This is a genomic window from Zeaxanthinibacter enoshimensis (genome assembly GCF_004362865.1).
Classification (GTDB): domain Bacteria; phylum Bacteroidota; class Bacteroidia; order Flavobacteriales; family Flavobacteriaceae; genus Zeaxanthinibacter; species Zeaxanthinibacter enoshimensis.
Genome location: NZ_SNYI01000002.1, coordinates 1,055,914 through 1,113,584, shown reverse-complemented (window position 1 = coordinate 1,113,584; position 57,671 = coordinate 1,055,914). Strand labels below are relative to the sequence as shown.

The following is a 57,671-nucleotide window of genomic DNA, read 5'->3' as shown; positions in this document are numbered from 1 at the left end:
TTACTTAGAGGACTTTTCTGCGGGCATACTCCCCACCATGTCTTCCGGGCGAACCCAGGCGTCGTACTCTTCCTCGGTAACATATCCCAGCCTGACTGCTTCTTCACGCAGGGTAGTGCCGTTTTCATGAGCGGTATTGGCAATTTCTGCAGCCTTGTAATACCCGATCTTGGTATTAAGAGCAGTAACCAGCATCAGCGAGTTGTTCAGTAACTGTTTGATCACCTTTTCATTAGGCTTGATGCCACTTGCACAATGCGTATCAAAACTGATGCAGGCATCTCCGAGTAATTGTGCGGATTGCAGCAGGTTGGCTGCCATCATAGGTTTAAAGACATTCAGTTCATAATGTCCCTGTGTGCCCCCGATGGTAATCGCTACATCGTTCCCCATAACTTGCGCACAGACCATGGTAAGTGCTTCGCACTGTGTGGGGTTCACTTTCCCTGGCATGATAGAACTTCCAGGTTCATTAGCCGGGATGGTGATCTCCCCGATCCCTGAACGCGGTCCGGAAGCCATCATCCGGATATCGTTGGCAATCTTGTTTAATGATACCGCCAATTGTTTCAGAGCGCCATGGGTTTCTACGAATGCATCGTGAGCTGCCAGGGCTTCAAATTTATTTTCTGCGGTCCTGAAGGGCAGCCCGGTGAATTCTGCGATGTATTTGGCCACCAGTACATCATATCCTTTTGGAGTGTTCAGTCCCGTTCCTACGGCAGTTCCTCCAAGGGCTAGTTCACTCAGGTGATCCAGTGTATTTTTCAGGGCCTTAATCCCATGGTCCATTTGGGATACATATCCGGAGAATTCCTGTCCGAGGGTGAGGGGAGTGGCATCCATTAGGTGGGTACGGCCAATCTTCACACAGTCTGCAAATTCCTCTGATTTGGCATTTAATGTATTGCGGAGTTTGATGAGCCCGGGCAGGGTGACCTCCATGATTTTCTTATAGGCAGCGATGTGCATCCCTGTAGGGAAAGTGTCATTCGATGACTGGGACTTGTTTACATCGTCATTTGGCTGGATGGCTTTTTCACCTTCCCCGATCTTGCCGCCGGCCAATTCCTGGGCGCGGTTGGCAATAACCTCGTTCACATTCATATTGCTCTGCGTTCCTGAACCGGTTTGCCAGATCACCAGGGGAAACTGGTCATCGTGCTTGCCATTCAGGATCTCGTCACAGACCTTGGCGATCAGGTCACGCTTTTCTTCAGACAAGACGCCCAGCTCGCAGTTGGTGTATGCAGCAGCTTTTTTTAGATAGGCGAAGCCATATACAATGTCTAGAGGCATCGAACCTGCCGGCCCGATCTTAAAATTATTCCGGGAGCGCTCTGTCTGTGCTCCCCAGTATTTGTCGGACGGGACCTTAACCTCGCCCATAGTGTCTTTTTCTATTCGGAAACTCATAATTCAGGCTGTTTTGTGTACACGCAAAGGTAGCGCTTTGGCACCATAAATTCCAGTAGGGGACAGTTCAAAATTGCCGGGTTGTTTTTTTTCGCTTTTTGATTTGCGCTTTTTATAAAAATCAAAGTATCTTTGTTCCGCAAAGAATAATATTATGTTTGAATTCGATCAATACCTGGGATTTTTAGCATTTGCCACCATTTTAACCATCGGTTTCTGGTTAATGATGTTTTTACTGCTTTTCGTGGTCCCTTATTGGTTAGGAGGAAATCTCCTGGAAATCTGGAAAGAAAAACGTGAAGCTAAAAAAGCAAAACGCGCTCAGCAATAGGGTGAAGCTCGTTTTACCATATAAAAAAAGGCCTTTTTCAAGGCCTTTTCTCGTTTTATGAAGTAGCCTCAGGACTACTTTGCTCCTCCTTCAAATTCTTCTCCGTCATCATATCCATTACCCCTGCCTTGCCCGTTGCGTTTCTTTTGCTCGTTAAAGCGGTAGATAAAAGCCAGGGTCACTGATCGTTCCCTCCACTGGAATTCGCTCCTTGAAGTAAAGAAGTCCGTTTCGGTAAACGATCTTCGCTTCCTGGAATTAAGCAGGTCGCTCACATTTAATGAAATAGTTCCGTTATCGTTGAAAACATCCTTACTCATAGCGACGTTCAGGGAGAATATGCCCTCGGATTCGGTCTGGGCATTCTGGGAAGGCCCGCGGTAAAATGCATTGGTCTGCAGGTCTATCTTAGCCGGTAAAGTTACCTTGGAGCTGAAACGCGCAAACCAGCTGGTATTCTCTGTTCCGTAATCTACCCCGTTAAAAACGCCTTCTGATGAAAACCGGAAGAGGTTAAAACTGCTGTTCAGTCGTAACCAGCGCGTAGGGCTGTAAAGAAGTCCCGCTTCGGCGCCAATCCGTTCGTTAGTTGCAAGGTTGATAGGGATAGACCGGACGATCTCAATACCGTCTGTAGTAGTCTGCCCTGTTTGTTCCTGTACCCGTTCAAAAGAATTGGTTTCTTTCTGGTAGTAGACAGAACCAGTCAGGGTCAGTTCCTGCCATCGTTTAAGGTACCCAAGATCAAAGGCATTGGCAAAGGCCGGGTCCAGGTCCGGGTTCCCCTGGAAGATATTGGTCCGGCTGGACCGCGAAGGGAAGGGGTTGATGAACCATCCTCTAGGCCGGTTGATCCGCCGGTTATAGCCCAGGGAGATCTGCTCCATTTCACCTAGTTCATAGATCAGGTTAACAGTAGGGAAGAGGCCCAGGTAGTTCTTATCAAAATTCACATCCACATCTACACCCAGTTCTTCCTGCAAAGCCTCACTGTCAAATTCAGACTCCAGTTTCCCGATGAGTTGGGTGCTTTCCAGTCTTAACCCCAGTAAGAATGATAATTTGCCAAATTTGTTCCCGTACTGGGTGTAGACGGCATGTACATTCTCATCATAGGTGAATTTATTGGTCAGGTTGCGGTTGATCACGAAATTTCCGCTGGACTGGTCCAGGGAATCCAGCTGGTAGTCGGTGATCGTATTCTCCAGGGTTCCGCGGTAACCCGCTTCGAACTGGGCATTCTCCCCGATAGGTAAAACGTAATCTGCCTGTATCAGGTATTCTTTTTCTTCTTCATCGTTGATCACATTTTCCCTGACGATCAGTTCACTATCAGGAAATATGCTGTTTTCCTCTATCCTGGAGGTTTCAATTTCATTCCCCGTGGAATATTGGAAATCCGCGGTCAGTTTATGTCCATCATCATTAAAATCCTTGGTGTAATTCAGGGAAAGCTGGTAGCTCTCATCGTCTTCCAGTTCTTCTTCTACGCGGAAGGTTCGACTGTCCAGAGCGCCGTTATTGAACCTGCTGTTACTGTTATCGGTAGTATCATCTCCTTCCGAGAACCTCATAAAGATGCTACCAGTGATCGAGGAATTGTCGGAAAGGAAATATTCCATTCCCAGGTTGGTATTGAAGTTTTTGCCACTGCGGTCGTAATCACGTACTTCCAGGATACGGTCAAAACTTCCGGAGGTGTAGGTATTGTCAAAAAAGGCATTCCCGGGAGATTCATTATACCGAACTCCGGTCGTGTTGAAAATGTTGAACTTATCGGTACGGAGGTTGGCATTGGCAGTGATCCCACTCTGGATGGGATATCCCGCGTAAACATTCACTGACCCGTTAAAACCAAGTGTTTTTTCCTTGCGCAGGACTATGTTGAGTATCCCGGCGGTTCCTTCGGCATCATAACGGGCTGAAGGGCTGGTGATCACTTCCACTTTTTCTATAGCATCTGCCGGAAGCTGCCGGAGGGCGTCGGTAGACCCAAAACCTGCCAGGGCAGATGGTTTGCCGTTGATCAGGATACGAACGTTGTCATTCCCGCGAAGGCTGATATTTCCTTCCACATCCACGTTGACCGACGGGACGTTGTTCAGGGCGTCCGAAACGGTGGCGCCACTGGTGGTAAGGTCTTTTCCAATATTATAGACCTTTTTATCCAGGCGGACCTCTACGGTGGTTTTTTCGCCCACGACTTCCACCGCTTCCAGTTGTTCCACGTCAATCCCTATCCGGATCGTTCCGAGATCCCGGGACGAATTGAGTTCCTGGTTGTTAAGCCTGTATGTTTTGTAGGAGATATATTCTACGCTGATATTGTAGGTGCCGGGCTTGGTCTCTACGGAGAAATTCCCGTCAATATCTGTGATGCCACCTGTTACCTGCCCCGGGTTGTCAACACTCTGTAGTACCAATGTGGCGTATTCCAGGGGTAAGCCGTTGTCTTTATCGAGGACCTTCCCACTTAAAGTGATCTGGTTGGGTCCCCTGCCGCTCTGGGCAATTCCGAATGTCAAAGAAGTAAATAGGAGTAGGTAGGTAAGTAGCTTTTTGTTCATCTTAATCTTTAGGCTTTTTGCCCTTCTTTTTTTTCTTATTCTTTTGTTTCGCTTTCTTAAACCCATTTTCCTGCAGATCCATCAAGGCGGCGAATTTGTCCGCCGGTAAACCGGCTTCCAATTCCGCTTTCTGATTGATGCGGATCTTTTCCATGCCTTCCCTCATTTTATCAGCTTCTAACCCCAGGATCCGGAGCTCAATACTCTGCTGAACATACTTGGTCAGGATAGAACTCACTACGGCCTCTTCAAAAGCGTTCAGGGGAACAACCTCCATGATCTGGGGCATTTGCTCCGCTACGATCTCTTCTGCTGTAAGAGGTTTCGCTTCTTCCTGCTGTGGCTCAGGACCTCTCGGGAGGCCGCTTCGCTGCCTGCCATAGCGGCTGCCGTTGCCGTAGCCGTACTGGGCTTCGGCCCAGCTGATACTGAGTAATGCAAAAACAAGCGTCAGAAGTGATAGTCTACAGTTCTTCATGATGTTTAATGTATCTAAGATTAAGATGAACAATATAGGTTTAACCGACTTTGGTTAAATGTTTGTTAAATGAAAATATTCTCCCGACCACCTGTTTTTAAGGTGTTGGTGATCAGAGTATTTCGTGGATTTTCTCAGCAGGCCTGCCAATGACAGCCTTACCGTCTTTCCATATTATAGGGCGTTCAATGAGTTTGGGATGGGTCACCATAGCTTTAAGAAGCTCTTTCTCAGACAGTGATTTTCCTTTGTACTCACTTTTCCAGATCGCTTCGTTCTTCCGGATCAATTGGTCGGCACTGATACCAAGTGCTTTGATCAGGTCTGCCAGCTGCTCTTCGTCCAGGGGTTCGTCCAGGTAGCGAACGATCTCAAAAGAATTGCCGCTGTTCTCAAGCAGGGCCAGGCCTTCCCTGGACTTCCTGCACCTGGGGTTATGATAAATTCGTATCATAGGGTATAATATAATTCAACAATCAGATCTCTTCCTCTTTCTGCCCGGCCATCATCAGGTAGGCTTTCAGGAAAGGATCCAGGGCACCATCCATTACCGCATCCACGTTCCCTGTCTCTTCTCCGGTCCGCACATCCTTAACCAGCTTATAGGGATGCATTACGTAATTCCTGATCTGCGAACCCCATTCTATCTTCATCTTTGACGATTCGATCGCCTCCCTGGCTTCCATTTTTTTCCGCAACTCGATCTCGTAGAGCTGGGATTTCAGCATTTTAAGAGCTGTCGCCCGGTTGTCATGCTGGGAACGCGAATCGGAACACGAAATCTGTATTCCCGTTGGTTTATGATACAACTGTACCTTGGTCTCAACTTTGTTTACGTTCTGTCCTCCTGCACCACTGGAACGAGCGGTAGTGATCTCAATATCTGAGGGGTTTACATCGATCTCGATGGTGTCATCTACAAGCGGGTAAACATATACCGAAGCAAAGGAGGTATGTCTTTTGGCATTGCTGTCAAAAGGGGAGATCCGCACCAGGCGGTGTACCCCGTTTTCACCTTTCAGCCAGCCAAAAGCGTAATCCCCTTCGATCTGCAGGGTTACGGTCTTGATCCCGGCAACATCTCCTTCCTGGTAGTTCAGTTCCTTGACCTTGTATTTATGCTTTTCCGCCCACATCATGTACATCCGCATCAGCATAGAAGCCCAATCGCAGCTTTCTGTCCCACCAGCACCTGCAGTGATCTGCAAAACCGCTGTCAGGTCATCTCCTTCATCGGATAACATATTACGGAATTCGAGTTTCTCCAGGGCGTCCAGGGCTTTTTCATACTGTTGCTGAACTTCTGCTTCAGAAACATCGCCCTCCCTCTGGAATTCCAAAAGAACTTCAAGATCGGCAGCCAGGGATTTTGCTTCATCAAAATCTTCGACCCAGCTTTTGATCGATTGCAGTTTTTTCATCTGGGCCTGGGCTTCCTGGGGATTATCCCAGAAATCCGGTTCCAGCGTTTTTTCTTCCTCGTTCTCTATTTCGACAAGCTTGGCATCAATGTCAAAGATACCTCCTTAACGCGCCAAGGCGTTCTATAAGACCTTTATGAAGATCTGTAGTAACCATAATTCAGAATTTTATGGCTCAAAAATAGCGTTCTTTTTTAAGAATAAATAGCAGTTACGTCCCTATTATTGGCAGGCTACTCCCACAGCATGTGAAGTTCGGTTTTCGCCCAGGGTGTACAGGACCCCGGTAAGGGGTGAACATTCGCTGTAATCCCTGCCGTGTGCAACTTTTATGTGATCACTGCCCACCAGCAGGTTGTTGGTAGGGTCAAACCCGATCCACCCGACCCTGGGAATATAAACCTCTGCCCAGGCATGCATCTGGGAATCCCCGAAATATCCGCTTCCCTGGTGTAAATAACCGGAGACATACCGGGCGGGGACCTTATGTTTTCGGACCAAGGCGAGGAAAAGGTGGGTGAAATCCTGGCAGACTCCCTTCCTGTGCCCGAGTACGTCCTGCAGGGTGGTTTCCACGGTGGTAATACCGGGAGTAAATTTTAAGTATTCATATACCCAGCTGTTCAGTGCCTGTATATTGGTAAATATATCCTTCTCATTGTCCCATTGAAAAGTGAGCTCTGCTGATCCGGGAACTGTGGTGTAGGAGGTCGGTCGGAGATAGCTGTCGTGATCCACCCTGAATTCAAGACTATCCAGGGTTAAGTAGTCTTTACCGGGATCTTCAGGTGGAACAAAATCAAAGGGATTCATCTCGTCTTTTACCAACCTGAAGTTTGCGGTGAAAGAGATGTCATTAAATGGTTTAACGGGGGTTACCCTGATTGTCCTGAACCCTTTGCTGTTCTCCGAGTAGGATACGGGAGCATCCAAGGAATTATTGAACTGAACATCGGTAACTCTTTGATTGTCATTATCTTCCGGAATTATCAAAAATTGCCAAATTGCATCTTTAACCAGGTTTTCGTAGTGGTTTTCAGCGGAATAGGTTACGGTATAATCTAAGGCCATATGTGTATGATTGTCTCCGGGGAGATCAATATCAGTAGTTAAAAAATTCTTTTTCGAGTTTGTCCGCAACCATTACCAGGTCTTCCAGTTTTGTTTCTATAAATTCCCGGATATTCCCCTCTATTTCTTCGATATGTTTAAACTTCAGTTCTGCTCTTATTTTCTCGATAAAAAAAGCTGCAGACTCTTTCCCCGGGTTTTTACTTTTCTCAAGGACCTGGATGTGCTTGTTTACCTGGTCCAGGCTGTTCATTACAGATCTCGGGCAATTGCCGTTCAGGATGAGGAATTCCAGTGTACTTAGACTGCTGGGTGCTTTCTTGTAATACCGGCGCATCATATCATATGACTCTGCACATTTTAAAAGGGTAACCCATTCAAAACTTTTACTGACATCGGGATCATACCCATTCCGGGCCAATAAAGCATCGTTGTATTTGGCATTGATGATCCTGATGATCTGTGTAGCGCGCTCCAGGTTCATGCCCATCATGATAATGGCGTAGACCTCGTCGTGCAGCAGGGTGGCCCGGATCTTTCCCCTGAGTATGGTGGTCATTTCCGTAATATTCATGCAGAAATCATACAAGCCTCGCTTGACGTACAGCTCTTTGTCGTAATTCAGGACAAAATGATAGAACTTATTGATGGCCTCGTACAATTCCGTGGAGATCAGGTCCCTGGCACTGTTGGCGTTCTCACGTGAAAATTTTACATTGTTGATGATGGAGTATCCTTTTTCCGGGTTCAGGCCCAGGTCGTGAAGAACTTCCGCTTCGTCCAGTTGAATTTCCAGGTCGGTTACCGGGTCACCAACCATAAATTTCATCGACCGCAGCACAAACTGCCTGTCTTGTGATAACTCGTTAGGGGCATCCAGGGAAGAAAAATAATTAACATGCATATACCGGGCCACATGTTCTGACCTCTCAATATAGCGCCCCATCCAATACAGGTTATTTGCTACTCTTGCCAGCATACGTTTATTGCTTATCTTTTAATACCCAGGTGTCTTTAGAGCCACCTCCTTGTGAAGAATTTACGACCAGGTTGCCTTTTTGCAGGGCTACGCGACTTAATCCGCCCTTCAGCACAAATTCTTCATTGTGCCCGAGCAGGGTAAAGGTCCTCAGATCTACATGTCTCTGTTCAAAAGACTGGCTCTCATCTATATAGGTCGGATGGACCGATAGTGACATGATCGGTTGTGCAATATACTTCCTGGGTTCTTTTTTGATCTGTTCCCGTACCTCGGCTATCTCCTGCTTGCTAAGTTTATTCCCGATAGAGATACCATAGCCTCCGGACTCATCCACAGGTTTCACTACCAGTTCAGAGATATGTTCCAGCACGTACTTTAATTCCTCAGGCCTGCTGCAGTGATAGGTATGAACGTTATTGAGTATGGGCTCTTCATCCAGGTAATATTTGATGATCTCAGGCATATAAGTATAGACCGCTTTATCATCCGCAACACCTGTTCCGGGCGCATTGGCCAGGCAGACGTTGCCTTTCCGGTATGCAGAGAACAGTCCCGGAACCCCCAGGCTGGAATCGGCACGAAACTCCAGCGGATCTATGAACAGGTCGTCCACCCTCCTGTAAATAACGTCAACTTTTTTAGGGCCATTGATCGTCTTCATGTATACGAAATCATTCTCCACGTACAGGTCCCTGCCTTCCACGAGTTCTACGCCCATGGCCTTAGCGAGGTAAGAATGTTCGTAGTAGGCCGAATTGTACATGCCCGGGGTAATGACCACGCAGGTCGGGATATCCACCCCTCTGGGTTTTACACTTTGCAAGATCTCCAGGAGATTTTCAGCATAATTGGTTACTGTATGGGCACGGTAATGGTTAAAGACACCGAAGAGCGCTCTTTTGAGTGCCGTCCGGTTACAGACCACGTAGCTGACCCCCGAAGGACAGCGGATGTTGTCTTCGAGCACATAATATTCCCCGTCCGAATGCTTGATGATATCCGTACCGGAGACATGGTTGTAAACTCCGCCGGGAGGATCCACCCCGATCATCGCCTGCAGGTAATTTGCCGATGACCCGATAAGGTCAACAGGGACAATGCCTTGTTTAAGTATCTTCTTATCGTGATAAATATCCCACAGAAACAGGTTAAGCGCCTTACTGCGCTGCAGTGCGCCTTTTTCTATGTGATCCCATTCTTCCGCCCCGATGATCCTTGGGAAAAGATCGAATGGGAAGATTTTTTCTTTGGTTTCCTTCTCTCCGTAAACCTGGAAGGTGATCCCCTGGTTAAAGAAAGATGATTTCGCCTTGTTGTTCAGGAGTATATAGTCCTCGATAGAATGCCCGCAGTAGAGTTCAAAAAGGGTTTCGTACATCTTCTTGATCTCGCCCTTGGCATTAAATACTTCATCGTAATGGGCCTGGTCGTGTTCGTAACACGAGAAGATTGGGTTGGTAGCCGTAATCATACTGTTGGTTTTTCTTCTCTTAAGATAGGGTAATTTTCAGCAACTACCAGACTGTATTCCCATGGAAAAGAGATTATTGTGGGATTGTCTCAACAGGAGGGTATATTTTTGGAAATTGCCGACTTGCACCTGCATGTTTTAGTAAATCCATATTTCGATGATTTTATATACTTTTAGACGCAAAACCACCTTATGACTCGTTTTTTTATAACCGCCATCCTGCTATTTAGCATCAGCTGGGTAAATTCACAGCAATTCGAAAAAAGTAAAAACCTTGATAAATCAGAAGGGCTTTTTACGTATTACTACGACGCTGCTTCAGATAAGATATACCTGGAAGTTTCTGCTTTAGAAGAAGAATTCCTGTACGTGTATTCCCTCAGCAGCGGGATAGGCAGTAATGATATCGGGCTGGACCGCGGTCAGCTCGGTAACGAACAGGTGGTGTATTTCCGGAAAGCAGGGAACAAACTGCTCTTGGTGCAGCCGAATATGAAGTTCCGGGCTATATCGGATAATGAACTTGAAAAGAGGTCGGTAACCGAAGCCTTCGCAAAATCTGTCCTGTACGGCTTTAAAATAGAAGAGGAGAAAGAAGGCCGCTACCTGATAGATATCACCGATTTCCTGATGCAGGATATGCATGGGGTTGGCCAGCGGTTAAAGAGCAATGGGCAGGGTTCTTACAGTGTGGATAGTAGCAAAAGTGCTATTTCCCTGGAAAGGACTAAAGCTTTTCCGGAAAACGTTGAATTTGATGTGACCCTCACTTTTAAAGGAAACCCGGAGGGTGGTTATATCCGGTCGGTGACCCCGGATGCACGGCTGGTGACGGTGAACCAGCACCATTCTTTTATCGCATTACCGGATGCTGATTATGAGAAAAGGGAGTACGATCCGCGTTCGGGATCTTATCCATTTTCCTTCTATGATTATGCCACCCCGGTTAATCAACCCATTCTTAAAAGGTTTGTAACACGGCACAGGCTGCAGAAGAAAGATCCTTCTGCTGCGGTCAGCGAGGCTGTAGAACCCATAATTTACTACCTGGACAACGGTACCCCTGAACCTGTACGGTCAGCTTTACTGGAAGGAGGAAAATGGTGGAACCAGGCTTTCGAGGCCATTGGCTATAAGAATGCCTTCCAGGTAAAAGTACTTCCCGACGATGCTGATCCGCTGGATGCCCGTTACAACGTGATCCAATGGGTACACAGATCGACCCGGGGATGGAGTTATGGCAGCAGTATCACCGACCCCAGGACAGGAGAGATCATCAAAGGGCATGTAAGCCTTGGAAGTCTCAGGATCCGGCAGGATTACCTGATCGCCCAGGCATTGAGTAATAAACCCTTTGCAGAACGGGACGATAATGACCAGGCCATGCTGGACCTTGCACTGGCAAGGATAAGACAGTTATCTGCACATGAGATCGGGCATACCCTTGGTTTTGCTCATAATTTTGCCGCAAGTACCAACGACAGGGCATCGGTGATGGATTATCCCCATCCCACGATTTATCTAGAGGACGGGAAGGTACAGTTCAAAGATGCCTATGATACCGGGATCGGGGAGTGGGATAAAGTTACGGTGGCATATTCGTATTCTGATTTTCCCGAAGGCACTGATGAATCAGCTGCCCTGGATAACATACTTGACGAAGCTTCCCGGCAGGGACTTCGCTATATCTCTGACCAGGATGCCCGCCCCATGGGGGGAGCCCATGGTCTTGCCCATCTCTGGGACAACGGCGGGAAAACCTACGAAGAGCTGGAGAATGTTTTGGCAGTAAGGCAGAAGGCGATCTCTAATTTTTCAGTAGATAATATCCGTACCGGGGAGCCGTACTCATTGCTCGAAGATGTCTTTGCGCCATTGTATTTTTACCACCGCTACCAGACTGAAGCCACGAGCAAGGTAGTAGGCGGACTGGATTATAACTATGCCGTAAAAGGGGACGGACAGCTGACAGTGGCCCAGATGCCCAGGAGAGAGCAGGAACAGGCCCTGAACGGTGTTTTAAGGACACTGTACGCCCGGGTAATTGCGATTCCCGAGGATAAACTGCCCTTGTTCCCACCGCGGGCTATAGGTTACCCCAGGACGCGTGAATCAATTGAAGGCCGGACCGGGGTTACCTTTGATGCTCTTTCAGCTGCCGAAACAGCCGCTGATATGACCCTTGAGCTGCTGCTTCACCCGGAGCGTGCTTCCAGGCTGGTACACCAGAAGGCAGTCAATCCGGGCCAATTAGGTCTTAAGGAAGTGCTAGACCGCCTGGTTGAATCGACCTTTGAAAATTCTCAGAAGAACGCGTATTTGAAGGAGGTGCAGCAGGTGATCAATTTCAGGGTATTGTTCCACCTGATGGCGCTGGCAGCCAACCAGGAAGTTCACCCTCAGGTTAATGCGCTGGTACACCAGGAACTAAAAGTTCTCCGCAAAACTTTACAGGCCAGTTCCAATGACGCTATGGCCGCGGAAATGGTTCGGAGGATAGACCGGTTTTACGGCCACCCGGAATTGTTCAAAGTTCCGGATGCCCCGAAAATTCCCGATGGATCACCCATAGGGATGGATTGTATGAACTAAGAAATGCTATGGAAATAAACTTAATAAGCGATACGGTTACCAAACCGTCGCCCGGCATGCTGCAGGCCATGTTCAACGCAGAAGTAGGCGATGATGTCTTTAAAGCTGATCCCACGGTCAATGCCCTGGAAGAAAAAATTGCAGCCTTGTTCGGAATGGAAGCTGCACTGTTCTTCCCCAGTGGAACAATGGCTAACCAGACAGCTATAAAAATACATACCCGTCCCGGAGACCAGTTGATCTGTGATAAATACGCCCATGTGTATAATTACGAAGGGGGCGGAGTAAGCTTTAACAGCGGGGTATCCTGTAAACTGGTAGATGGACATCGGGGGATGATCACAGCCGAATTAGTAGAAGCCGCCATCAATCCACCTGATTTTTATCACAGTCCGCGTACGGCACTGGTCTGTATGGAGAATACCACCAACAAGGGCGGGGGAGCTTGTTATGATTTTTCTGAACTTCAGCGGGTAAGAGAGATATGTGACCGTCACGGACTGGGATACCACCTGGACGGGGCAAGGCTTTGGAACGCTATGGAGGAAAAAGGAGAATCACCCGAAATGTACGGGCAGTTGTTTGACACCATCAGTGTCTGCCTCAGCAAAGGATTGGGTTGCCCTGTGGGTTCTGTACTCCTAGGTTCCAAGGAGGTTATGAAAGAGGCGCTGCGCATCAGGAAGGTCCTGGGAGGAGGAATGCGGCAGGCAGGATACCTGGCTGCGGCAGGTATTTACGCCCTGGACAACCACAGGAAACGTTTGGCCGAGGACCATGAAAAAGCCCGGGAACTCGGGCAGGTATTACAAGCCCTTCGATTTGTAAAAAAGGTAGAGCCAATAGAGACCAACATAGTGATCTTTGAAACGGATGAGTCGCAGATGAGCAGCGAGGCCTGTATGGAAGCCTTAAAACAACACCAGATACATGTTATTGGTATGGGGCAGGGGAAGGTTAGGATGGTTACCCATATGGATTATACGGACCAGATGCACAAGGAGGTTATTGCACGCTTACAGAAGCTATAGCTGAGAATGATCAGCCATCCCGTCCAGAGTTTTGCGGATATTCTTGATGCCGTTTTCCAGTCCAGATTCTGAAAGGTATTCCTGGCTCCTGCCTATAAGGTTACCTTGCTCATCTTTCAGGTCAAAGACGAATTTCCCGTTGTGGTTGGTCTTTCTTTCAAAAACCATGTGTTCCTCGATCAGGGTTGGTAATTTTTCGACCGTCTGTAATAAGGTCTGCTTATCCTCGTAGGGAATACTATTTAACAAAACACTTCCACTCCCGGTCCTGAGGGTGAAGAGGTAATGTTGTTCCTTATTCTTTTCGATCTTTATCATGCTGCCTTTTCTCTAAATGTAACAAAAATATTGAATTAAGGGCTTTCCTGTAACCCCGGAAATTTGTTATATTGTAGATAACACCTTGTTGCTCAATTGTTTGTTTGTCCTGAATTTGTAATACGCGATATTTCCAGGATAAAACAGCTGTATTTCCGGGTTGCAGAATTAGCTGTTGCAACTACAAAGTCCGTTATAGCGGTCAGATTCCGGACCTACCGTGCATCGGCCCGGGAATTATAACTTTCAAAGCGACCCGGGTGTCTTTAACTAGAAAAGAGCTCATCATCCCGATGTGAAAACCGGGACGGTGAGCTCTCTGTATTTTATATGGTAAGCGGTACCTATTTCAGGAATGAATCCATTCCCGGAATATCGGGCATCCCTTCTTTCGCAACTGCTGCCAATTCTGTTTCATTTACATTGGTTGCTTTGGCAATGGCCTTATTCAAAGTGATGACGAGGTAATCCTCCAGTTTCTCTTTGTCAGACAAGAGAGAATCGTCAACTTCAATACTCTTGATATCCCTGTTTGCCGTAATGGTCACTTTCAGTAAGTCCTCAGGGGATGTTTCCTCGATGAATACTGAATTTAGCCGTTCCTTGGTAGCTTTCACTTTTTCCTGGGTTTCCTTGAGTTTACCCATCATTCCCATCATATCTCCGAACATAATATTTCTTTTAGATTATTGTGCACACAAATTTACTAATTTGTGGGGCAATTCCGTAACAAACCAATCAAGCTGATGTATACTACTGCTATTCACCTTTTAAGTCTTATTTTTGCCAGCGTTTTTCAGTCTCAAATACATCCTATGCAAGATACTATAGCGCCAGACGTTAAAAAGCAACCCAAAGAACTCAGTATTCATGGTGATACCAGGATAGACAACTACTACTGGTTGAACGATCGAGAGAACCCCGAAGTGATTGCTTACCTGGAGGCCGAGAATGCCTACTACCATGAAATGACCGCACATACGAGGGATTTCCAGGATAATCTTTTTAAAGAAATGCGCAGCCGCATCAAAGAAGATGATACCTCCGTTCCATACAAGTATAATGGCTACTGGTATATAACCCGCTACGAGACAGGAAAGGAATACCCCGTGTATTCCCGGAAAAAAGAAACATTAGAGGCTGCAGAGGAAGTGATGTTTGATGGCAATGTGATGGCAGAAGGGCACGACTATTTTAACCTAAGGGGGATATCGGTCAGCCCGGATAATTCCCTTGTGGCTTTTGGTACGGATACCGTATCCAGGAGGCAGTATAATATACAGGTGAAAAACCTTGCTACAGGGGAGTTATACCCGGAGATCATAGAGAACACTACCGGGAGTGGAGTATGGGCCAACGATAACAAGACCCTGTACTACACCAAGAAAGACCCGCAAACCTTGCGTTCAGATAAGATCTATAAACACGTCCTGGGTACATCTCCCGAAGAGGACCAGCTGGTCTACCATGAGGAGGATGAAACCTTTAATACGTACGTGTACAAATCCAAATCGCGCAAATATATCATCATTGGTTCCGGTAGTACCATGACCACGGAGTACAGGGTGCTTGAAGCCGATCAACCCGCCGGGAATTTTAAGGTATTTTCTCCCCGGGTCAGGGGGCTGGAATACAGTATTTCGCATTTTGGGGACAGCTTCTTTGTGCTGACCAATAAAGATGGGGCCACGAATTTTAAATTAATGAGAACCCCGGAAGACAAAACTTCTTCGGAGCATTGGCAGGAATTTATTCCTCATCGTGATTCTGTGCTACTCGAAGATGTCGAGATTTTTAAGAACTATTACGTGCTTACCGAGCGGGACCAGGGCCTTAATAAGATGAAGATCACGCGCTGGGATTCCGGGGAGAGTTATTACCTTCCATTCGATAATGAAACATATGTTGCTTACCCGTATATCAACCCGGATTTTAATACGGATACCTTGCGATATATGTACAATTCCCTGACCTCTCCGTATGCCGTGATAGACATCAATATGACCACCAGGGAGAAAGAGATCAAGAAAGAACAGGAAGTCCTGGGTGGGAAATTTAAAAAAGAAAATTACCGGTCAGAGCGGATATGGGCAGAAGGACGGGATGGTACTAAAATCCCGGTTTCCCTGGTCTACCACAAAGACACGGAACTCGGCGCGAATACACCATTGCTGCAATATGGATACGGCGCCTACGGCTATACTTCCGATCCTTACTTTTCAACCGTTAGGCTCAGCTTGCTCGACCGTGGATTTGTATATGCCATCGCGCACGTACGGGGCGGTGAGTATTTGGGCAGGCAGTGGTACGAAGATGGCCGGCTATTTAAAAAGAAAAATACTTTCTACGATTTCATCGATGTATCCAAACACCTGATCAAAGAAGGGTATACGAGCAAAGGGCATCTCTATGCCTACGGGGGATCTGCGGGAGGCCTGCTGATGGGCGCTATTGTAAATATGGCTCCGGAACTTTACAATGGCGTGATAGCCGCTGTTCCTTTCGTGGACGTGATCACCACAATGTTAGATGAATCTATTCCGCTTACAACAGGGGAGTATGACGAATGGGGTAATCCCAACGATAAAGAATATTATGAGTATATAAAATCCTATTCGCCATATGATAATGTAAAAGCTCAGGATTACCCCAATATGCTGGTCACTACAGGATTACACGATTCCCAGGTCCAGTATTGGGAGCCTGCCAAATGGGTAGCCAAGTTACGAGATGTTAAGACCGATTCTAACTTCTTGTTTATGGAAACAAATATGGAAGCAGGCCACGGAGGCGCATCCGGGAGGTTTGAGGCCCTGAAGGAAACGGCCAGGGAATATGCGTTTTTACTTGATTTAGAGGGTAAAACCGATTAATTAAAAAAAAAATGTAATTTTGACCCCGGAATCTGCTCCCTTTTGGGGGCTGTTCGATTAACCACGCTTTATGGAACATAAGATACAAGCTTTTGACAGCGTCCTTGACCTTATAGGAAATACCCCATTAATCAGACTGAACAAAATTGCATCTCCTTTCAAAGGAGAATTCTATGCGAAAGTTGAAGCTTTTAACCCGGGTCATTCTTCTAAGGATAGAATTGCTGCTTATATCATCCAGGAAGCAGAGAAAAAAGGTATACTGACCCCGGGAAGTACCATTATAGAAACTACCTCGGGCAACACCGGCTTTTCTATAGCTATGGTCAGTATCATTAAAGGATACCAGTGTATCCTGGCTGTAAGTTCAAAATCTTCTAAAGACAAGATAGATATGCTCCGTTCTATGGGGGCCAAGGTCTATGTATGTCCTGCCCATGTGAGTGCAGATGATCCCAGGTCTTATTACCAGGTGGCCAAAAGGCTGCACGAGGAGACCAAAGGCTCTATCTATATCAACCAGTATTTTAACGAGCTGAACATGGAGGCTCATTACCAGTCGACCGGGCCGGAGATCTGGAACCAGACCGGTGGACAGATAACCCACCTGGTAGCCTGCAGCGGTACCGGGGGGACGATCTCAGGAACCGCGCGTTACCTGAAGGAGCAAAATCCGGATATCAGGATCTTAGGTGTGGATGCCTTTGGATCTGTCCTGAAAAAATATCATGAGACAGGCGAGTTCGATGCCGATGAGATCTATCCTTACCGCATCGAGGGGCTTGGAAAAAACCTGATCCCTGACGCGACGGATTTTACTTCCATTGACGAATTTATGAAAGTGACGGATGAAGAATCGGCCCATATGGCACGGGAAATATCCAGGACTGAAGGTATTTTTGCAGGTTATACCTGCGGAGCTGTAATGCAGGCTGTCAAGCAGTTTGCTGCACGCGGCGAGTTCAATGAGAAGAGCAGGGTAGTTGTCATTTTCCCGGATCACGGTTCCAGGTACATGAGCAAAGTGTACAGTGACCAGTGGATGAACGACCAGGGCTTCTTTGACAGTAAGCACGTAGGGGAGGGGCAGCAAATCCAGTTCGTTAAGTAAACAGAATTCATCAGCAAGCCATAACTGTTTGAGGGTAAGGAATCCTGCAGGAAATCTTGAGTGGGATTTTGTTATGAATCCAAATAGAAATTCCATAATTTTACAACTTTGTGAATTAACGTAACGTTGCGCCCCTGGCGCTGTCCTTCCCGGGACTGAATTCACGTCAACATCAAGCTAAACTACATGAGAGATTTATTCGAAAGAATTATTGAAAACAAGGGCCCTTTGGGTAAATGGGCATCACAAGCAGAAGGATATTTTGTGTTTCCTAAGCTAGAAGGACCTATCTCTAACCGAATGAAATTCCAGGGTAAAGAAGTGATTACCTGGAGTATCAATGATTACCTGGGGTTGGCAAACCGACCTGAAACTAAGAAAGTAGACGGCGATGCCGCCTATGAGCATGGTGCTGCATATCCAATGGGTGCGCGTATGATGAGCGGTCACACGGATTTTCACGAGCAACTGGAGAACGAGCTGGCTGATTTTGTTGGAAAAGAGGCTGCTTACCTGCTGAACTTCGGTTACCAGGGTATTATGTCTGCAATTGATGCTTTGGTTTCTAAGGACGATATCATTGTTTACGATGTGGATTCTCATGCCTGTATCATTGATGGGGTGCGCTTACATGTCGGGAAACGATTTACGTTTAAGCATAACGATATTGAGAGCCTCGAGAAAAACCTGGAACGCGCCACTAAGATGGCAGAGCAGACCGGTGGAGGGATACTGGTGATTTCTGAAGGTGTTTTCGGGATGCGTGGAGAACAAGGAAAGTTAAAGGAGATCGTTGAACTTAAGAAAAAATTCAATTTCCGTCTGCTGGTAGATGACGCACATGGATTTGGTACCCTGGGAAAAACAGGGGCCGGAGCCGGTGAAGAACAAGGTGTACAGCAGGATATCGATGTGTATTTTGCAACCTTTGCCAAGTCATTGGCCGGTATCGGTGCATTCCTTGCAGCAGACCAGGAGATCATTGATTACCTGAAATATAACCTGCGTTCACAGATGTTCGCTAAGTCGCTCCCGATGATCTATGTAAAAGGAGCCCTTAAACGCCTGGATATGCTGAGGACAATGCCAGAGCTGAAAGAGAAGCTTTGGGAAAATGTAAATGCATTACAGAATGGATTAAAGGCCCGTGGGTTTGATATAGGTACAACCTCAAGTTGTGTAACCCCGGTATACCTGAATGGTAGTATCCCTGAGGCTATGGCCCTGGTGAAGGACCTGCGCGAGAACTACGGCATTTTCTGTTCTATAGTGGTGTATCCTGTGATCCCGAAAGGACTGATCTTACTCCGGATGATCCCAACGGCTTCACACACTATGGAGGATATCGAAGAAACCCTGGAAGCTTTCTCCGCAATTCGCGACAGGTTGCAAAATGGAACCTATAAACGCCTCTCTGCCGCAGTAGCAGCAGCCATGGGAGAATAAGTTTACAATGACATATATAAAAAAGGACCCGTTTTCGGGTCCTTTTTGTTTTTTACCTCAGGGGTTTCTTATACGTTCTTCTCCGTTTGTAGATCTCAGGGTTAAAGTGTTTCCACATCTGCCGGATGGCTACATTCTCTTCCAGTTCCGGGGTGCGGATACAGTTGACAATGCCTTTCTCGGTAAAGGTTTTATGGTATTCATTAAAGATCACCGAGGTAACACCCTTATTCTGGTACTCCGGGTGGATGCCTATAAGATAGAAGATGACGTCCTTGCTGTGCTTCTTGGCCTGCAGCAGGTGATAAAACCCAAAAGGGAAGAGTTTCCCGTTAGCCTTTTGTAAAGCTTTGGAGTAGGATGGCATCACAATGGCAAAGGCAACGAGGTTCTCGTCGCTGTCAACCACGAACTTAATGTATTCGGGATTGATAAAACCGAGGAATTTCTTTTTAAAATAGTTCTTCTGAACTTCTGTAATAGGGACAAAGGAGGATAGTTTACTGTATGTTTCGTTAAACAGGTCGAACATCTTATCAGCATATGGCATGATCTCGCTGGTCTTGCTGAAATTCATCGCCTTTAAGCCATATCGCTGCTTGATCAGTTCGTTGAGCTTTACAAAAAGTTTAGGGTCCGCATTACTTGCTGGAAAACGGTTTTCCATGTATTCCTTTTCCTTGACCATTTCCCATCGCTCATAGTGTTTCTGGTAATACTCGTAATTATACCATGTGATCATGGTGCCGATACTGTCAAAGCCTTCGGTAAGTACTCCTACTTTGTCGAGGTTAGAGAAACCTACGGGTCCTTCCATGTAATCCAGCTGGTGAGCTTTCCCAATGTCAGCTACCTGCTGTAAAAGCGCTTCCGAAACAGCATAGTCATCGATAAAATCGAACCAGCCAAAACGCATTTTCCTTATTTTCTGATCTTTAACCTCGATCCAGTTGACTATCGCAGCAATTCGTCCTGCCAGCTGGCCGTTTTTGTATGCCAGGAAAAACCGCGCATCTGCATTTTTAAAAACAGGATTTTCGTTTTTGTCAAAGGAAGACAGTTCTTCCGCAATGATGGGTGGAACCCAGTAGGGGGAGTCTTTATATAAGGTGAAGGGAAATTTGACGAATTTCTTCAACCCCGCCTTGTCGGTCACTTCTTCAATACTTACCATAGCTCAGTTTTGTACGGTCAATATTAGGAATAATTGCTTTTAGATTAAAGCTGCGCCCACAAATTATTAATGCGAAGATCAGAAATCGATCTCGTCTTTCCTGGCCTTCTTTTGTTTCTTTTTAAGCTGCCTCAGTTGCTTTTTGGTCGGTCCAAGGTCTATATCCTCTGCTCCACGGCCTTTACGGTCTCTTTTACCCCCTTTACCCTTCATGGCATTACGTTTGATTAGTCCCCCGTTCTGCCCGGCGTCCTGGTCCTCTATTGCCTTCATCTCGTCCTTATGTCCGTCAACCCGGTAAGACATACCAAGTCCGGTAAATATTCGGCTGGGCGTATTCTTAAAGCTCGCACCCAGGTACAGGTCGGCCTGGAAATTTTCTGAAAACAGGTGAGCTGCACCCCCACGGAGTAACTGGTCGGAGTAGCGGTCACTCTTTATACCCTGGTTTTCAATGAATATACTCCACCTCGGGTTTTGTAAGGCATGTGATAGAGATACGGTATATGAAAGTTCGGGATCGTCTGTACTGATCCTGTCATAAGCGATATTGGAAATAAGAACCAGCCTGGAATTCACCTTGCTCTGGGTGGCGATCATGGCGCGGTAAGACAATTCAGGGTCACCGGCATAGAATGGGTTTTCCCCAAAGAGGTAATTCACACCCCCGTAAACAGATATTGCTGGGATAAGGTTCTTTAGCTGGAAGACATTATTGGCACGCCAGCTGTATAGATTAGGTTTATTCTTCTCCGGATCCTTGAAGGGATCAAAGATCAGGTACTTTAAGCCTATCCTGTTAGTGAGAAAATCAGTTCTGCTGTCCTCGGTCTCAAATGGAATGAAGATACGGTCCTGTTTTACAAAAGTACCCTCGTAGATCACTTCCAGGTTTTCAAAGAACAGGCCGTAACGCAGTGCGAGGTCGGCCCCCATGATATCAGATTCGGTTTGCAGCAGGCTGTGGTCCTGCTGTTCGTAGAAGAACTCGAGTTCTCCCTGTATTACACCTTTCCCAACCGCATAAGCGCTTACGGAAAGCCCCGGTCGGTTAGAATTGATCACTTCGGTATACTGGGCCGATACTAAAAACGGAATTGTGAAGAAGACAGAAAGCAGGATGGTTTTTGCTGCCATTATCATTGAAATAGGGGTCTGGGAGGACTGTTTTGACATTATTTTATAACTTTTCTTCCCTATTTACAACGCTCAAATTGTACTTTTGTTTCGTTAGAAAGTACGATATGGGTTTTATTAAGTTTATATTCATCATGATCCTGGGGTATTACCTGTTAAAGCTGATCGCCAGGCTTGTGGCTCCCAGCCTTTTCAAGTATGCAGCCAGGAAGACCGAGGAGCATTTTAAGCAGCAGTTCGGACAACATGGCCAGCCGGGGAATGAATCGCAGAATATCGGTGAGGTCACCGTCGATGCCAGGGGTAAAAAGAAGGACCGTGGAAAAGAAGAGATAGGTGAGTATATCGAGTTCGAGGAAATAGAGTAAATCCCAGTCGCAACCAAACCAACCTATGAAAAACCGCATACACCCACTATTTAACCATTTCTTTGCTTTAGTATTATTTGTCATCGCCGCCCTGGCTTATTTTCACCCGGTACTCCAGGGGAAAGTGATCCAGCAGTCTGATATCATCCAGTATACCGGGATGGCCAAGGAACAAAACGACTTCCGGGACAAAACGGATACAGAGCCCTACTGGACGAATAGCGCCTTTGGCGGAATGCCCACCTACCAGTTAGGGGCTTACTATCCCCATGACTATGTTAAAAAACTTGACCGCAGTCTGCGGTTCCTGCCCAGGCCGGCTGATTATCTTTTCCTGTATTTCTTAGGTTTTTACATTTTGCTCTGTTGCCTAAAAGTAGACTACGGGGCCGCGTTGCTTGGAGCGATGGCCTTTGGATTTTCTACTTACCTGATCATCATCCTGGGGGTGGGGCACAATGCCAAAGCCCATGCCATCGCTTACTTACCCATGGTGCTGGGCGGAATTATCCTGACTTTCCGAAGAAAATATATTTGGGGATTCCTGTTGACAGCTGTCGCAATGGCCCTGGAAATAGGGGCCAACCACTACCAGATGACGTATTACTTTATGCTCCTGGTGCTGATCCTCGGGATTACATACCTGGTATATGCGGCTCGTAACGGGCAGCTAAAGCATTTCTTTATGTCAGTCGGACTACTCCTCGTTGCAGTGGTGCTGGGCATCCTGGCAAATGCTACCTCTATCATGGCAACCAAAGAATACGCGGATTGGAGTACCCGGGGGCAGTCCGAATTGACCCTGGACCCGGAAGGGAACCCGTTGAAGAACAGGGACGGACTGAGCCGGGAATATATCACCCAGTATAGTTACGGGATCACGGAATCCCTCAACCTGTTTATCCCCAGGCTCTTTGGTGGATCCAACAGTGAGAACCTGGGAGAGAATTCCAAAACCTTCGAGTACCTGACCGAACAGGGGCTCCCCAGGACAAGGGCGCTCGAATTCACCACAGGACTTCCCCTTTACTGGGGGATGCAACCCGGAGTTGCGGCCCCGGCTTATATCGGGGCAATAGTGATCCTATTATTCCTGATGGGCTTGTTCCTGGTCAGGGAAAAGCATAAATGGTGGCTGCTCGCAGGTTCCCTAATGGCCTTATTCCTGTCCTGGGGTAAGAACTTTGGTTTGCTCACCGATTTCATGATCGATTTTTTCCCTTTATACGATAAATTCCGGGCCGTCTCCTCCATCCAGGTGATCCTGGAGTTATGTGCCCCTATCATGGCGGTACTGGCCCTGATGAAGCTTTTTGATAAGGAAGTTGCTGTAAAGGAGAAACTCGGTGCACTTAAGATCAGTGGTGCAATTTTGATCGGGCTCTGTGCCATTCTGTTGCTGCTTAAAGGGACATTCAGTTTTTCAGGTTTAAATGATGCTATGTACCAGCAGTATTTCGGGGATGAGATCCTGAAGATGATAGAACGCGACCGGGAAGCTGTATTCGTGGATGATTTGCTGCGTTCCCTGGTATATGTGTTGCTTGCCTCTCTTGTCCTCTGGTTGTATATAAGGGATAAGATCAAAAAGAATATCCTGACCTTGCTTTTGGGCTTACTGATCATTTTTGACCTGGTAGGCGTCGACCTGAGGTATGTGAATGAATCAGATTTCGTCCGCAAGCGCTTAATGGACAGGCCTTTCCAGCAGACAGCTGTCGACAGGCAGATTGAACAGGATTCGACCATATTCAGGGTGTATGACCCAGCGGAGGGACTTAACGGCGCCAGGACATCGTACTTCCACATGTCGATCGGGGGCTATCACGCCGCTAAACCCGGTCGTCTGCAGGATCTCTTCGACTACCATATCTACAGGAACAACAAGGAAATACTGGATATGCTGAATGTAAAATATATCGTTCAGCAAGACCAGGAAGGCAAACAGTACGCGGCCCTGAATTCCGAAGCTTTGGGTAATGCCTGGTTTGTAGACCGGTTGATCCCGGTAAACAGTGCAGATGAGGAGATACGTGCTTTGGATACCATAGATGTCGGAACTTCTGCTGTACTTAATACCCGTGAGTTTCCGGGGATTACCCTGGAGGCGGGAAGGGATTCCCTGGCTGAGATCCGGCTGACTGATTACCAGCCTAACCGCCTGGTATATGTGTCCAGGAACAACGAGGATGGTCTGGCAGTATTCTCCGAGATGTATTACCCGGAAGGATGGCAGGCCACCATTGATGGAAAGCCGGTTCCCCATTTCAGGGTTAACTACACACTGAGAGCAATGCAGGTACCTGCCGGGGAACATGAGATCGAATTTAAGTTCAGCCCCAAAGTCGTGGAAACAGGGAGTACTATTACCCTGGTCAGTTCTTTGCTGCTCGGTATCTTAATTCTTGGCGGGATCCTATACAGTATTAGGCAAAGCAGGCGTGAATCATGAAAAAGGTATTGGTCATCTGCTATTACTGGCCCCCGGCAGGAGGGCCCGGAGTTCAGAGATGGCTTAAATTCGTAACCTACCTCAGGGATTTTGGGATACAACCGGTGGTGTATGTACCGGAAAACCCGGAATACCCGCTTATCGACCCGTCCCTGCAAGAGAAGATCCCTGCAAATGTCAAGGTCTACAAAGGAAAAATACGGGAGCCCCTGCGATTTATATCCCTCCTGGGGAAAGGAAAGGCCAGGGAGATAAGCAAAGGGATTATTCCCGGTAAAAAGGCTTCCCTGGCCGAACGCCTTTTGTTATGGATCCGTGGTAATTTCTTTATCCCGGACGCCAGGGTGTGGTGGGTATCCCCTTCGGTCAGCAGGGTGAAACAAATATTGGCGGAAGAAGGGATAGATACCCTTATTACTACAGGCCCGCCTCATAGCGTTCACCTGATCGGCTACCGGGTCAGGCAGCAATACGATGTAAAATGGGTCGCCGATTTCAGGGATCCATGGACCTCTATCGGCTACCATAAGGATCTTAAATTGAGTGCAAGGGCCGAAAGAAAACACAAGAATTTAGAACGGGAGGTGCTGGGATCCGCAGATAAGATCCTGGTGACCAGCAATACCACCAAAGAAGAGTTCAGGGCACTTACTGCTAAGCCTATCTCGGTGATCACCAATGGATACGACAAGGAGGAGTATGACAAAGTCAGGCCTGAAAAGGATCAGTATTTTTCAATTTCCCATATCGGGTCACTGCTGAGTGAAAGAAACCCGGTGCATTTGTGGTCGGCACTTGCCGAATTGCTATCGGAAAAAGAGGAATTTTCTGAAATCCTGCGGATCAGGCTAGTGGGAGTGGTCAGCGGGGAAGTGCTGGACAGTATCCGGTCTTTCGGATTAGAACCGTATCTTGAGTTGGTGGGTTATGTGTCGCACGAAAAAGCCATTGCGTTCCAGAAAGGTGCCAGTGTTTTACTCCTGCTTGAAATTGACAGGGATGTGACCAGGGGAATAATTCCAGGTAAGTTATTTGAATATATGGCCTCGGGACGCCCGGTCATCGCCATTGGTCCCGACCAGTGGGAAGCCGGAAAGATCCTTGAGCAGCAAGGCAGGGGCAAGGCTTTTGGATACGGGGAGAAGCAGCAGATAAAAGAACAATTGCTAGCCTGCTACCAGTTATTTAAGAAAGGTGAATTGGTTTTGGAAAGTGAAGCCCCTGTTGCATTCAGCCGGTATTCACTTACGGCTCAACTCGCAAAAGAACTCAAATGGGAATAGTCTTTAAACAATCCTTGAGTAATACGATTACTACTTACCTCGGATTTGGTATAGGAGCTATCAATACCCTGTTCTTATATACTCGTTTCCTTACAGATGAATACTACGGGCTTGTAGGTGTGATACTTTCTACCTCGGCCATCCTGATGCCTTTACTGGCTTTTGGAGTGCCCAACACGCTTGTGAAGTACTACAGCGGTTTTAAACAGGGGGAAGAGCTGCAAGGGTTCCTGGGTATGATGCTGTTATTGCCCCTGGGCATGATCCTGCCGATAGCCCTGCTGAGTTTTGCGGCCAATGAAGCGATTGGAGCCTTTCTTTCCCGTGAAAATCCTATCGTTGCGGGTTATGTCTGGCATATCTTCCTGGTGGGGATGGCTATGGCGTATTTTGAAGTGTTTTATGCCTGGGCAAGGGTGCATATGCGCACAGTGACCGGGAACTTCATGAAGGAGGTTTTTGTCAGGGCAGGGGTGAGTATCCTGCTCTTCCTGGTCTACCTGGACTATATCAGTGTACAATTATTCCTGGACCTGCTCGTTGCCTTGTACCTCTTCCGAACGCTCCTGATGACATTGTATGCTTACCGGCTTAAACGGCCCTCTTTCAGTTTCAGATGGCCGGGGAACAGCAAGGCAATCCTCACTTACAGTTTGCTTATTATCCTTGGCGGATCGGCTGCTGTTATCCTCCTGGAGCTGGACAGGTTTATGATCAACCAGTTTATTCCCATAGAGAATGTCGCTTATTACAGCGTAGCGGTATTCATCGCTACTGTAATTGCGGTACCTTCCAGGGCCATGCACCAGGTAACTTATCCTTTGACCGCGGAGCTCCTGAATAAACAGGATACTGCCGGCCTTAAGGAACTTTATCACAAGAGCTCGGTAACCTTACTGGTGGTTTCAGGCCTATTATTCCTGCTGATCATACTCAATCTGGAAGACCTGTATCTTTTGCTGCCAGAATCGTACAGGGGCGGCTTTATAGTCGTATTCCTCGTGGGCCTGGCCAAGGTCTATGATGCGCTGTTGGGGAATAATAATTCTATCCTTTTTAATTCGGAATACTACCGCGCTGTCCTGGTCATGGGGGTCTTTCTTGCGCTGCTGACCATTGTTCTTAACCTGTGGTTTATCCCTTTACTGGGAATTAACGGGGCGGCCTTGGCTACCTTCCTGTCTATAAGTGTATACAATACCGCAAAGATGTGGTATGTAAAAGTAAAATTCGGCATACATCCCCTGGGAGGAGACACTTATAAGATTTTCCTGGTCATCGTCGCCCTGGGGCTTTTGTTTTTCTGGCTTCCACTTCCTTTCCACCCTATACTGAATATGATGTTGAAAAGTATATTACTTGTCCTTTTGTACGGTGGACTGATCATAAGGTTCCGCTTATCACCGGAGATCACGGAAGGCCTCAGGTGGTTACTGAGATTAGGCAGAAAATCCTGATAGAAAAAACCCCGCAGGGATAAATCCACTACGGGGTAAACAACTAACCAACCTAAAATTCTTATTGTTGCGGAGCTCTTGAACTGCGACTCCTTGTATTCATTTTGCCTCGGCTCTGGTTACTCCTGGAAGAGACCTTTGCCGGCGAACTTTTTCTTTGGCCTTTACTGTAAGTACTCCTTGCCGGTGATGAACTCCTTTGTGGAGATCGGGTTACCGTTCTTTCTGAACGCGTAACGCTTTTTACCTGGCGGCCATTATCAGAAGACGATCTCCTGGTATCGGTCTTCCTGGTCACATTTCTTTCCGGGGCAGAAGAACGTTTACGGATAACGTCTTTTCGTGAAGCCGGTTTTACGGACCTGGACTGTGGCTGGGCAACACTTCTTCTTTCCGGGGATCTTCGCTCCACCTTAGAAGACCTGCCTGCATCTGTAGTTTTCCTGACCCTGGAATTCTGATCGTTTGATCTGCGGCTGATCCCTGAAGACCTGCTAACCTCAGATGACCTCCTGACCCGTGAATTCTGGTCATTCGATTTACGGTTGATATCTGAAGACCTTCTCTGGGTTCCTACCCTGGAGTTCTGGTCGTAATTTCCGCGGGAAATCCCTGTAGATCTCCTCGAGTCCCTGCTGTCACGGTTTGTCACCTTACCACGCCTGTCATTGTCATAGCGCTCCCTGGTATAGCTCCTGTTATCCCGGACACTTACACGCCTGTCATTTCTGTAGACGCTCTCCCTTTTACGGGATGGCTTGTATTTATACTGCTGACCGATCCTTGCGTATGCGTGTCTCCTGTTATACTGGTAAGGCCTGTAATACGTATATCGTACTGGCTCATAATACCTCCTGTAAGGCCTGTTATATACCAGGCAGAATCCTACTGCAGGTCGGGCAAAGTAGGCATGCCATGGCCTGTATACGTAATGCCTGTTATAAATGTTGATAAATCCGGAGGTGTGGGTGTAAAAACCACGGTTGTTATAGTAGACATTCAGCCCTCCGATTCTTCGCACACGTCCATTATTATAACGGATTCTTACATCGCCGATCTGGCTCACGCGTCCGTAGTAATCATAATAGATAGGAACGTTCTCTACCTGGATCACGGCACCATAATCGTCATATTGTACAAATGGATCGTAATTGTACCCGGAGTTGAAGGTTACCTGGGTGCGTCCGAAATTGACATTGGCACCAAAGTTCACCCGGTCGTCTATAAAGAAGTCGAACTCTCCATCGGGATAGACAGAAAATGTAATACCATTTTCAACAAAGATAAAGGAGTTGTCATATCGGACGGCCCTGTCTAAAGCCAACCCGTCTTTTGTAGTTTCCGCCCGGGCACCAAAGGTCCCCATGACGATCGCTGTCAGGATAAGGATTACATTTTTCATACGATCTGGTATTAAGTTCAAGGATGCAACTATTTACATCCGTCCATGTATTACCAAACAGCGTGCCAAAAATATAACTTTCTGATTTTCAGCTAATTACTATAATTCCGTTGAACGATAAATAGCAGAAGTGATCAGCCGAGTTTTTCCTTCAGGTATTTTCCGGTTACAGAACCCGGGTTTTTTGCAACTTCTTCAGGGGTGCCGGCAGCAACAAGGTGCCCCCCTTTATTACCCCCTTCGGGTCCAAGGTCTATAAGGTAATCGGCACATTTTATCAGTTCTATATTGTGTTCAATTACCACGATAGAATGGCCTTTACCCAGAAGGGCATCAAAAGATTTAAGTAGTTTCTTGATGTCGTGGAAGTGTAATCCCGTAGTAGGTTCATCAAATATAAAGAGTGATTTTTCCCGAGTTCCCCCCTTAACCAGGAAGGATGCCAGTTTGATCCGCTGGGCTTCCCCGCCGGAAAGGGTAGAGGAGGACTGCCCGAGGGTAACGTATCCCAGTCCTACATCCTGCAAAGGTTTCAGTTTGGTGACGATCTTCTTCTCCTCGTGTTTCCCGAAGAATTCGATCGCATCATCAATGGTCATATTAAGCACATCGTCAATATTGGCATCGTGAAACCTCACTTCCAGGACTTCCTTTTTAAATCGCTTGCCATGGCAGGCGTCACATTCCAGGTGTACATCGGCCATAAATTGCATCTCTACGGTAATCTCTCCTTCCCCTTTGCATTTTTCACAACGCCCACCATCAACGTTAAAGGAAAAATGTTTGGTCTGGTAGCCCCGGATCTTACTCAGCTGCTGAGAGGCATAAAGCGCACGGATATCGTCATAGGCCTTGATATAAGTGACGGGGTTAGATCTCGAGGATCGCCCAATGGGGTTCTGGTCTACGAATTCTACATTTTTAAGAGTGCTGAAATTACCACTTGCATCCGTGAATTGCCCGGCTTTTTCCCCGTAACCCCCGATCTCTTTCAGTACGATGGGGTACAGCAGTTTTTTTACCAGGGTACTTTTACCGCTACCCGATACCCCGGTGACCACTGTAAGTACGTTTAACGGGAAGGTGACATCTATATTCTTAAGGTTGTGCTCCCTTGCACCCCTGATCTCTATCTTATTCTTAAAACTCCTTCTTTTCTGAGGAACTGCTATTTCCAGTTTACCGTTAAGGTACCCGGCCGTAAGAGATTCGGATTCCAATACTTCTTCCAGTGTCCCGTGGGCAACCACTTCTCCGCCGTGAGTTCCGGCATAGGGGCCTATATCTATAACTTCGTCCGCAGCTTTCATAATATCCTCATCGTGTTCTACCACGATGACCGTATTACCAAGGTCCCGTAAAGAGATCAGTACTTCAATAAGATTTTCGGTGTCCTTAGGGTGCAGACCTATACTGGGTTCATCCAGGATATACATAGAGCCAACCAGGCTGCTGCCGAGCGAAGTCGCGAGGTTGATACGCTGGCTTTCCCCTCCCGACAGGGTATTTGATTTCCTGTTTAGGGTCAGGTAGCTGAGGCCCACTTTACTCAGAAAACCCAGCCTTGTATTGATCTCCATCAGCAACCGCTTTGCGATCTGCTGTTCGTGTTCCTCCAGCTGTAATTGCTTAAAGAAACCGCTTAATTCGTCAATGGGTAAACTTACCAGGTCTGATATCGCTTTCCCGGCGATTTTCACGTAGTTCGCCTCTTTTCTCAATCTTTTACCCTGGCAAACACTGCATTTGGTTTTTCCCCGGTATCGCGACAACATCACCCGGTTCTGTATCTTATAGCTTTTTTCTTCTAACTGCCCGAAAAAAGCATGTAACCCGGTGAAGTACGAATTGCCATTCCACACCAGCTCTTTCTGCTGTTCTGTAAGTTCAAACCAGGGTTTATGAATAGGAAAATCAAATTTGTAGGCATTGTTGACCAGTTGGTCCCGGTACCACGACATACTTTCTCCCCTCCAGGGAAAAACAGCATTCTCATATACGGAAAGTGCCGTATTGGGTATTACTAGGTCTTCGTCTATGCCTATAACGTCCCCGTAACCTTCACACTTAGGACATGCCCCGTATGGGTTGTTAAAGCTGAACAGGTGTACATTAGGCTCCAGGAATTGCATTCCATCCAGTTCAAACTTATTGCTGAAACTGGCCTGGTCTTCACCATCCAGTCGCTTGATAATAGCTTCACCCTTACCCTCGAAGAAGGCAGTGTCCACGGCATTTGCCAGGCGATTGTAGAAATCTTCATCGTCCTTGGTAATGATCCGGTCTACCACCAGGAAGAAATTCCTGCCCAGGTCTTCCGGCACCTCTTCTATGCGGATCACTTCACCGTTATATAGGATCCTCGCATATCCCTGTTTGGACAAGAACTGGACCGACTTGATCACATCCCTGTCGCCGGGAATCTCTACAGGAGCCAGCAGTAGTAACTTGGTCCCTTCTTCAAAAGAACGCACGTAATCTACCACATCAGATACGGTATGTTTCTTTACCTCTTTCCCTGAAACAGGGGAGAAAGTCTTGCCGATACGTGCATATAGTAATTTCAGGTAATCATATATCTCCGTGGTAGTCCCTACGGTTGAGCGTGGATTTGTAGCATTCACCTTCTGCTCAATGGCGATGGCAGGTGCGATACCTTTAATATAGTCCACCTTGGGTTTATCGAGCTTCCCCAGGAACTGCCTTGCATAAGAAGAAAGACTTTCCACGTACCTGCGCTGTCCTTCTGCGTACAGGGTATCAAAGGCCAGGCTGGATTTTCCCGAGCCGGAGAGACCGGTGATGACGACCAGCTTATTCCTTGGAATTACCACATCTATATTCTTTAGATTGTGGAGTTTGGCCCCCTTTATAATGATATTGTGCTTTGGATTAACTTCGGTAATGTCGGGCATAGGAATCGTTAAAGTTGCAAAGATACGATAGAAACAATTCAATAACCAGAGCCGGTGATATAAGGCAAAAAATGGCTGCAATCGGGACGTTTATTTTGGTGGCATAAAATTTTGTTTATATTTGATGCAGCAAACCACAAGAAGAAACGCCTATACGCGCAACATTACTTTTTTGATTTAATACTAAATAACCAACGTCCCGTATCCTTATACCGGGACCGGTATTTTAACCAAAAAAGTAAGCCGTATGGAAGTACAGATCGATGATTCGATATTAGTAAGAGACTACATTCAGGGAGACGAAAAAGCACTGGAGCTCCTTTTAAAAAAGCATAATCAACGTATTTTAAGTTTTATCTATTCCAAGGTCCGGGATCGCGACATTGCGGAGGATATTTTCCAGGACACCTTTATCAAAGTGATCAGGACCCTGAAGAAGGGTTCCTACAGCGAAGAGGGGAAGTTCTTGCCCTGGGTGATGCGTATTGCACATAATCTGATCATAGACCATTTCCGGAGAAACAAAAAAATGCCCAAATACCAGGGTAACAAAGAGTTCGATATATTCTCAATTCTCAGTGATGGTGAACTTAATGCCGAACGCCGGCTGATCAAGGAACAGATAGAGGCAGATATAACCGTTTTGGTGGATCAATTGCCTGAAGATCAGAAAGAAGTGCTTACAATGCGTATCTACAAGGACATGAGTTTTAAAGAAATCGCCGATATCACGGGAGTTAGCATCAATACCGCCCTGGGTAGAATGCGCTACGCGCTGATCAACATCCGTAAGATGGTGGAACAGAATAATATAGTTTTAACGAATTAATTGGTAGTAGAACGATAAAAACCAAGGTTTGCATACGCCGGTACGTTATCCTGATATATAACAAAACTATCGTATGAAACATTGCTACCCCCAACCCGTTCCTGCTTGTAGATTAGTTAAGGCCCGCCCGGAAACCATCAATTTCCTGTTGTCCTATTCGCGTTCATTACATGTGAGCAGGCATAAAGACCTGGTCTTTACGAACCACAAGAACTGATACCCGTTTATACCTTATATATATAAAGCCCTCCCTGAGGGCTTTTTTTGTTTCCCGGCTTAAGGCTCGCCTGCTTCATTTATTCCCGGGGGAGATGGTCCGGGACCCGGCCTAACTCTTAAAATTCCCTTTTAGTATACCTACAAATGATAATATTGCGTGTTTACATCAAAAAATCGTTGTTTGACAACATACTTTTTTCGCCGGGGGGGCAATATGGTACTTTTAAACTGTGATTAAGACAAAGAGTCACGGCAGCCTTTTAAAAGCGACCATCAACCTTTAATTAACATCCCAGGTTTCTGACCTCGAAAAAACAACGACACATGGCACAAGCAATTGATGATTCAGTATTAGTAAGAGATTATATCAGCGGAGACGAACATGCGCTGGAAATACTGATCCGCAGACACAACCAGAGAATCACGAGCTTTATCTACTCTAAGGTCATGGATCGTGACATCGCTGAGGATATCTTCCAGGATACTTTTATCAAAGTGATCAACACCTTGAAAAAAGGGAATTACAGCGAAGAAGGGAAATTTCTACCCTGGGTGATGAGGATAGCTCATAACCTGATCATCGACTTCTTCAGGAAAAACAAGCGGATGCCTAAGTTTGAAGGTAGTGACGATTTTAATATTTTCTCCGTGATCGGGGATGAGGATCTCAATGCCGAAGGGATGATCATAAAAGAGCAGATAGATACCGACCTTGAACTCCTGATCGATGAGCTGCCCGAAGATCAGAAGGAGGTTTTGGTGATGCGCATTTACCGGGATATGAGTTTTAAAGAGATATCAGAAAACACCGGAGTAAGCATAAACACAGCCCTTGGACGTATGCGTTACGCCCTTATAAACCTGAGGAAGATCATTCAAAAACACAATATCGTACTGACCGATATGTAATACCAAAAATCTCTGAGCAATATTTCCATATTGGTTGCGTTATTAAAGCGTAACTATACTATAAGCACATGGAAAAAATTTACTCCGAGGAAAAAAATCTTTGCAGGCTGGCGAAGGCCCGCCCAGAGACCATACGTTTTTTACTGGATTACTCCAGGTCGTTAAAGATCCTAGCTTATCAGGGTTTTAAATTCGAGGCCAATATCAACTAGAAAATTTCAGAGACCCGTTAAAAGCGGGTCTTTTTCTTTTTGTTATACTCGTCAATTACCTTCCTTCTTCCAATTGTTCTCGTTATAGGATCATTTTCCAGGTTCCAGCCACGCGCCTGGCAATACTCTCTTCCATACCAAATTATCTGCAGGTGCAGCTCGTTCCACAGTTCCTCCGGGAAAAGTCTTTTGGCATCTTTTTCGGTCTGAACCACGTTTTTGCCATTAGAAAATCCCCAGCGATACATTAACCTGTGAATGTGTGTATCCACGGGGAATGCGGGGATTCCGAAGGCTTGCGAAACCACTACGCTGGCGGTTTTATGACCAACACCGGGAAGGGTTTCCAGTAATTCCAGCTCCTGGGGTACTTTTCCATCAAACTTCTCTATAAGAATTTCTGACAACCTGTGAATTGCTTTTGCCTTGGTGGGAGAAAGTCCGACAGGTTTTATGATCTCCCTGATCTCGTCTACCTCTAAGGTGACCATTTTATAAGGGTTGTCAGCTCTTTGGAAAAGGATAGGGGTAACCTGGTTAACACGGATATCGGTGCTTTGGGCAGACAGGAGTACGGCAATGAGTAGGGTATATGGGTCCTTGTGATCCAGGGGGACTGGAATTTCGGGATAAATTTCCCGGAGTGTCTCTATTACAAAGGCAACTTTTTCGGACTTGGTCATTTTCGTATTTTTATGGCTGAATTGCAAAAACGCGAAGTTAAAAAAAGAAACTATGAAAAGATTAGAAGTAGGGGACAAGGTCCCGGAATTCAGTTCTAAGGACCAGGATGGAAACACGGTAAAGCTCTCCGATTACAAGGGTCAGAAGCTTATCGTCTTTTTTTACCCCAGGGCTAACACTCCCGGGTGTACAGCGGAAGCCTGTGATCTGAGAGATCACTACCAGGAGTTTAAAGACCAGGGATACGCCCTGTTAGGAGTAAGCGAAGACACCGAAAAAAAACAAGCCAACTTTAAGGAAAAATTCGACCTCCCGTTTCCTTTACTAGCCGATACAGATCATACGGTCCTGGAAACCTTCGGGGTCTGGGGAGAAAAGAAATTTATGGGCAAGGTCTATGACGGGATCCACAGAACTACTTTTGTGATAGATGAAGAAGGAAGAGTTGAAAGGGTTATAGACAAGGTGAAAACCAAGGCTCACGCGGCCCAGTTACTCCACTAAAAAAAAGCCCCGCGATAGCGGGGCTTTCATATGTTAATCAGGTCAGACCTGCTCTTTCTTTTTAACAAGCTCCCTGGTAAACAGTTTCTTGGATTTGATGATCTCTGCAATACCTTCAGGCAGCATTTCTTCCCAACCATCCTGTCCGCTGATGATCTTTTTAAGAACATCCCTGGAGAAGATATGCATGATCTCCGGGTCGTAATCAATGATATCCATAACCTTCCCATTGTACTTAAAGAACTTATAAAGCTCTTTCATACGAGGGTGGACCTTGATGTTGTTACTGGTCATGATCTGCCCGGTGTCAGGATTTTTCATGGGGTAGAGGTACACCTTGAGGTCTTTAAAGAATAATTTTCCAAACGCCTCCAGGATACCCCCACTGAGGTGCCTGTAATATTTTTCATCAAAGATGTCGATCAGGTTGTTTACACCCATGGTAAGCCCGATCCGTGATTTCGTATAATTGCTGAAATACTCCACCAGTTTGTAGTATTCCTGGAATTTTGAGATCATTACGCTATGGCCCAGCGAGCACAGTAATTCTGCCCGGTCCATAAAGTCGCGCTCATCGATCTCTCCCGAGGCTTTAAGGTTAGACAGGGTGATCTCGAAGATCACAATAGTATTATCTTCCTCAACGGTCTGTTCCCGTATGAAAATATCATAGGATTTCTGGAACATGTCCATGTTCACTTTGGTCACCGGTCTGAAAGAACCGCGCAATGCAAGGATGTTCTTTTTGTAAAGTACAGCGGCAGGCAACAGGTTATTACCGTCAGGCCCGAACATTACAGCGTCTGTCATATCATTCCTGATCAGCTGCAGGCTCATCAGGCGGTTATCCACACCTTTAAAACTAGGACCCGAAAAGTTGACCATATCAATTTCCAGTGTATCCTTGTCTATGTGGTCGTATAGATATTTCAGAAGTTTACGAGGTTTGTGGTACTTGTAGAAAGCCCCGTAGATCAGGTTGACCCCGACAATACCGAGAGTCTCCTGTTGCAGCCTGGCCTCGTTCTGTTTAAAACGGATGTGCAGGATGATCTCATCAAATTCTTTCTGTTTTGGATCCAGCTGGAAACGGATTCCTACCCAGCCGTGCCCTTTATATCGCTTGGAAAAGTCGATCGTGGCCACAGTATTTGCGTAAGTGAAGAAAAGCCTGTCAGGGTGTTCTTCCCGGCTGATCCGCTCTTCCATCAGCTGCATTTCATGGGACAGCATGTGCTTCAGGCGTTCCTGGGTCACATACCTGCCATCTTTCTCCACCCCGTAGATGGCATCACTGAATGCTTTGTCGTAGGCACTCATAGCCTTGGCTATCGTACCTGATGCACCCCCTGACCTAAAGAAATGCCTGGCGGTTTCCTGGCCAGCGCCTATCTCGGCAAAGGTACCATAGATATCGGGGTTCAGGTTTATTCTCAGCGTCTTCGCCTTTATAGAGGGAATGTTTTCGAACGCGTCATCTTTCTTGAGGACAGATGCCATTATATATACTGGTTTACGGTAAACAAAGTTAAAAAGAATCGCCTATCTAGATAAATAAATTAGCTGTAATTTTGGAATAAATAGACAAGGGGTTGAAAATAACATTTTTGGGAACAGGAACATCTCAGGGCATCCCGGTAATAGGGAGTAACCACCCGGTATGTCTCAGTGATGATCCTAAGGATAAAAGATTGAGAGTTTCTGTGTTGGTCAGTTGGGACCGGCAGCACTACGTGATCGATTGCGGACCTGATTTCAGGCAGCAGATGCTCCGGAACCCGGTAGACCGTTTAAACGGGATTCTTTTTACGCATGAACATGCGGACCACACTGCCGGGATCGATGATATCCGGCCGTTTTTTTTCAGGCAGGGCGATATCCCTATTTATGCCCATCGCCGGGTAATCAGTTCTCTTGAGAAACGTTTTGATTATATATTTGTACAGGACGATCGCTACCCGGGTGCCCCGGCTGTAAAAGTGAACGAAGTAAAAGCGGATGAACCTTTTTTACTCAGGGATACAAAAGTTGTCCCCATCCAGGCGTATCATAACAGGTTGCAGGTGTTCGGTTACAGGATAAAAGACTTCGTTTACCTGACTGATGTAAAAACCATAGAAGATAAAGAAATAGAAAAGATAAAAGGATGTAAACTTTTGGCAGTCAACGCATTAAGGAAAGAGCCTCACCATTCTCACTTTAACCTGGATGAAGCGCTGGAATTTATCGAAAAGGTGAACCCGGAGCGCGCCTACCTGACTCATATCAGTCACCATATGGGTTTCCACGAAGAGGTGGAAAAAGAACTGCCAGCAAATGTCCGGATCGCCTATGATACCCTCACCCTCGAGATATAACCCAAGAACAATTAAATCAATCTGAACACTTATTTGACCTTATGAAACAGCGGATCTTTTTGTATTTATTTATTTTTTCCTCTTTGATCGCCTTATATTTCTATGCCAGTGGCAGCAACCAGGTGGGAAGTATGCGAGAGCGGGTAGATTCCCTAAAGGAAGAAACGAAAACCCTGAAAGACAGCTTAAAATCCACTAAACTGCAGTTAATGGACATGCAGTATTTCTCCCTGGAGAATAATGATGATGCAATGGTTTATTACGATGACCTGGACCTGGAGAACCCGGCCCGGTATATTGCGGACAAATTACTCGAGACCAATGAACAGAAGGGGGATAATCCTTTGGTTCCTTATGAAGGAATGGAAAGTGATTTCAAGATCAACAAGATCAAGGTCCTGAACCATAAATGGATCATCGCCGATTTTTCTGATGGAAAATTCTGGGGAGAGATCCTGATCCGATACGAGTTAAAGGATGATCTTGGGGTCGATTTCACCTTGATCGATCACTTACTTTACAGGCAAAGCAATTATTAGACCCCTGAGTGATCGCTCAGCCATTGGCTGAATGACCTGAAATTGGCAGGGGATACTCCGTGGCCTACAGGAAATTCTTCATACGTGTGATCAATTCCCATCTCTTCCAATAATTCCGATGATTTCTGGGCCCATTCCGGGGGTATGACCATGTCCATTTGACCGTGGCTCACGTATAACCGGAGGTGAGAGTGATCTTTCTGATCGTACCCTTCCGCTAAAACGGATTCGTCTATGTACCCGCTTAAAGCCACCACGTTTCTGACCTTTTCAGGGTATGAAAGGGCAACGGCATAGGAAAGGACCGCCCCCTGGCTGAATCCCAGCAGGTTTACATTCTTTTCGTCCAGATGATAGGTTTCACAGGCCTCATCCATAAATCTCACGATCAGCTCTCTAGAAGCTTTTGCCTGTTCATGGTCACTCCATTTACCCTTGCTTGCTTCAAAGTTAATGGCATACCATGCGTAACCAAAGGGTTGCAGGGTATAAGGAGCCCTGGCTGCGATTACGCAATAGAAGCTGGGCAGCTCCTCGGCAAATGAAAAGAGGTCTTCCTCATTACTGCCGTAGCCGTGGAACAGGAAAAGCACAGGGGCCTTACCTTCTGTAATATCGGACGGACGGATCAGGTGTTCTAACGAGAGTTGTGCAGTAGTCATATCAGGGTATAAATTTGAACCATTTTTGAAAATAAGTTCCTACCAGGGGAACCAGTTGTTCACGGTAACCGATCGCAGCTAAAAAACCATAGAACCAGAGGGTGATATAGGCGATATAGAGACCGTACCAGGCATACTGGTTAAACCATACGCTCAGGAACAGAGAAAAGCCTAGAAAACAAACGTGCAAACCGAATGCCTGCCGCGTGTGAAAACGTGCAAATGGGTGACGGGGCTCACTGTTCATACTCATGGCGATCAAAGAACCAACGATCGTAAAATAGGCGACGATTGCCGTGGTCCTTCCCGGTTTTTTATCTTCCATCTTTCTTTTTCTTTAATTCGGTCTTGCCGTTGGCAATTACACCGTAGACATATCCTTTCATTTTTTCGCCAAGGAACATGCTGTTCTTAGAAGCGGACAGTATCTGTTCTTCGCTGAAGGTAAATTCCCTGTCCGGGTCAAATAAAGTTAATTTCGCTTCTTCTCCTTCACTGATCTCTACCTTATCTATCCCGTAGCGATCCCTTCCCCTGGTAAGAAGCTCAATTGTGGTTTCCAGGCTGAACAATCTCTGCAGGCTTCCGAAGGCAGTTTCCAAACCAATAGTTCCGTAACCTGCCTGCTCAAATTCTACCCGCTTCTCCTCGATGTTCAGGGGAGAATGGTCTGTAGTCACCAGGTCTATAATCCCTTTTTCCACTGCCTTAACAAGTGAACGGGCATCGGAAGCAGTCCTTAAAGGAGGATTGGTCTTGTATTCACTGTCAAATTCTAGTAGCTTCTCGTCGGTAAATAAGAGGTTGTGTATAGGAACACTGCAGCTGACATCGAGTCCCTTCTTTTTGGCTTCCTGTACCAGTTGTACCGCCTGAGGTGTTGAGAGAGTTGGGATATGCAGTTTCCCCCCTGTGTATTCCAGGATATATAGATCCCTGGCCACCTGTAGCGCTTCTGCCAGTGCCGGAACCCCTTTAAGTCCCAGGCTGGTCGCAATTTTTCCTTCATTTGCTATACCGTTCCCGGCGATCTGGTTATCCCTCGGAAAAGAATGGACCAGGCCGTCAAAATTGCGGGCATAGAGAAGAGCAATTTTAAGCAGGTTGCTGTTGCTGATCGCTTGCTTGTAATCGTAGAACCCAACTGCCCCGGAATTTCTCATGTCAAATAATTCCGCCAGGTCAGATCCTTGTCCTTTTACGGTGAGGGTGCCCAGGGGATGCAGTGCTGTCGCCCTTCCTTTTGCCTGGTTCCTGAGGAATACGATATCGGAGCTGCTGTCGGGCACCGGCATGGTATTTGGGTTGAGGACTACGTCTGTAAACCCGCTTTTACCTGCTGTTCTCAGCCCGTTATCTATGGTTTCCCGCTCTTCATAGCCTGGTTCCCCGAAACTTACACTGCTGTCAAACCAACCTGCCGAAACATGGAGGTTTTTAAAATCGATAAGTTTTACAGATTTATCCGCTTCGATCGATGCAGCGATCTGTGCGATTTTTCCATTCCTGATCAGGATATCACGCTTTTTCAGGTGTAGCTGGGAATTAGAGGGCGCGATAATCTTCGCGGATTTCAGAAGTAGATTCATGGAATGAATTTTTGGATGAGAATCTCAGCGAGCAAAAACAGCAGTGCTAAAATAACAAACCATTTCCAAAGCTCGGTGACATGACCCGCTTTTTCAAGTGAAACAAAATAGGAGCGGATACTGTCGGTTATTTCGTGATCTCCCAGTGTTCCCGGGTCAATGAATGTCTGCGAATTCTCTGTCCTTTGGTAGTTAAAGGACAGCTGTCCTAGTAAACTATCCCCGCTTCTCAGCTGGTAGTTCCCGGCATGCTCCGGTTGGTCATTAAAATACAACCTGGTCTGTTTGGCAAAGGATTGTTGCAGGGGAATGAACTCCTCATTCCCCAAAGCGAGTTTTACGATCTGGTCTTTGGAGAACGAAACAGGGATATCCACTTCGGAAGCTCTCCCGATTGTGTAGTACAATTCCGGTTCGGCCAGGCTCTTTTTCCCCATGGAGTAAAAGACCGGGACTATAAGGGGGGAGCGCTGAAAACTGGAATGGTCCAGGTCTAATGGAGCGGTAAAGAGGTAGACCCTGTCACTGCCCAGAAGAAATGGCTGGTCTCCCTGTAACCCCAGGACCTCCGGTTTCCGGGAATTGACCCGGTAAAATGAGTTTACCTGTGGGTATTGGAAATTCGTGATCTCTCTTTCAAACAGGTTGAGCAGTAAGGGGTGCCCGAATTGTATGGTTGTAATTTCGCGTGAATCTTCAATTTTTCCAGTGATCTCCGTATTTGCCAGGCTCTTCGTAAGTTCGTTATAGGAGTTCAGGTCGGCGACACCTGAAGGGATCACCAGTACACTGCCGCCACTTTTATGGAAAGAAGAAATGCTGTTGCCCAGGGCCCTGCTCAGTTCCGGTAATTGGTTTAAAATTACGAGATTCTGATCCGGGATATCGCCAAAGTTCAATTCACGGGCAGAACGTATGGTCAGATCAAATTCGTCCCCGGTATAGATACGTGAGAGGTAGCCTGTCGGCTGGTCGCCAATTACCATTACCTTGATACGCCGGTTGTCATTGATCGTAAAATAGATATCATTGTCAAAAAGCAATTCGGTGTCATCGATGACCACCCGACCCTTAACCGATTTTCCGGCTGACAGGCTGAAAGGCACACTGGCCTTCCTGCTATTGTTGAATGCTGCGGCCGTTTTAGCAATAAGGGTATCCCCATTGAACAAGGACACCGGAATGGTCTCGATAGGTTCGGAGCTGCTTAAAATGGCCGTAAGCTGCGGACTGCCCGGGATAGAAGAATCGAGGTAAACCGAATCTACAGCGATATTCTTTCCCTGGGAACGCCTGGCGGGTACCAGGTGCAGGCTGATACCTTCGGTTTCCATGGGTTCTCCTGACATCCTGGCCTGGAAATCAGAAATAACGAGCAGGTTTTTTTCTGATCCTTCGTCGTTGAAAAGAGAGCGGGCCTTGAGCAGCACCTGGGCCAGGGTTAGCTGTTCCTGGGTATATCCCATGGCCAGGAGATTATTGCTCAGGTCCTTGGAGGTCATCTCCCGGAACAGCTCAGTATTGGAGAAAACCGTGATTTCCATATCCCGGGGGATTGAGGCCAGTAGTTGTTGTACCGCAGATTCGAGCAGGCTTCCCTGATCGTCTGTTGCCTGCATGCTGAATGAATTGTCGAGATAAACAACCGTTTCTTTTTTGCGTTGCGCCTCTGGATTAGTCAGGTAAGGACCCCTGAATGCCAGGACGAGGCATGCCAGCAACAGTAATCGGGAAGCCAGCAAGAGATATCTTTTCAGGGATTTACTGCGTCTCGATTCGGTGACCACCTCCCTGAGGAAACGCACATTGGTAAATGGGGTTTTCCTGAATCTACGAAGCTGAAAAAGGTGAACAATGAGGGGAATCAACAGCAGTAATAAAGCCCAAAGAAGTTCCGGATGTGTAAAGCTCATTCCCAATTTTGATTTGACAAATATAGGAATTTTGGCACAGGGGAAACAGTAAAGAACAACGGCTTAAATTTACTATCTCAGCGGGGTTGGGTGTCAGCAGAAAAAAAAATAATCGTGCATGAGATGCTGTTGTAATCCGTCCAGGAATTTGCGGATCTCTGACTGGGCTTTACTATTGGCTACGGTAACGATACTCTGAGGTCGTGAGAGGTCTTTTAAATGCTTGTAATGCCGCAGGGGAATTCCGTAAATACGCTTTCCTATCTTATTCGGGTTATCGCACAACCAATGAAAGGAAATTTTATTCTTCTTCAGCAACCTGGCCACTTTTTTCCCTTTCTGGCCTGCGCCCCAAACCGCCAGGTCCCTTGTCTTGTCGTGATCCAGTTGCAGGAAATAGTGGGTCTTGATCTCCAGGAAATAATTAAGAGCGTACCTGGGATCTGTCCTTGAGGTGCGGGTGTCATAGTCCCTCCATTGATGGAGAACCTCCAGGCATGGGATTACTTCTAATTTTTGCCGGTAGAACCGGAATGTCAGGTCATAATCTTCCGGGTACCTGTTTTCGTTAAATGCTCCGCAGGCATCAAGGTCTTGTCGGAATACCATCCAGCAGGGGGAAGGGATAGCACATTCTTTATAGATTTCCTGGTAATTATTTCCTTCGGCGGTCAGCTTGTTCAGCCATTTCTCGTAACGCGCATACCCATTACTGATCCCCCGGGAAGAAAAATAGCGTACCTGCCCGGTCGCCAGGTGTCCGGGACCTTCAGATCTCAGCATGCTCACCATGCTCTGCAGTTTATGCAACGGCATCAGGTCATCAGAGTCCATCCGGGTTACCAATATACCTTCAGCCTTATTGTAAGCAGTCCTCAGGGCGTGTATTATCCCCATTCCCTTGTTCTTAAGCAGCTTTATCCTGGGATCTTTATCACTGTATTCCCCGACGATCGATGCTGAGGAATCTGACGAATGATCATCAACCGCGAGGAGTTCCCAATTCTCGTATTCCTGCGAAATGACAGATTCTATACATGCCGGCAAATAAGGTGCCGTGTTCCTGAAAGGCATCAGGATGGATACCAGGGCCGATCGTGACATGGAATTTAGGTTTGGGCGAGTGCTTTTTTGATGGCAGTTTTGACCAGGGGAACCATGATCTCGTAACCTGCCCGGGTAGGGTGTACCCCGTCGGTTGCCAAGGTCTTGTCCATCCCGTTTTTACTGTTGGCCAATGCCCGGAAATAATCCAGGTAAATAAAATTATTTGCCGCAGCGTAATCCTTTATCATAGTATTTAAAGCGGGAATCTTTTCATTAGGTCTCAAGCCCGGTCGCCAGGGATAGTCTTCGGCAGGTAGCACAGATGACAGTACCACCGCGATCCCGTTAGCCCGAGCAAGTTCGGCCATGGATGCTATGTTGTCCATGATCATTTTAAGCGAGGAAGGTCCTGTATTCCCGGCAATATCGTTGGTTCCTGCAAGAATCACCACCACTTTAGGTTGCAGGTCGATCACGTCCTGCCTGAAACGGATCAGCATCTGGGGCGTGGTCTGCCCGCCGATTCCCCGGTTGACATAAGGGTTGTTCTCAAAGAATTCGGGCATGGCATGCTGCCAGCCTATGGTAATGGAATTCCCCATAAAAACCACCCGGTTCTCGTTGTCTTTCAACGCTGGTAGATCTGAGTTGGCCTCCCTGAAATGCTCCAATTGTGCCCAGTCTTGTGCCTGCATATTTTCCATGGTTAATAGGGTGCAAGATAGCACTGCGGTAAGAAGTAGCAATTTCATCCGGTGAATATTAAGTACATCTAAAGATAATCAGATTATCCGTATCCGGACGAAACAGCTGGTTGGCTATTCCAATAAACGGAGTTCCTCCGTGGTCAAAGGCAAGGCTTCTTTTAATTTCTTAACTGTAGGTTTCCTGGAATACATATAGAGGATCAGGAATGCTGCGATAGCCAGGTGCAGGACAAAGCCGTCGTATAAATAGGCGAGCAGGGCGCATAGGGCAGGGATCTCCAGGCAGGTGTACTGCAGGTAAGAAGCCGACTGGAAGCGTGTAAGTTTCTGGGATAAGGGGTGATGGGGCCTGACAGAGACCAGGAGCTTCCGGTAGACCCACTGGCTGCCAAAATAACCAGCCAAGCCAAGTACCGGCACCAGGTATATCGCCATACTGCCACCGCTCATGGCATCCAGTCTTAGGTTTTCCTGGATAAAATAGGTAAACACGGCAAAGGCAAACATTCCGAACACCAGGATGAGATGAACCAGCTGTAAGGTTTTGAAAATTTTCCGTGGGTCTCTTAATTGTTCGTTGCCGTGTTGCATTATTCTTCTGTAAAAAATTCGCTCCAGTATATAGTCTCTCCCCGGGCTGCAGATGCTTTGGCAGCTTCCAGGATCTGCATCACGAGCAGGTTATTCTCCAGGCTGCTCAGGTCAAATTCAGGGAGTTGATAATCTTCCAGGACCACTTTGGCCAAAAGGGAAAAAGGGTCATCACTTCCTTGGGGCAGGGGTTGAGGCTGCAATAATTGTTCAGGCTTGTCGCCCGCCTTCCTGCTGATCACGGTCTTACCATCCGGGCAGCGGAGGGAGCCTAGTGTGCCGTAGATTTCCATATCTTTCACTGCATGTGGCCAATTCCAGGAGGCCTGTATGATCACCTGGATATCCGGGTAGGTCAGGACAATAGTTGCTTCATCTTCCACATCCGGATATTTCTCCGGTTTAAACTGCTGGGTAGTACAACTTACAGAAAGCGGTGCCTCCCCATTTAACAACCAGGTAGTGATATTCGCCCCGTAACAACCAAAATCGGTAAGCGCACCACCGCCATTCAGCACCGGGTCTGTCAACCACTCCAGGAATTCCTTGTTTACGCCGATCTCCTCAGGTCCCTGGTGTCCCGTATGAAAGACGATCTTTCTTGGAATACCAACGCTTCCTGATCCCTGAAGCAGGGTATAAGCGGTATGGGTACTCGGGTACCAACTGGTTTCATAATTGGTCAGCAGGGCTATCTGGTGTTTGTTCGCCAGGCGTGCCATTTCTTCAGCGTGTTCAAAATTAACTGCCAACGGTTTCTCTACCATCACATGGATGCCTTTTGGTGCACAGTACTTTACAGTTTCCAGGTGGTCGTAGATAGTGTTGAAGGCTGTAACCGCCTGGGGCTCTGTTGCAGTTACCATTTCTTCGAGGGTATCATAGACCAGGTCCATACTATAACCGTGTTGTGCAGCGTATTTTTCTGCCAGTTCCCGGTTCGGCTCCACGATCCCTACAATGGTAATATCTCCTTTATCCTCCCGTCCCAGGATCCAGTGCACGTGCGTATGCACCAATCCCACTACACCTACCCGCAACGGACCATCTTTCCCTGGACTGTCAGCCATGGAATTGGTTTTATCGTTATGAGCAGGCTGACTATAGCCTATCATTATCGCTAAAAGTGAAAGCAGGAGGAATATCCCCCTGCTTTTGCTGTGTCCCATGAGGACCATATTGTTATTAAAAGGAGTCATTAATATTTCGCTGGTTTACCCTGGGTGCTGGTACGTATGATAAAATCACGGATATCATCATTGGCTTTTTTAAGATCTTCCCTTCTCAGGTACATCATATGACCACTCCTGTAACCTTTAAATTCAAATCGATCTTTCATCTTTCCGCTAGGATCTACCTGCCACATGGTATATTTGGCATTAAAATAGGTAGTTGCCCCATCGTAGTAACCGGATTGAATAAGGACATTCAGGTAAGGGTTTTGCGCCATTGCCTGCCTCAGGTTATCCCTCGTATTGTCATCATCATTATTCCAGGGTCTTACCGGTCCGAACATATTGTACTTGATATCAGTCTTAAAATTAAGCTCTTCCTGCAGGTAATAATTAATAGCAGGGGTAAAGCTATGGAGCCAGGAGGTTAGTTCGGCCGAATAATCCGGTCTGGTACCCGCCAACTCACGGTCTATACCGAGGTACCTGCTGTCCAGCCTTCCCAAAGTATATCCACTTTTATCTCTTAACAGTGATTTCCAGAAGTAAGCGGTAGGCACGTCCAGGTTCAGGCTGAGGATCTCTTTCTTACTCAGGCCGGAATAATAGGACATCTTTTCCGCAACTGCCTGGCGTTCCTCATCAGGAATAAACCCACCTTTTGCAAGTGCAGGGATCAGGGTGTTGATGGTGTATTCCTCAGATTCAGGTAAGATCTCCAGCAGGTCCTTCTGCTGCAATTCCGGGGATAAAGCTTTCTGGTACCAGGCTGCAGCTGTATAATAGGGCAGGTTAAGGGCACTGCTGACCGGGCCGCCCACCCGTATTACTTTGTAATCTGCCGGGGAGACCATTATCACCCCGTTCAGGTACATCCACTGCTGGTTCTGCAAGGCCAGGGATAATCCCATAACCCGTGTACCGCCGTAACTTTCTCCTACGATGTACTTAGGAGATCTCCATCGGTTATTCCTGGTCACGAAGGTATTTAACCATTCTGCCAGGTATTCAATATCGGCATTGATCCCGAAGAATTTTTCCCGATCCACTTCTTTCCCTGTTTCAGGGATGGTCCTGGAATATCCTGTATTCGCCGGGTTGACATACACAATATCGGTAACATCGAGAACAGAGTAAGGGTTCTCTTTAACACCGTAGGGTTGTACGGGATAACCTTCATCGTCTATTTTCAGTACCCTCGGACCGGTATAAGCCAGGTGCATCCATACACTTCCCGACCCCGGACCTCCGTTGAAAGAAATGAGGAGTGGTCGTGATGCACGATCAGAGACATTATCCCTGGTATAATAAGTATAATGCAGGGAAGCTATGGGTTCACCTTTTTCGTCCCATACAGGTTGCGTACCTGTTTTGGCGGTATAGTTAAAAGAGGTCCCGTTAACGGTTACACTGTGTTTGGTGGTAACTACGGTATCAATGGGTAGTTTCCGGTTCTGGGCAGTCAACAGTCCTATACAGAAAAACAGGACTGCAAAAGGGGTAAAATTCTTTTTTATCATGGTATGTTTTGGATTAGTCCGCCTAAAATAATGAAATAATCCGTGGCAACCGATTCTTGTTTAAGCTCCCTTTGAGGGATACAGTATAAAATGAAACAGACCTCAGGATCTGCTTTTTGCAGCCTGCTCTTTACCCCATCCTTCAAAAACACCTAGTCCAAATAAGGCGAAGTCATATTTTACCGGGTCTGCAGGGTCCCAGCTCCTGAGGTGTGCATCCAGTTCGGCCAAGGCTTTGGCATCGTTCTGTTTTCTGTGGATGAGTCCCAGTTGCCGGGCAACATTGCCGGTATGTACGTCAAGGGGGCAGGAGAGGGCAGAGGCTTTTACACTGTCCCAGATCCCAAAGTCTACGCCACAGTGGTCCTTTCTTACCATCCAGCGCAGGTACATATTAAGTCGCTTTGCAGATGACCCTTTAAGGGGATCCGATATGTGTTTCGTGGTCCTGGGTTCGTGTGGGATCTCGAAGAATTTTTCTTTAAGTACACTGATAGCGGGCTGTAGTGATTCCCCGGTTGCATGATCCCGGAAAATACCCTCTAATCCGTCATAATGGGTGTATATATGATGGAGTCCACGGACAAAGGTGCGGAAATCCGTGGTATTAAAGGTGCGGTGAACAAAAGGCTCCAGGCGATCAAGGTCTGATTCCTGGTGTGCCCGGACAAATTCAAAGGGGGCATTATCCATCAGTTCCATCATCCTGTAAGCATTATTGATGATGCTCTTCCGGTTGCCCCAGGCTATGGTTGCGGTTAAAAAAGCACTGATCTCTATATCTTCTTTTGATGAATAGCTACGGGGGATCCGGATGGGATCGTCCTGTACGAATTTCGGGTGGTTGTACTGTTCCACCTTGGCATCCATAAAATCTTTGAGTTCCTTCTTTGTCATAGGGAATGCAAAGATAGGGATAGGTACAGAAACAAGGACGGGCTAACCCGTTATCAGGCCGTCGACCATTGTAAGCGTTCTGTCTGCCATAGCTGCCAATTCCTCGTTATGGGTAACGATGACAAAGGTCTGGCCGAATTCGTCCCTCAACCGAAAAAACAGCTGGTGTAATTTATCTGCACTGTCGCTGTCCAGGTTTCCACTAGGTTCGTCAGCAAGGATGACGGCGGGATTATTGATCAGGGCGCGTGCCACAGCAACACGCTGCTGTTCACCCCCCGAAAGTTCAGAAGGTTTATGGTGCACCCGGTGGGTTAATCCCAGGAACTCCAGTAATTCCATCGCTCTCTTCTCAGCATCTGCCTTAGCAGTTTTCCTGATCAATGCCGGAATGAGTATATTTTCCAAAGCTGTAAATTCGGGTAACAGCTGGTGGAATTGAAAAATAAAACCAATATTCTCGTTCCTGAACCGTGCCAATTCCTTTTCACTCAGCGAGGTGATGTCGACATCATTGATCAACAGCTGGCCATCCTTGCGGTTACTCTGGGTGTCCAGGGTACCTAGGATCTGTAACAAGGTAGTCTTTCCTGCACCCGAAGCCCCTACTACGGAGACTACTTCCTTCTTTTTTATATGTAAGTTCACCCCTTTAAGGACCTGGAGATCACCATAGTATTTTTCAATATTGGAAGCCTTGATCATGCTTGTCTTTTAGGGGCATGAAAGTAATCATTACCCCTAATACTACAAAATGTTATTGGAGCAAGGCTATCTGTTAAAAAGCTGTAATTTTGCCGGGTGTGCTGTTTATCTTACCAAGGAAACGTTAAATAAAATTGTGCGTGCTGACTAGTACGTACATTTGTTTAACGAATCGAAGAAAAGTATAAACATGACAGAAACTGAGATTTTGACCATGGGACCATACAGAAGTTTAGAAGAGTATAATATAGAACTGACCAACGAAGTCAGGAGTCATTTTCAACAGATCATCACAGACCTGGGGGAAGATGTGGACAGGGAAGGACTGATAAAGACCCCGGAGCGCGCAGCCAAGGCGATGATGTTCCTGACCCAGGGGTACAAGCAGGACGCCGAAGAGATCCTCAGAAGCGCAATGTTTGCCGAAGATTATGACGATATGGTCATTATCAAGGACATAGAATTATATTCTTTATGCGAGCACCACATGCTGCCCTTCTTCGGGAAAGCACATATTGCTTACATACCTAACGGACATATTGTCGGGCTGAGTAAGGTTCCCAGGATTGTCGATGTTTTCGCCAGGAGGCTGCAGGTACAGGAAAGACTTACACATGATATCCTGGAATGTATCAATAATACCCTGCAACCTAAAGGAGTTGCGGTAGTTATTGAGGCTTCCCATATGTGTATGATGATGAGGGGAGTACAAAAACAGAATTCGGTCACCACAACCTCTGGCTTCCGTGGTCAATTTCAGAAAATTGAAACCAGGAATGAATTCCTGAAACTTATCAGCTCTGACCTGTCATAATTTCTTTGGCATCTTTATTGCTAAATTTGTTTCAAAGCAATGAGTATGCCTGCAAATCAAAAAAAGAAACACCTAATCCTGGGTATAGTACTGGACCTGGTGGGGATGGCAAGTTTTTTTATCCCCGGAATAGGGATGTTCCTGGATATTATCTGGGCTCCCATCGCGGCCTGGTTTATGACCCGGATGTACAAGGGCCAGGCCGGTAAGACTGCTGGGGTGGTTACCTTTATTGAAGAGATCTTACCGGGAATGGATGTAGTCCCGACCTTCACCCTGATGTGGATCTATACTTATGTCATCCGTAAGCAGAAAACGGTAGAAGCACTCTAGATTCAGAAGCAGATCATGTTAGAATATTTCCAAGCTTTTTACGATGCCTTCCTTGGCAACCTGAACTGGACATGGAAGTCTGTGCTTTTCCGTGTGCCCTGGTATACGAATTATTTCTGGGGCCTTATCCTCATTTCATTGCTGGTGTGGGCCGGCGAGATATTTTTTCCCTGGAGGAAGAACCAGTCGATTTTTCGCAAGGACTTCTGGCTGGATGCCTTTTACATGTTCTTTAATTTCTTTGTTTTCGCTATTGCGATCGGCGGCATCTACAGCATGATCGAAGTAGCGGCGGGAGACCTTGGAATTTCCTTACAGAGTATTGCCCTTATTCCCATTAACGAACTCCCGGTATGGGCCCAATTGCTGTTGTTTTTCATTATCCTTGATTTTCTACAATGGGTCACCCACATAATGCTGCATCATTACAGTTTCCTGTGGAAGTTCCATCAGATTCACCACAGTGTAAAAGAGATGGGTTTTGCAGCACATTTCCGATTCCACTGGATGGAGAATGTACTGTATAAACCATTGAAAACCCTTGGAATAATGTTATTAGGAGGTTTTGAACCGGAACAGGCTTATATTGTTCATTTTGCTGCTATTGCCATTGGTCACCTGAACCATTCCAATATAAAATTATCTTACGGCCCGCTGAAGTACCTCATCAATAATCCTGTCATGCATCTTTATCACCATGCTTACGAGATTCCGGAGGGCAGGTCAGGGGTTAATTACGGTATCAGCCTGAGTCTTTGGGATTACCTTTTCGGTACTACTTATATACCGGAAAACAGTGGGAACATCCCCCTGGGTTTCCAGGGAGATGATGAAGTTCCAAAAGGTTTTCTGGGGCAATTCTTCTACGGCTTCCGTAAGACCAGGAAATCTGGAGATTAAAGGGTGAGTGTTGCGCCCAGGCTTATATTTCTTCCCATGTTTGCCCATCCATCCGGCTTTATGCGGGAGAGGTGTGCAATGTAATTCTTATCCAGTAAGTTGGTGGCACTTAGCCTTAACTGCAGTACATTTTGTCCTAGATTGAAGGTACTGCCGGCACCCAGGCTCAGCAATGAGTAAGCCGGTGTCTCCGTTTCAAAAGAACTTACACGATCTTGCTGCAGTACAGAATTCAGGGTGATAAATGCGTAGCTCTCACGGGAACGCATCGGTCCTTTGTCAAACTCTACCCGGAGGGTGTTGGTAAAACTATTGGCTGGGATAAGGGGTAATGAGGTGCCGTTATCCAATTCCCCGATCACTGCTTCAAAACTACTTTCCAGGTGAAGCCAGTCCAGGGGGTGGGGGTGGATATGAAGTCCTACCTCACCACCGTACAGTGAGGCATCCTGCTGTTCGTAATTAAATACAGCATCGCCATCACGTAACTCCCCGGTAGGTCTTAGAAATATATAATCTGATACCTGGTTATAGAACCCGTTGGCATACCATTCAAAATGTTCATTCTTATATTCCAGGGCAAGGTCTACCTGTATATTCTTTTCATTGGCGAGGTCTGCATCTCCTATTTCGTAACGGTTGGTACCCTCATGGGTTCCGTTAGAGGTCAGTTCTGCCAGGTTAGGTGCCCTGAACCCACTGGCGAGGTTAACCCGGCCTATCATGGATTCAGAGAGGTCGGTTCTCCATCCCAGTGCAGCATTAAAACTGTTAAACTGCCTGTTCACCGCTTCTATAAACTCTTCCTGTCCGGGCTCGCCGGTTCGCTCACTTTTTAGGGACCTGTGATCATAACGAAGTCCGAACTGCAGATCGTTATTCCTGAGATGCCAGTGTGATGTGGCCAGGACTCCTATATCATTAGTAGTAGCATCCGGAATCAGGATCTCTTCCCCGAAATTACGATTGGTCTGGCTCATCCCTTGTACGCCTATAATGGTCTCAAGAGAGGAAGTCCGGGGAAGCTGGTACTGTAAGTTATAATTGAAAGTACTCAGTTTCATATGCAGAGCTGCTCCCTCTTCTTCCTCCTCCTCCATACCGGGTAATAATTCTTCTTCTTCATGCTCGTGGTCTTCAAATTCTTTCCGGTCATTGAAGATATACCCCAGGGTCATTTTAAGGCTTGAATTTTTGAAGAACGCCTCGGAAACAGAGCTCAGGATATGTTGTCCTATCTCCTGGTTAGGCAGGAGCGGGCTGCGGTCCCCTTGGTCTGCACCTATCCCGGATGGGATCCCGAGTTCGGCCAGGTTATAATTATACCGGAGCGAGGAAATGAACCCTTTTTGCTGGAATCCTATTCCTGTTTTAAGGTCATAAGTTCGGTAACGGCTGTTAGTGACATATAAACCGTCTCCCGTTTCGTAATCATTGTGGCTGTTCAGGGCTGCCCGGACCAGGTATTTCCATGAGTCACCGGAGGCCTTGGTCCCCACATTGGCAGAATATCCCTGGGTGTTCCCGTGATAGGTGGTGCTGGCATCCGTTTCAGAATCCCCGGCATCTGCGAATTTCTCCGGGTTCAGGTATAAGACACCCCCTAGAGCATCGGACCCATAGAGAAGAGAAGCAGGCCCTTTAATAACCTCTACGCTTTCTATTCCTGCATCATCAATGCCCAGCCCATGTTCATCACCAAACTGCTGGTTTTCCAGTCTTATCCCCTGGGTATAAACTAGAACACGATTTGCACTAAGCCCCCGGATAACCGGTTTCCCGATGCCGATCCCGGTAGATACACTTTCTACTCCCGGGATATTGGTTATCCCGTCTGAAAGATTCATGCTCCCCCGGTTGCGTAACTCGGCCATACCTGCCTGCTCTACCTTCATCACGTTCTCGCGTTGTAGTTTATGGAAAGGGGTAGACACGATGACTTCTTCCATTTCAATGGCAGAAGGGGATAGTGTTATCTGCAGCATGTCCGGATGCCCGGGAAAATCTATAGTCGCAGAATATGTTTTAAATCCAATATATGATGCAATAAATTTATAAGACCCGGCTGGCACGTCATTAAAAGAAAACTCACCGTTCTCATCGGTGGTTGTCCCTTTTTCAAGTTGTGGAAAATAAACGGAAACCTGTTCCAGTTCTGTTCCGTCGTTTTTGGCGGTAATTTTACCATTAAGTTGGTATTGTGCTACGGCAATAGAGCCCCATAGCAGGAATGCTATAATTATAGGAAACTTCATAACTAATAAGAATTGATTAATTAAATCTCGAAAATCACTTGTTAATTATGAAAGGGAGGGGGGTGCCCGTAAGGAGAAATACCGGGTTAAGGATTGATATTGATAATGGTAAGTAGAAGGAAATAAGCGGATAGCGATTAATTCGCGGAAAGTCTCAAGTTGGGCCGGCAGCTTGTAGACAAATACGGAAAACTTGAATTTCTGCAATTCACAATCCCATTCAGCCTCGTGGAAATGAAGGGATATCCCATCCTTACAATGAATTTCCTGGTGTTCACGCAGGGAGTGTTCTAATTTCAATACAGAAGGCAGCAGTAAAAAGCCCAGCAGCAGGCAGGCAGTGATCCTGACCACAATTTCGCTCACCTTATATGCTTTTCTCTGTAACACTAAAGAATTAAGATTATTTCAGAATAAAACCGAGGCCCATCCTTTGGAGCATTTTTTTCTCGAAATTCCAGAAGAAACGGAATTGTCCGAACAGCCACCCATAGAGTACCAGTAACACCTGGTAGAATGGAAAAATAAGCAGTAAGCGCAGCGTCCAGTACAAGGTAGAGCTCCACCATGCATCAGGAAAATTAGTTCTTTCCAAGCCTATAAATTCCAAAAAGGGTTTCGCGATGTAGACCGCTGAAGAGCCGGTGATTCCAAATACGATAAAAACCAGTACTAGTTGGAAGTTTGAATGTATCCCCCAACGTTTTTTAAGTTTCTGCATATTTCTTTAAAAGTATCCGGCAAATATAAGGGTTAAATCCTTGGTAAAAAAGGTCCAAGGCGCTGGTTATATTTTCTCTGGAAATAAATAAAGTAATTATAGAGTTTATAATTCACCTCGTAACCATAATCGATATTAGGTTCATAGTTGATCTGCATCTGGTAAAGATTAGGATCAAACTGCATAGGGCTTAAGGCCCGGTTATTCCAGTTAGTTACGTAAATACGGTTCCTGGTCTCGAGGAATGTCTGGCTGTAATACCCTTCCGGCCTGGCAATACTCTGCAGCCAGGTCTGGAAACCAGGTTCAATAATAATGATTTCGTATTCCGTCTCTTCATCCGCTATTTTGAGCGTATCTCCCTCTTCTTGCTGGAAGGCTTTCTTCTCTGCCTCCGTGATGCTTACGGTATCTTTTGTACCTCCACAACTTCCTATGGTGAGGGTGGTTACCAATAGGAGACCCAGTACGTAAAATATGCGTTTCATAATCTTAGTTTCTGCTTTACAATAAGATACAAAAAAACCATTTGGGTTAGCAAATGGTCTTGTTAAAGAGTGTTAAGCCGACTGGCGTTACTTACCGAATAACCCCCTAAGCATACCGCCTATACCGCCATTCTTTTTCTTATTACCCAAAACCATCCCTGCAACATCATCCAGGACACTACCATCGCCATCGGAATCGATCAGGCTCATGAGTAAACTTTGATTCTGTTCCGGCTGGCCTCCCAGCAGTCCACCCAGAAGCGAGTTCATACTTCCTGTATCGCTGACATTATGTTTGGATTTCTGCTTGGCCAGGTATCCCATAACTATTGGAGCCGCAACCTTCAGGATACGGGCTATTGTGTCTGTATCCAGGCCGGATTTCTGGCTCAGTGCTTGTTCAACGGGGGCTTGTTTACTTCCGAATACATGACCCAGAATTCCTGCCCCGTCTTTTAATATATCCTGGTTGACACCTCCTTCAAATAATCCACCCAGGTTATTCAGAATACTGCCGTCGTGTTTATTGCTGTTCAAGGCTTGCATCAGGTTTTTGGCACCTTCTTCGGAAGTAGCATTCTTTTTCATTCCTCCAAGTAGCAGGGGTAATGCCATGCTCAGTACATCAGCTGTTTTATGAGCCGGGGCACCGGTTTCCCGGGAAAGCCCGTCTATCATTTGTCTTCCTTCACTGCTTTGTAGTAATTCTAGAATTCCTGTCATCTGTATGGTGTTAGTTGTTAATCACAATGTGTAATTCAGGCCTGTAATCGCTGCAGGATCTGCTCTGCCAGTTGTTGTCCTATCCTGTCCTGGGCCTCTTCGGTCGCTGCGCCTATATGTGGTGTCAACGAAATATTCGGATGCATCAGGATCCTTATTTCGGGGGATGGTTCGGATTCATAAACATCTAGTCCAGCAAATGAGACCAGGCCTTCTTCCAGTGCTTCTACTAGCGCTACTTCGTCAATAACTCCCCCTCTCGCGGCATTGACAATTCCGATGATCGATCCTGCTTTCTCCAGTTCTTCCTTGCCGATCACGTACTTGTCCTGGGCAGGCAGGTGCAGGGTTAAAAAATCTGACTTTTTTAACACCTCGTCCTTAGAGAGACTTTCCAGGTGGAAAGATACCGATTGCCCGTCAAAGAATGAAACCGTGATGTCTGCCTCTTCAACGTACGGGTCGTGATAGACAACCTGCATCCCCACACCCAGGGCAATCTTCGCCGTAGCCTGTCCTATGCGTCCGAAACCAACGATGCCGAGGGTTTTACCCCGAAGTTCTATGCCTTTTGCGTAGGATTTCTTCAGATTTTTAAAGTTACTGTCTCCCTCCAGCGGCATATCCCTGTTCGCATTGTGGAGAAATCGTACCCCTCCGAAAAGGTGAGCAAAAACCAGTTCGGCCACGGAATCAGAGGAAGCTTCCGGTGTATTGACCACATGTATCCCTTTTTCCCGGGCATAAGTGACATCTATATTATCCATACCGACACCCCCACGCCCTATTAATTTCAGGCTGGGACACTGATCTATCAGCTCTTTGCGTACCTTGGTAGCACTTCGCACCAGCAGTACGTCTATCTTATTCCGGTTGATATAGGAAGCCAGTTGTTCCTGGGCCACCCTGGTGGTGATCACCTCGTATCCTGCCTTTTCTAGAAGGGTGATCCCTGTCGTGGATATTCCGTCGTTAGCAAGTACTTTCATTAGCTTTTTAATTTTATTAATTATATCAGGCTTTACGCTCCAGGTCGCTCATTATATCTACCAAAACCCCCACACTTTCCAGGGAGAGCGCATTATACATAGAGGCGCGGTATCCTCCGACAGAACGGTGGCCATTCAGACCATTGATTCCTGCTTCCTTCCACATTGCATCAAAAGTGTCTTTCAGTTTCTCATCTGCAAGCGTAAAGGTAGCGTTCATATTTGAACGGTCTTCCTTGGCTGCAAAGCCTTTGAACAATGGGTTCAGGTCTATTTCTGAATAGAGCAGCTGTGCCTTTTTTTCATTGACCTCCTTGATTGCAGCTATACCTCCGAGGTCTTTCAACCATTGAAGGGTAAGCATGGATGTATATACAGGAAATACAGGAGGAGTATTGAACATACTGTCCTTGTCTATGTGCACCTTGTAGTCCATCATAGATGGAATTTTCCGGCTGACTTTTCCTAACGCATCTTCTTTGACCACGACCAGGGTAACCCCGGCAGGGCCCATGTTTTTCTGTGCCCCGGCGTAGATCAGATCAAATTGAGAAAAGTCCAATTGACGGGAGAAAATATCAGAACTCATATCACAGATCAAGGGAAGATCTGTCTTCGGGATCTCCTTAAACTGTGTACCATAAATGGTATTATTTGAGGTTATGTGAAGGTAATCCAGGTCTCCTGGTATCTTGTAATCCTTTGGAATAAAATTATAGTTTTTGTCCTTGGATGAGGCAACTTCTACCACCTCGCCAAAGAGGCGGGCTTCTTTGATCGCTTTATCACTCCAGGTACCTGTGTTCAGGTATCCTGCCTTCTTTTCCAGGAAATTATAGGCAACCATAAGGAATTCCATACTGGCACCCCCGTGAAGGAAAAGAGCCTGGTATCCCTTGTCCTTAAGCCCCAGTAATTCCAGTGCAAGTGACCTGGCCTGTTCCATGATATCCACAAATTCCTTACTACGATGAGATATCTCTATCAGGGACAGACCTATATCATCCAGTTCAATTACTGCAGAAGCAGCTTTTTGCATCACCTCCTGGGGCAGAATACAAGGCCCTGCACTAAAATTATGTTTTTTCATAGTAGATTCTATTAACATTTAAAGATCTGAAATTACAGCCAAACAGGGGAATTCCCGTAAAGCTATTTATGCGTTATTTTTAACATGAATTCAACCGTGTCTATCCCGTCGGCATAATCTGAGAGTCCCGGAGACTGAGCCTTACCCAAGGGTAAACCTTCAGCTGTAGAATTGCTTACAATACATTGTATCTGGTCCTTATCCTGCTCCAGTTTAATATTCAATTCCTCCTTGGTCCTGTAACGCTCGTAAAATACCGTACCGATGGGGGAGCTGTAAGAGCTGTCTTCTTTCAGTAAAAGGAAACCATTGTCCAAGATGGGAAATTCACTCATGAGATATACCGCCTTATTGTAATCATAATTATTGGCATACTTGGTATGGTTGAGGACATCGGAATAACATTCGATCGACTCGTAGAATTTATCAAACTGATAATTTTGAGGGACATAGAGCTTGGAAACATTCCTGCACCCCATTCCAAAGTAATCAAATATATCTCTCCCCAGGGCCTTTAACTCTTCTTCACTCTCCGTACCATCCAGGATGGCAACAGAATTCCTGTTTCTACGGATGATGTTGGGTTTACCTCCAAAATAATACTCAAAATACCTTGCGCTGTTGTTACTGCCTGTGGCAATTACTGCATCGTAGTCGGTCAGACGACCATCGGTAAATTCTATCGCATCTTTCAGTGAAGGTTCCGTATCCTCCAGGTATTTGGCAATGAAAGGGAATAAAATTTTGTCTTTGGAAGATAATTTTACCAGCACCGAGTTGCCTGTGATCAAAGCCGAAAGAAAATCGTGAAAACCAACCAGGGGAATGTTCCCTGCCATGATGAGGGCAACCCTTTTAGGTTCACCGTTCGCCCGCGGGTACGCTGCCAGCCAGTCTTGCAGGGATTCTTCTTTCAATGCTTCTCCCCAGTTTTCTATAGCCTGTAACTGGAACTCCTCCGTGAACCACGGGTTCTGTTGAGATGCGAGCGTGATAGCTGTCTGGA

Annotated in this window: 55 protein-coding genes (1 of these 55 running past the window's edge); 20 read left to right on the top strand and 35 right to left on the bottom strand. The window is 46.5% G+C overall.

Features of this window, described 5'->3' with window-relative positions; genetic code table 11:
- Positions 1–1,416, bottom strand: coding sequence for a class II fumarate hydratase (gene fumC / locus CLV82_RS11080; RefSeq protein WP_133644363.1), 1,416 nt, complete (start codon positions 1,414–1,416; stop codon positions 1–3).
- A 154-nt stretch (positions 1,417–1,570) separates the two neighbouring features.
- Between fumC and CLV82_RS14755 the strand changes: the two genes are divergently transcribed.
- Entirely contained in the window at positions 1,571–1,747 is a 177-nt protein-coding gene (locus CLV82_RS14755; protein WP_166636709.1) for a hypothetical protein, read from the top strand.
- 74 nt (positions 1,748–1,821) lie between these two features.
- Here CLV82_RS14755 and CLV82_RS11075 read toward each other — a convergent pair whose 3' ends face one another.
- From CLV82_RS11075 to CLV82_RS11045, 7 genes are all read right to left on the bottom strand, one after another.
- Positions 1,822–4,314 (bottom strand): TonB-dependent receptor domain-containing protein, encoded by a 2,493-nt coding sequence (locus CLV82_RS11075; RefSeq protein WP_133644362.1) that lies wholly within the window; start codon positions 4,312–4,314, stop codon positions 1,822–1,824.
- Between the two features lies 1 nt (position 4,315).
- Positions 4,316–4,792: a hypothetical protein gene (locus tag CLV82_RS11070; RefSeq protein WP_133644361.1), complete on the bottom strand. Its 477-nt coding sequence runs from the start codon at positions 4,790–4,792 to the stop codon at positions 4,316–4,318.
- A 112-nt stretch (positions 4,793–4,904) separates the two neighbouring features.
- Entirely contained in the window at positions 4,905–5,246 is a 342-nt protein-coding gene (gene arsC, locus CLV82_RS11065; protein ID WP_133644360.1) for an arsenate reductase (glutaredoxin), read from the bottom strand.
- Positions 5,247–5,268: 22 nt separating this feature from the next.
- A protein-coding gene (gene prfB, locus CLV82_RS11060; protein ID WP_133644359.1) for a peptide chain release factor 2 occupies positions 5,269–6,370 on the bottom strand; the annotation gives its coding sequence in 2 pieces (ribosomal slippage) (positions 5,269–6,306 and positions 6,308–6,370; 1,101 coding nt in all).
- 65 nt (positions 6,371–6,435) lie between these two features.
- A complete protein-coding gene (locus CLV82_RS11055; protein WP_133644358.1) occupies positions 6,436–7,284 on the bottom strand; it encodes a transglutaminase-like domain-containing protein in 849 nt (282 codons plus the stop codon).
- Positions 7,285–7,315: 31 nt separating this feature from the next.
- A complete protein-coding gene (locus CLV82_RS11050; RefSeq protein WP_133644357.1) occupies positions 7,316–8,263 on the bottom strand; it encodes an alpha-E domain-containing protein in 948 nt (315 codons plus the stop codon).
- A 4-nt stretch (positions 8,264–8,267) separates the two neighbouring features.
- Positions 8,268–9,737: a circularly permuted type 2 ATP-grasp protein gene (locus CLV82_RS11045; protein ID WP_133644356.1), complete on the bottom strand. Its 1,470-nt coding sequence runs from the start codon at positions 9,735–9,737 to the stop codon at positions 8,268–8,270.
- A gap of 192 nt (positions 9,738–9,929) precedes the next feature.
- Here CLV82_RS11045 and CLV82_RS11040 point away from each other — a divergent pair, with 192 nt between their 5' ends.
- Together CLV82_RS11040 and CLV82_RS11035 are read left to right on the top strand one after the other, a co-directional pair.
- A complete protein-coding gene (locus CLV82_RS11040) occupies positions 9,930–12,329 on the top strand; it encodes a zinc-dependent metalloprotease (RefSeq protein ID WP_133644355.1) in 2,400 nt (799 codons plus the stop codon).
- An 8-nt stretch (positions 12,330–12,337) separates the two neighbouring features.
- Positions 12,338–13,360: a threonine aldolase family protein gene (locus CLV82_RS11035; protein ID WP_133644354.1), complete on the top strand. Its 1,023-nt coding sequence runs from the start codon at positions 12,338–12,340 to the stop codon at positions 13,358–13,360.
- On the opposite strand, the gene CLV82_RS11030 is transcribed toward CLV82_RS11035, so the two are convergent.
- A complete protein-coding gene (locus CLV82_RS11030) occupies positions 13,355–13,678 on the bottom strand; it encodes a YegP family protein (RefSeq protein ID WP_133644353.1) in 324 nt (107 codons plus the stop codon). The genes CLV82_RS11035 and CLV82_RS11030 overlap by 6 nt on opposite strands.
- 344 nt (positions 13,679–14,022) lie before the next feature.
- Entirely contained in the window at positions 14,023–14,349 is a 327-nt protein-coding gene (locus tag CLV82_RS11025) for a YbaB/EbfC family nucleoid-associated protein (RefSeq protein ID WP_133644352.1), read from the bottom strand.
- A 144-nt stretch (positions 14,350–14,493) separates the two neighbouring features.
- Here CLV82_RS11025 and CLV82_RS11020 point away from each other — a divergent pair, with 144 nt between their 5' ends.
- The 3 genes from CLV82_RS11020 to CLV82_RS11010 all read left to right on the top strand — a co-directional run bounded on the left by CLV82_RS11020 (position 14,494) and on the right by CLV82_RS11010 (position 19,108).
- Entirely contained in the window at positions 14,494–16,551 is a 2,058-nt protein-coding gene (locus CLV82_RS11020; RefSeq protein ID WP_243744193.1) for a S9 family peptidase, read from the top strand.
- A gap of 70 nt (positions 16,552–16,621) precedes the next feature.
- The gene (locus CLV82_RS11015; protein WP_133644350.1) at positions 16,622–17,662 is read left to right on the top strand and encodes a PLP-dependent cysteine synthase family protein; all 1,041 of its coding nucleotides are present in this window, start codon (positions 16,622–16,624) and stop codon (positions 17,660–17,662) included.
- 186 nt (positions 17,663–17,848) lie between these two features.
- Complete coding sequence (locus CLV82_RS11010) at positions 17,849–19,108, top strand: aminotransferase class I/II-fold pyridoxal phosphate-dependent enzyme (protein WP_133644349.1); 1,260 nt, start codon at positions 17,849–17,851, stop codon at positions 19,106–19,108.
- Between the two features lie 52 nt (positions 19,109–19,160).
- Here CLV82_RS11010 and CLV82_RS11005 read toward each other — a convergent pair whose 3' ends face one another.
- Complete coding sequence (locus CLV82_RS11005; protein ID WP_133644348.1) at positions 19,161–20,282, bottom strand: GTP cyclohydrolase; 1,122 nt, start codon at positions 20,280–20,282, stop codon at positions 19,161–19,163.
- Positions 20,283–20,360: 78 nt separating this feature from the next.
- A complete protein-coding gene (locus CLV82_RS11000) occupies positions 20,361–21,419 on the bottom strand; it encodes a transporter (protein ID WP_133644347.1) in 1,059 nt (352 codons plus the stop codon).
- A gap of 107 nt (positions 21,420–21,526) precedes the next feature.
- On the opposite strand from CLV82_RS11000, the gene CLV82_RS10995 reads away from it, so the two are divergent.
- The 4 genes from CLV82_RS10995 to CLV82_RS10980 are packed head-to-tail and all read left to right on the top strand — an operon-like array spanning position 21,527 to position 26,979.
- Positions 21,527–21,787 (top strand): DUF4834 family protein, encoded by a 261-nt coding sequence (locus tag CLV82_RS10995; RefSeq protein WP_133644346.1) that lies wholly within the window; start codon positions 21,527–21,529, stop codon positions 21,785–21,787.
- Positions 21,788–21,812: 25 nt separating this feature from the next.
- Entirely contained in the window at positions 21,813–24,239 is a 2,427-nt protein-coding gene (locus CLV82_RS10990; protein ID WP_133644345.1) for a YfhO family protein, read from the top strand.
- Positions 24,236–25,522 (top strand): glycosyltransferase family 4 protein, encoded by a 1,287-nt coding sequence (locus CLV82_RS10985; protein WP_133644344.1) that lies wholly within the window; start codon positions 24,236–24,238, stop codon positions 25,520–25,522. Before CLV82_RS10990 ends, CLV82_RS10985 begins: the two co-directional genes overlap by 4 nt.
- The gene (locus CLV82_RS10980; RefSeq protein ID WP_133644343.1) at positions 25,513–26,979 is read left to right on the top strand and encodes an oligosaccharide flippase family protein; all 1,467 of its coding nucleotides are present in this window, start codon (positions 25,513–25,515) and stop codon (positions 26,977–26,979) included. The genes CLV82_RS10985 and CLV82_RS10980 overlap by 10 nt, the downstream gene beginning before the upstream one ends.
- A gap of 61 nt (positions 26,980–27,040) precedes the next feature.
- Here CLV82_RS10980 and CLV82_RS10975 read toward each other — a convergent pair whose 3' ends face one another.
- Both CLV82_RS10975 and uvrA read right to left on the bottom strand, forming a co-directional pair.
- Positions 27,041–28,381, bottom strand: coding sequence for a hypothetical protein (locus tag CLV82_RS10975; protein ID WP_133644342.1), 1,341 nt, complete (start codon positions 28,379–28,381; stop codon positions 27,041–27,043).
- Between the two features lie 134 nt (positions 28,382–28,515).
- Positions 28,516–31,296 (bottom strand): excinuclease ABC subunit UvrA, encoded by a 2,781-nt coding sequence (gene uvrA, locus CLV82_RS10970; RefSeq protein WP_133644341.1) that lies wholly within the window; start codon positions 31,294–31,296, stop codon positions 28,516–28,518.
- 247 nt (positions 31,297–31,543) lie between these two features.
- Here uvrA and CLV82_RS10965 point away from each other — a divergent pair, with 247 nt between their 5' ends.
- The 4 genes from CLV82_RS10965 (at position 31,544) to CLV82_RS14745 (ending at position 33,465) form a co-directional block, all read left to right on the top strand.
- The gene (locus tag CLV82_RS10965; protein WP_133644340.1) at positions 31,544–32,125 is read left to right on the top strand and encodes an RNA polymerase sigma factor; all 582 of its coding nucleotides are present in this window, start codon (positions 31,544–31,546) and stop codon (positions 32,123–32,125) included.
- A gap of 73 nt (positions 32,126–32,198) precedes the next feature.
- A complete protein-coding gene (locus tag CLV82_RS14750; protein WP_166636708.1) occupies positions 32,199–32,342 on the top strand; it encodes a hypothetical protein in 144 nt (47 codons plus the stop codon).
- A gap of 326 nt (positions 32,343–32,668) precedes the next feature.
- Positions 32,669–33,253 carry an RNA polymerase sigma factor gene (locus CLV82_RS10960; protein WP_133644339.1) on the top strand — a complete coding sequence of 195 codons (585 nt, stop codon included), beginning with the start codon at positions 32,669–32,671 and terminating at the stop codon, positions 33,251–33,253.
- 68 nt (positions 33,254–33,321) lie between these two features.
- Positions 33,322–33,465: a hypothetical protein gene (locus CLV82_RS14745; RefSeq protein ID WP_166636707.1), complete on the top strand. Its 144-nt coding sequence runs from the start codon at positions 33,322–33,324 to the stop codon at positions 33,463–33,465.
- 17 nt (positions 33,466–33,482) lie between these two features.
- Here the strand turns inward: CLV82_RS14745 and nth are convergent, their stop codons facing one another.
- On the bottom strand, positions 33,483–34,148 hold the full coding sequence (nth, locus tag CLV82_RS10955) for an endonuclease III (RefSeq protein ID WP_133644338.1): 666 nt from the start codon (positions 34,146–34,148) through the stop codon (positions 33,483–33,485).
- 52 nt (positions 34,149–34,200) lie between these two features.
- Between nth and bcp the strand changes: the two genes are divergently transcribed.
- Entirely contained in the window at positions 34,201–34,653 is a 453-nt protein-coding gene (gene bcp / locus CLV82_RS10950) for a thioredoxin-dependent thiol peroxidase (RefSeq protein ID WP_133644337.1), read from the top strand.
- A gap of 42 nt (positions 34,654–34,695) precedes the next feature.
- Here bcp and CLV82_RS10945 read toward each other — a convergent pair whose 3' ends face one another.
- Positions 34,696–36,153: a TonB-dependent receptor gene (locus CLV82_RS10945; protein WP_133644336.1), complete on the bottom strand. Its 1,458-nt coding sequence runs from the start codon at positions 36,151–36,153 to the stop codon at positions 34,696–34,698.
- A 92-nt stretch (positions 36,154–36,245) separates the two neighbouring features.
- Here CLV82_RS10945 and CLV82_RS10940 point away from each other — a divergent pair, with 92 nt between their 5' ends.
- Both CLV82_RS10940 and CLV82_RS10935 read left to right on the top strand, forming a co-directional pair.
- The gene (locus CLV82_RS10940; RefSeq protein WP_133644335.1) at positions 36,246–37,010 is read left to right on the top strand and encodes an MBL fold metallo-hydrolase; all 765 of its coding nucleotides are present in this window, start codon (positions 36,246–36,248) and stop codon (positions 37,008–37,010) included.
- Between the two features lie 41 nt (positions 37,011–37,051).
- Entirely contained in the window at positions 37,052–37,549 is a 498-nt protein-coding gene (locus tag CLV82_RS10935) for a hydrolase (protein ID WP_133644334.1), read from the top strand.
- Here the strand turns inward: CLV82_RS10935 and CLV82_RS10930 are convergent.
- The 11 genes from CLV82_RS10930 to CLV82_RS10880 all read right to left on the bottom strand — a co-directional run bounded on the left by CLV82_RS10930 (position 37,546) and on the right by CLV82_RS10880 (position 48,352).
- On the bottom strand, positions 37,546–38,211 hold the full coding sequence (locus CLV82_RS10930; protein ID WP_133644333.1) for an alpha/beta hydrolase: 666 nt from the start codon (positions 38,209–38,211) through the stop codon (positions 37,546–37,548). The two genes, CLV82_RS10935 and CLV82_RS10930, sit on opposite strands and share 4 nt — an antisense overlap.
- Position 38,212: 1 nt before the next feature.
- Complete coding sequence (locus CLV82_RS10925; protein ID WP_133644332.1) at positions 38,213–38,536, bottom strand: hypothetical protein; 324 nt, start codon at positions 38,534–38,536, stop codon at positions 38,213–38,215.
- Positions 38,526–39,800 carry a dihydroorotase gene (locus CLV82_RS10920; protein WP_133644331.1) on the bottom strand — a complete coding sequence of 425 codons (1,275 nt, stop codon included), beginning with the start codon at positions 39,798–39,800 and terminating at the stop codon, positions 38,526–38,528. The genes CLV82_RS10925 and CLV82_RS10920 overlap by 11 nt, the downstream gene beginning before the upstream one ends.
- The gene (locus CLV82_RS10915; protein WP_133644330.1) at positions 39,797–41,713 is read right to left on the bottom strand and encodes a BatA domain-containing protein; all 1,917 of its coding nucleotides are present in this window, start codon (positions 41,711–41,713) and stop codon (positions 39,797–39,799) included. The genes CLV82_RS10920 and CLV82_RS10915 overlap by 4 nt, the downstream gene beginning before the upstream one ends.
- Positions 41,714–41,806: 93 nt before the next feature.
- On the bottom strand, positions 41,807–42,817 hold the full coding sequence (locus CLV82_RS10910; RefSeq protein WP_133644329.1) for a glycosyltransferase: 1,011 nt from the start codon (positions 42,815–42,817) through the stop codon (positions 41,807–41,809).
- Between the two features lie 5 nt (positions 42,818–42,822).
- Positions 42,823–43,455, bottom strand: a complete 633-nt coding sequence (locus CLV82_RS10905) for an SGNH/GDSL hydrolase family protein (RefSeq protein ID WP_317128287.1) — start codon at positions 43,453–43,455, stop codon at positions 42,823–42,825.
- 123 nt (positions 43,456–43,578) lie between these two features.
- Entirely contained in the window at positions 43,579–44,058 is a 480-nt protein-coding gene (locus CLV82_RS10900) for a hypothetical protein (RefSeq protein ID WP_133644327.1), read from the bottom strand.
- A complete protein-coding gene (locus CLV82_RS10895) occupies positions 44,058–45,227 on the bottom strand; it encodes a Gfo/Idh/MocA family protein (RefSeq protein ID WP_208107978.1) in 1,170 nt (389 codons plus the stop codon). Before CLV82_RS10895 ends, CLV82_RS10900 begins: the two co-directional genes overlap by 1 nt.
- Before the next feature lie 29 nt (positions 45,228–45,256).
- On the bottom strand, positions 45,257–46,750 hold the full coding sequence (locus tag CLV82_RS10890; RefSeq protein WP_133644326.1) for a S10 family peptidase: 1,494 nt from the start codon (positions 46,748–46,750) through the stop codon (positions 45,257–45,259).
- A gap of 102 nt (positions 46,751–46,852) precedes the next feature.
- Positions 46,853–47,647 (bottom strand): TIGR02757 family protein, encoded by a 795-nt coding sequence (locus CLV82_RS10885; RefSeq protein WP_133644325.1) that lies wholly within the window; start codon positions 47,645–47,647, stop codon positions 46,853–46,855.
- 42 nt (positions 47,648–47,689) lie between these two features.
- Positions 47,690–48,352 (bottom strand): ABC transporter ATP-binding protein, encoded by a 663-nt coding sequence (locus tag CLV82_RS10880; protein ID WP_133644324.1) that lies wholly within the window; start codon positions 48,350–48,352, stop codon positions 47,690–47,692.
- Positions 48,353–48,566: 214 nt separating this feature from the next.
- Between CLV82_RS10880 and folE the strand changes: the two genes are divergently transcribed.
- Genes folE through CLV82_RS10865 form a run of 3 tightly spaced genes read left to right on the top strand, consistent with a single transcriptional unit; the run spans position 48,567 to position 50,399 of the window.
- Positions 48,567–49,166 carry a GTP cyclohydrolase I FolE gene (gene folE / locus CLV82_RS10875; protein WP_133644527.1) on the top strand — a complete coding sequence of 200 codons (600 nt, stop codon included), beginning with the start codon at positions 48,567–48,569 and terminating at the stop codon, positions 49,164–49,166.
- A 45-nt stretch (positions 49,167–49,211) separates the two neighbouring features.
- Entirely contained in the window at positions 49,212–49,499 is a 288-nt protein-coding gene (locus tag CLV82_RS10870; RefSeq protein WP_317128286.1) for a hypothetical protein, read from the top strand.
- 15 nt (positions 49,500–49,514) lie between these two features.
- On the top strand, positions 49,515–50,399 hold the full coding sequence (locus CLV82_RS10865; RefSeq protein WP_133644322.1) for a sterol desaturase family protein: 885 nt from the start codon (positions 49,515–49,517) through the stop codon (positions 50,397–50,399).
- Here CLV82_RS10865 and CLV82_RS10860 read toward each other — a convergent pair.
- From CLV82_RS10860 to CLV82_RS10825, 8 genes are all read right to left on the bottom strand, one after another.
- Positions 50,396–52,654, bottom strand: coding sequence for a TonB-dependent receptor (locus CLV82_RS10860; RefSeq protein WP_133644321.1), 2,259 nt, complete (start codon positions 52,652–52,654; stop codon positions 50,396–50,398). The two genes, CLV82_RS10865 and CLV82_RS10860, sit on opposite strands and share 4 nt — an antisense overlap.
- Positions 52,655–52,699: 45 nt before the next feature.
- On the bottom strand, positions 52,700–53,020 hold the full coding sequence (locus CLV82_RS10855; protein ID WP_133644320.1) for a hypothetical protein: 321 nt from the start codon (positions 53,018–53,020) through the stop codon (positions 52,700–52,702).
- 37 nt (positions 53,021–53,057) lie between these two features.
- Positions 53,058–53,375 carry a DUF6787 family protein gene (locus CLV82_RS10850; RefSeq protein ID WP_133644319.1) on the bottom strand — a complete coding sequence of 106 codons (318 nt, stop codon included), beginning with the start codon at positions 53,373–53,375 and terminating at the stop codon, positions 53,058–53,060.
- A 32-nt stretch (positions 53,376–53,407) separates the two neighbouring features.
- Positions 53,408–53,863, bottom strand: a complete 456-nt coding sequence (locus tag CLV82_RS10845) for a DUF6146 family protein (protein WP_133644318.1) — start codon at positions 53,861–53,863, stop codon at positions 53,408–53,410.
- A gap of 87 nt (positions 53,864–53,950) precedes the next feature.
- Entirely contained in the window at positions 53,951–54,586 is a 636-nt protein-coding gene (locus CLV82_RS10840; RefSeq protein ID WP_133644317.1) for a DUF937 domain-containing protein, read from the bottom strand.
- A 35-nt stretch (positions 54,587–54,621) separates the two neighbouring features.
- Positions 54,622–55,575 carry a D-2-hydroxyacid dehydrogenase gene (locus tag CLV82_RS10835; RefSeq protein WP_133644316.1) on the bottom strand — a complete coding sequence of 318 codons (954 nt, stop codon included), beginning with the start codon at positions 55,573–55,575 and terminating at the stop codon, positions 54,622–54,624.
- A gap of 25 nt (positions 55,576–55,600) precedes the next feature.
- Positions 55,601–56,665, bottom strand: a complete 1,065-nt coding sequence (gene serC / locus CLV82_RS10830) for a 3-phosphoserine/phosphohydroxythreonine transaminase (protein ID WP_133644315.1) — start codon at positions 56,663–56,665, stop codon at positions 55,601–55,603.
- Positions 56,666–56,727: 62 nt separating this feature from the next.
- A protein-coding gene (locus CLV82_RS10825; protein WP_133644314.1) for an acyl-CoA reductase crosses the window boundary here: on the bottom strand, positions 56,728–57,671 show its 3' portion. 124 nt of this gene lie beyond the right edge of the window; 944 of the gene's 1,068 nt are visible here — the last part of the coding sequence; its start codon lies beyond the right edge, outside the window; the stop codon is at positions 56,728–56,730.

Coding starts and splice junctions, on each gene's coding strand:
- fumC (WP_133644363.1), bottom strand. CDS start 1,416: ATGAGTTTCCGAATAGAAAAAGACACTATGGGCGAGGTTAAGGTCCCG.
- CLV82_RS14755 (WP_166636709.1), top strand. CDS start 1,571: ATGTTTGAATTCGATCAATACCTGGGATTTTTAGCATTTGCCACCATT.
- CLV82_RS11075 (WP_133644362.1), bottom strand. CDS start 4,314: ATGAACAAAAAGCTACTTACCTACCTACTCCTATTTACTTCTTTGACA.
- CLV82_RS11070 (WP_133644361.1), bottom strand. CDS start 4,792: ATGAAGAACTGTAGACTATCACTTCTGACGCTTGTTTTTGCATTACTC.
- arsC (WP_133644360.1), bottom strand. CDS start 5,246: ATGATACGAATTTATCATAACCCCAGGTGCAGGAAGTCCAGGGAAGGC.
- CLV82_RS11055 (WP_133644358.1), bottom strand. CDS start 7,284: ATGGCCTTAGATTATACCGTAACCTATTCCGCTGAAAACCACTACGAA.
- CLV82_RS11050 (WP_133644357.1), bottom strand. CDS start 8,263: ATGCTGGCAAGAGTAGCAAATAACCTGTATTGGATGGGGCGCTATATT.
- CLV82_RS11045 (WP_133644356.1), bottom strand. CDS start 9,737: ATGATTACGGCTACCAACCCAATCTTCTCGTGTTACGAACACGACCAG.
- CLV82_RS11040 (WP_133644355.1), top strand. CDS start 9,930: ATGACTCGTTTTTTTATAACCGCCATCCTGCTATTTAGCATCAGCTGG.
- CLV82_RS11035 (WP_133644354.1), top strand. CDS start 12,338: ATGGAAATAAACTTAATAAGCGATACGGTTACCAAACCGTCGCCCGGC.
- CLV82_RS11030 (WP_133644353.1), bottom strand. CDS start 13,678: ATGATAAAGATCGAAAAGAATAAGGAACAACATTACCTCTTCACCCTC.
- CLV82_RS11025 (WP_133644352.1), bottom strand. CDS start 14,349: ATGTTCGGAGATATGATGGGAATGATGGGTAAACTCAAGGAAACCCAG.
- CLV82_RS11020 (WP_243744193.1), top strand. CDS start 14,494: ATGCAAGATACTATAGCGCCAGACGTTAAAAAGCAACCCAAAGAACTC.
- CLV82_RS11015 (WP_133644350.1), top strand. CDS start 16,622: ATGGAACATAAGATACAAGCTTTTGACAGCGTCCTTGACCTTATAGGA.
- CLV82_RS11010 (WP_133644349.1), top strand. CDS start 17,849: ATGAGAGATTTATTCGAAAGAATTATTGAAAACAAGGGCCCTTTGGGT.
- CLV82_RS11005 (WP_133644348.1), bottom strand. CDS start 20,282: ATGGTAAGTATTGAAGAAGTGACCGACAAGGCGGGGTTGAAGAAATTC.
- CLV82_RS11000 (WP_133644347.1), bottom strand. CDS start 21,419: ATGGCAGCAAAAACCATCCTGCTTTCTGTCTTCTTCACAATTCCGTTT.
- CLV82_RS10995 (WP_133644346.1), top strand. CDS start 21,527: ATGGGTTTTATTAAGTTTATATTCATCATGATCCTGGGGTATTACCTG.
- CLV82_RS10990 (WP_133644345.1), top strand. CDS start 21,813: ATGAAAAACCGCATACACCCACTATTTAACCATTTCTTTGCTTTAGTA.
- CLV82_RS10985 (WP_133644344.1), top strand. CDS start 24,236: ATGAAAAAGGTATTGGTCATCTGCTATTACTGGCCCCCGGCAGGAGGG.
- CLV82_RS10980 (WP_133644343.1), top strand. CDS start 25,513: ATGGGAATAGTCTTTAAACAATCCTTGAGTAATACGATTACTACTTAC.
- CLV82_RS10975 (WP_133644342.1), bottom strand. CDS start 28,381: ATGAAAAATGTAATCCTTATCCTGACAGCGATCGTCATGGGGACCTTT.
- uvrA (WP_133644341.1), bottom strand. CDS start 31,296: ATGCCCGACATTACCGAAGTTAATCCAAAGCACAATATCATTATAAAG.
- CLV82_RS10965 (WP_133644340.1), top strand. CDS start 31,544: ATGGAAGTACAGATCGATGATTCGATATTAGTAAGAGACTACATTCAG.
- CLV82_RS14750 (WP_166636708.1), top strand. CDS start 32,199: ATGAAACATTGCTACCCCCAACCCGTTCCTGCTTGTAGATTAGTTAAG.
- CLV82_RS10960 (WP_133644339.1), top strand. CDS start 32,669: ATGGCACAAGCAATTGATGATTCAGTATTAGTAAGAGATTATATCAGC.
- CLV82_RS14745 (WP_166636707.1), top strand. CDS start 33,322: ATGGAAAAAATTTACTCCGAGGAAAAAAATCTTTGCAGGCTGGCGAAG.
- nth (WP_133644338.1), bottom strand. CDS start 34,148: ATGACCAAGTCCGAAAAAGTTGCCTTTGTAATAGAGACACTCCGGGAA.
- bcp (WP_133644337.1), top strand. CDS start 34,201: ATGAAAAGATTAGAAGTAGGGGACAAGGTCCCGGAATTCAGTTCTAAG.
- CLV82_RS10945 (WP_133644336.1), bottom strand. CDS start 36,153: ATGGCATCTGTCCTCAAGAAAGATGACGCGTTCGAAAACATTCCCTCT.
- CLV82_RS10935 (WP_133644334.1), top strand. CDS start 37,052: ATGAAACAGCGGATCTTTTTGTATTTATTTATTTTTTCCTCTTTGATC.
- CLV82_RS10930 (WP_133644333.1), bottom strand. CDS start 38,211: ATGACTACTGCACAACTCTCGTTAGAACACCTGATCCGTCCGTCCGAT.
- CLV82_RS10925 (WP_133644332.1), bottom strand. CDS start 38,536: ATGGAAGATAAAAAACCGGGAAGGACCACGGCAATCGTCGCCTATTTT.
- CLV82_RS10920 (WP_133644331.1), bottom strand. CDS start 39,800: ATGAATCTACTTCTGAAATCCGCGAAGATTATCGCGCCCTCTAATTCC.
- CLV82_RS10915 (WP_133644330.1), bottom strand. CDS start 41,713: ATGAGCTTTACACATCCGGAACTTCTTTGGGCTTTATTACTGCTGTTG.
- CLV82_RS10910 (WP_133644329.1), bottom strand. CDS start 42,817: ATGTCACGATCGGCCCTGGTATCCATCCTGATGCCTTTCAGGAACACG.
- CLV82_RS10905 (WP_317128287.1), bottom strand. CDS start 43,455: ATGCAGGCACAAGACTGGGCACAATTGGAGCATTTCAGGGAGGCCAAC.
- CLV82_RS10900 (WP_133644327.1), bottom strand. CDS start 44,058: ATGCAACACGGCAACGAACAATTAAGAGACCCACGGAAAATTTTCAAA.
- CLV82_RS10895 (WP_208107978.1), bottom strand. CDS start 45,227: ATGGGACACAGCAAAAGCAGGGGGATATTCCTCCTGCTTTCACTTTTA.
- CLV82_RS10890 (WP_133644326.1), bottom strand. CDS start 46,750: ATGATAAAAAAGAATTTTACCCCTTTTGCAGTCCTGTTTTTCTGTATA.
- CLV82_RS10885 (WP_133644325.1), bottom strand. CDS start 47,647: ATGACAAAGAAGGAACTCAAAGATTTTATGGATGCCAAGGTGGAACAG.
- CLV82_RS10880 (WP_133644324.1), bottom strand. CDS start 48,352: ATGATCAAGGCTTCCAATATTGAAAAATACTATGGTGATCTCCAGGTC.
- folE (WP_133644527.1), top strand. CDS start 48,567: ATGGGACCATACAGAAGTTTAGAAGAGTATAATATAGAACTGACCAAC.
- CLV82_RS10870 (WP_317128286.1), top strand. CDS start 49,212: ATGCCTGCAAATCAAAAAAAGAAACACCTAATCCTGGGTATAGTACTG.
- CLV82_RS10865 (WP_133644322.1), top strand. CDS start 49,515: ATGTTAGAATATTTCCAAGCTTTTTACGATGCCTTCCTTGGCAACCTG.
- CLV82_RS10860 (WP_133644321.1), bottom strand. CDS start 52,654: ATGAAGTTTCCTATAATTATAGCATTCCTGCTATGGGGCTCTATTGCC.
- CLV82_RS10850 (WP_133644319.1), bottom strand. CDS start 53,375: ATGCAGAAACTTAAAAAACGTTGGGGGATACATTCAAACTTCCAACTA.
- CLV82_RS10845 (WP_133644318.1), bottom strand. CDS start 53,863: ATGAAACGCATATTTTACGTACTGGGTCTCCTATTGGTAACCACCCTC.
- CLV82_RS10840 (WP_133644317.1), bottom strand. CDS start 54,586: ATGACAGGAATTCTAGAATTACTACAAAGCAGTGAAGGAAGACAAATG.
- CLV82_RS10835 (WP_133644316.1), bottom strand. CDS start 55,575: ATGAAAGTACTTGCTAACGACGGAATATCCACGACAGGGATCACCCTT.
- serC (WP_133644315.1), bottom strand. CDS start 56,665: ATGAAAAAACATAATTTTAGTGCAGGGCCTTGTATTCTGCCCCAGGAG.